This is a genomic window from Microbacterium sp. 2MCAF23 (genome assembly GCF_052115565.1).
Lineage (GTDB): Bacteria > Actinomycetota > Actinomycetes > Actinomycetales > Microbacteriaceae > Microbacterium.
In genome coordinates this window covers 1-54676 of record NZ_JBFRGY010000017.1, presented here as the reverse complement: position 1 = coordinate 54676, position 54676 = coordinate 1, and the positions used below count along the sequence as shown (strand labels likewise).

55 protein-coding genes (1 of these 55 cut by a window edge) are annotated in these 54676 nt (G+C 71.1%); 27 read left to right on the top strand and 28 right to left on the bottom strand.

Annotated elements, in window-relative coordinates:
• On the top strand, positions 1–1406 hold the 3' portion of the coding sequence (locus AB4078_RS17435; protein ID WP_441978180.1) for an AMP-binding protein. The gene continues 340 nt to the left of window position 1, outside the view; only the last 1406 of its 1746 coding nucleotides appear in the window; its start codon lies beyond the left edge, outside the window; it ends in the stop codon at positions 1404–1406.
• Positions 1407–1509: 103 nt separating this feature from the next.
• On the opposite strand, the gene AB4078_RS17430 is transcribed toward AB4078_RS17435, so the two are convergent.
• A complete protein-coding gene (locus AB4078_RS17430; protein ID WP_440732599.1) occupies positions 1510–1923 on the bottom strand; it encodes a winged helix-turn-helix transcriptional regulator in 414 nt (137 codons plus the stop codon).
• Positions 1924–2039: 116 nt separating this feature from the next.
• On the opposite strand from AB4078_RS17430, the gene AB4078_RS17425 reads away from it, so the two are divergent.
• Positions 2040–2405 carry a DoxX family protein gene (locus AB4078_RS17425; protein WP_441978179.1) on the top strand — a complete coding sequence of 122 codons (366 nt, stop codon included), beginning with the start codon at positions 2040–2042 and terminating at the stop codon, positions 2403–2405.
• Positions 2406–2574: 169 nt separating this feature from the next.
• Here the strand turns inward: AB4078_RS17425 and AB4078_RS17420 are convergent, their stop codons facing one another.
• From AB4078_RS17420 to AB4078_RS17410, 3 genes are all read right to left on the bottom strand, one after another.
• Complete coding sequence (locus tag AB4078_RS17420; RefSeq protein ID WP_440732601.1) at positions 2575–3477, bottom strand: VOC family protein; 903 nt, start codon at positions 3475–3477, stop codon at positions 2575–2577.
• Between the two features lie 129 nt (positions 3478–3606).
• Positions 3607–5079 (bottom strand): MATE family efflux transporter, encoded by a 1473-nt coding sequence (locus AB4078_RS17415; protein ID WP_441978178.1) that lies wholly within the window; start codon positions 5077–5079, stop codon positions 3607–3609.
• Positions 5080–5214: 135 nt separating this feature from the next.
• The gene (locus AB4078_RS17410) at positions 5215–5691 is read right to left on the bottom strand and encodes a MarR family winged helix-turn-helix transcriptional regulator (RefSeq protein ID WP_441978177.1); all 477 of its coding nucleotides are present in this window, start codon (positions 5689–5691) and stop codon (positions 5215–5217) included.
• 54 nt (positions 5692–5745) lie between these two features.
• Here AB4078_RS17410 and AB4078_RS17405 point away from each other — a divergent pair, with 54 nt between their 5' ends.
• The 3 genes from AB4078_RS17405 to AB4078_RS17395 are packed head-to-tail and all read left to right on the top strand — an operon-like array spanning position 5746 to position 7564.
• Entirely contained in the window at positions 5746–6456 is a 711-nt protein-coding gene (locus AB4078_RS17405) for a hypothetical protein (RefSeq protein WP_441978176.1), read from the top strand.
• The gene (locus tag AB4078_RS17400) at positions 6453–7178 is read left to right on the top strand and encodes an SDR family NAD(P)-dependent oxidoreductase (RefSeq protein WP_441978175.1); all 726 of its coding nucleotides are present in this window, start codon (positions 6453–6455) and stop codon (positions 7176–7178) included. The genes AB4078_RS17405 and AB4078_RS17400 overlap by 4 nt, the downstream gene beginning before the upstream one ends.
• 20 nt (positions 7179–7198) lie before the next feature.
• Positions 7199–7564 carry a Fe-S protein gene (locus AB4078_RS17395; protein WP_440732606.1) on the top strand — a complete coding sequence of 122 codons (366 nt, stop codon included), beginning with the start codon at positions 7199–7201 and terminating at the stop codon, positions 7562–7564.
• Positions 7565–7656: 92 nt separating this feature from the next.
• On the opposite strand, the gene AB4078_RS17390 is transcribed toward AB4078_RS17395, so the two are convergent.
• The 4 genes from AB4078_RS17390 to AB4078_RS17375 all read right to left on the bottom strand — a co-directional run bounded on the left by AB4078_RS17390 (position 7657) and on the right by AB4078_RS17375 (position 11847).
• Positions 7657–9948 carry a heavy metal translocating P-type ATPase gene (locus AB4078_RS17390; protein WP_441978174.1) on the bottom strand — a complete coding sequence of 764 codons (2292 nt, stop codon included), beginning with the start codon at positions 9946–9948 and terminating at the stop codon, positions 7657–7659.
• A gap of 38 nt (positions 9949–9986) precedes the next feature.
• Positions 9987–10919, bottom strand: a complete 933-nt coding sequence (locus tag AB4078_RS17385; protein ID WP_441978173.1) for a heavy-metal-associated domain-containing protein — start codon at positions 10917–10919, stop codon at positions 9987–9989.
• Positions 10919–11128, bottom strand: coding sequence for a heavy-metal-associated domain-containing protein (locus AB4078_RS17380; protein ID WP_441978172.1), 210 nt, complete (start codon positions 11126–11128; stop codon positions 10919–10921). Before AB4078_RS17380 ends, AB4078_RS17385 begins: the two co-directional genes overlap by 1 nt.
• 140 nt (positions 11129–11268) lie before the next feature.
• Complete coding sequence (locus AB4078_RS17375) at positions 11269–11847, bottom strand: DUF1349 domain-containing protein (protein ID WP_441978171.1); 579 nt, start codon at positions 11845–11847, stop codon at positions 11269–11271.
• A 140-nt stretch (positions 11848–11987) separates the two neighbouring features.
• On the opposite strand from AB4078_RS17375, the gene AB4078_RS17370 reads away from it, so the two are divergent.
• Positions 11988–12512, top strand: a complete 525-nt coding sequence (locus AB4078_RS17370) for an AAA family ATPase (RefSeq protein WP_441978170.1) — start codon at positions 11988–11990, stop codon at positions 12510–12512.
• Between the two features lie 30 nt (positions 12513–12542).
• On the opposite strand, the gene AB4078_RS17365 is transcribed toward AB4078_RS17370, so the two are convergent.
• The 4 genes from AB4078_RS17365 to AB4078_RS17350 all read right to left on the bottom strand — a co-directional run bounded on the left by AB4078_RS17365 (position 12543) and on the right by AB4078_RS17350 (position 16859).
• A complete protein-coding gene (locus AB4078_RS17365) occupies positions 12543–13694 on the bottom strand; it encodes a cystathionine gamma-synthase (RefSeq protein WP_441978169.1) in 1152 nt (383 codons plus the stop codon).
• Between the two features lie 29 nt (positions 13695–13723).
• Positions 13724–14845, bottom strand: coding sequence for a PLP-dependent cysteine synthase family protein (locus AB4078_RS17360; protein ID WP_441978168.1), 1122 nt, complete (start codon positions 14843–14845; stop codon positions 13724–13726).
• Between the two features lie 263 nt (positions 14846–15108).
• Complete coding sequence (gene sufU, locus AB4078_RS17355; protein ID WP_441978167.1) at positions 15109–15558, bottom strand: Fe-S cluster assembly sulfur transfer protein SufU; 450 nt, start codon at positions 15556–15558, stop codon at positions 15109–15111.
• Positions 15555–16859 (bottom strand): aminotransferase class V-fold PLP-dependent enzyme, encoded by a 1305-nt coding sequence (locus AB4078_RS17350; protein ID WP_441978166.1) that lies wholly within the window; start codon positions 16857–16859, stop codon positions 15555–15557. The genes sufU and AB4078_RS17350 overlap by 4 nt, the downstream gene beginning before the upstream one ends.
• Positions 16860–17015: 156 nt before the next feature.
• On the opposite strand from AB4078_RS17350, the gene AB4078_RS17345 reads away from it, so the two are divergent.
• The 7 genes from AB4078_RS17345 (at position 17016) to AB4078_RS17315 (ending at position 26318) form a co-directional block, all read left to right on the top strand.
• On the top strand, positions 17016–18029 hold the full coding sequence (locus AB4078_RS17345; RefSeq protein ID WP_441978165.1) for a hypothetical protein: 1014 nt from the start codon (positions 17016–17018) through the stop codon (positions 18027–18029).
• A 75-nt stretch (positions 18030–18104) separates the two neighbouring features.
• Positions 18105–22154, top strand: coding sequence for a hypothetical protein (locus AB4078_RS17340; RefSeq protein WP_441978164.1), 4050 nt, complete (start codon positions 18105–18107; stop codon positions 22152–22154).
• A gap of 169 nt (positions 22155–22323) precedes the next feature.
• The gene (locus AB4078_RS17335) at positions 22324–24033 is read left to right on the top strand and encodes a radical SAM protein (RefSeq protein WP_441978163.1); all 1710 of its coding nucleotides are present in this window, start codon (positions 22324–22326) and stop codon (positions 24031–24033) included.
• 3 nt (positions 24034–24036) lie between these two features.
• Positions 24037–24411, top strand: coding sequence for a hypothetical protein (locus tag AB4078_RS17330; RefSeq protein WP_441978162.1), 375 nt, complete (start codon positions 24037–24039; stop codon positions 24409–24411).
• Positions 24411–25217 (top strand): prolipoprotein diacylglyceryl transferase, encoded by an 807-nt coding sequence (locus tag AB4078_RS17325; protein WP_441978161.1) that lies wholly within the window; start codon positions 24411–24413, stop codon positions 25215–25217. The genes AB4078_RS17330 and AB4078_RS17325 overlap by 1 nt, the downstream gene beginning before the upstream one ends.
• Positions 25218–25497: 280 nt before the next feature.
• Entirely contained in the window at positions 25498–25929 is a 432-nt protein-coding gene (locus tag AB4078_RS17320; RefSeq protein ID WP_441978160.1) for a hypothetical protein, read from the top strand.
• A 26-nt stretch (positions 25930–25955) separates the two neighbouring features.
• Positions 25956–26318, top strand: a complete 363-nt coding sequence (locus AB4078_RS17315; protein ID WP_441978159.1) for a CHY zinc finger protein — start codon at positions 25956–25958, stop codon at positions 26316–26318.
• Positions 26319–26441: 123 nt separating this feature from the next.
• Here AB4078_RS17315 and AB4078_RS17310 read toward each other — a convergent pair whose 3' ends face one another.
• From AB4078_RS17310 to AB4078_RS17300, 3 genes are all read right to left on the bottom strand, one after another.
• Positions 26442–29291, bottom strand: coding sequence for an FAD-binding and (Fe-S)-binding domain-containing protein (locus AB4078_RS17310; protein WP_441978158.1), 2850 nt, complete (start codon positions 29289–29291; stop codon positions 26442–26444).
• A gap of 186 nt (positions 29292–29477) precedes the next feature.
• On the bottom strand, positions 29478–30284 hold the full coding sequence (locus AB4078_RS17305; RefSeq protein WP_441978157.1) for a 2-phosphosulfolactate phosphatase: 807 nt from the start codon (positions 30282–30284) through the stop codon (positions 29478–29480).
• A gap of 66 nt (positions 30285–30350) precedes the next feature.
• Positions 30351–30890: a VOC family protein gene (locus tag AB4078_RS17300; protein WP_441978156.1), complete on the bottom strand. Its 540-nt coding sequence runs from the start codon at positions 30888–30890 to the stop codon at positions 30351–30353.
• Between the two features lie 105 nt (positions 30891–30995).
• Here AB4078_RS17300 and AB4078_RS17295 point away from each other — a divergent pair, with 105 nt between their 5' ends.
• The 3 genes from AB4078_RS17295 to AB4078_RS17285 all read left to right on the top strand — a co-directional run bounded on the left by AB4078_RS17295 (position 30996) and on the right by AB4078_RS17285 (position 34619).
• Positions 30996–31934 carry a J domain-containing protein gene (locus AB4078_RS17295; protein ID WP_441978155.1) on the top strand — a complete coding sequence of 313 codons (939 nt, stop codon included), beginning with the start codon at positions 30996–30998 and terminating at the stop codon, positions 31932–31934.
• 286 nt (positions 31935–32220) lie between these two features.
• On the top strand, positions 32221–33963 hold the full coding sequence (locus AB4078_RS17290) for a sensor histidine kinase (RefSeq protein WP_441978154.1): 1743 nt from the start codon (positions 32221–32223) through the stop codon (positions 33961–33963).
• Positions 33954–34619, top strand: a complete 666-nt coding sequence (locus AB4078_RS17285) for a response regulator (RefSeq protein ID WP_440732638.1) — start codon at positions 33954–33956, stop codon at positions 34617–34619. Before AB4078_RS17290 ends, AB4078_RS17285 begins: the two co-directional genes overlap by 10 nt.
• Positions 34620–34718: 99 nt before the next feature.
• On the opposite strand, the gene AB4078_RS17280 is transcribed toward AB4078_RS17285, so the two are convergent.
• Positions 34719–36020 (bottom strand): serine hydrolase domain-containing protein, encoded by a 1302-nt coding sequence (locus tag AB4078_RS17280; protein ID WP_441978153.1) that lies wholly within the window; start codon positions 36018–36020, stop codon positions 34719–34721.
• 4 nt (positions 36021–36024) lie between these two features.
• The gene (locus AB4078_RS17275; RefSeq protein ID WP_440732640.1) at positions 36025–36258 is read right to left on the bottom strand and encodes a hypothetical protein; all 234 of its coding nucleotides are present in this window, start codon (positions 36256–36258) and stop codon (positions 36025–36027) included.
• A gap of 200 nt (positions 36259–36458) precedes the next feature.
• Here AB4078_RS17275 and AB4078_RS17270 point away from each other — a divergent pair, with 200 nt between their 5' ends.
• The gene (locus AB4078_RS17270; protein ID WP_441978152.1) at positions 36459–37772 is read left to right on the top strand and encodes a serine hydrolase domain-containing protein; all 1314 of its coding nucleotides are present in this window, start codon (positions 36459–36461) and stop codon (positions 37770–37772) included.
• A 144-nt stretch (positions 37773–37916) separates the two neighbouring features.
• On the opposite strand, the gene AB4078_RS17265 is transcribed toward AB4078_RS17270, so the two are convergent.
• From AB4078_RS17265 to AB4078_RS17235, 7 genes are read right to left on the bottom strand one after another with little or no spacing between them, the layout of a single operon-like run.
• Complete coding sequence (locus AB4078_RS17265) at positions 37917–38531, bottom strand: alkylhydroperoxidase domain protein (RefSeq protein ID WP_441978151.1); 615 nt, start codon at positions 38529–38531, stop codon at positions 37917–37919.
• 1 nt (position 38532) lies between these two features.
• On the bottom strand, positions 38533–39120 hold the full coding sequence (locus tag AB4078_RS17260) for a CMD domain protein (protein WP_441978150.1): 588 nt from the start codon (positions 39118–39120) through the stop codon (positions 38533–38535).
• A complete protein-coding gene (locus AB4078_RS17255; RefSeq protein ID WP_441978149.1) occupies positions 39113–40228 on the bottom strand; it encodes a putative FMN-dependent luciferase-like monooxygenase in 1116 nt (371 codons plus the stop codon). Before AB4078_RS17255 ends, AB4078_RS17260 begins: the two co-directional genes overlap by 8 nt.
• Positions 40225–40950 (bottom strand): ABC transporter ATP-binding protein, encoded by a 726-nt coding sequence (locus AB4078_RS17250; RefSeq protein ID WP_440732645.1) that lies wholly within the window; start codon positions 40948–40950, stop codon positions 40225–40227. The genes AB4078_RS17255 and AB4078_RS17250 overlap by 4 nt, the downstream gene beginning before the upstream one ends.
• Positions 40947–41915 (bottom strand): ABC transporter ATP-binding protein, encoded by a 969-nt coding sequence (locus tag AB4078_RS17245; RefSeq protein ID WP_441978148.1) that lies wholly within the window; start codon positions 41913–41915, stop codon positions 40947–40949. Before AB4078_RS17245 ends, AB4078_RS17250 begins: the two co-directional genes overlap by 4 nt.
• On the bottom strand, positions 41912–43714 hold the full coding sequence (locus AB4078_RS17240) for an ABC transporter permease (RefSeq protein ID WP_441978147.1): 1803 nt from the start codon (positions 43712–43714) through the stop codon (positions 41912–41914). The genes AB4078_RS17245 and AB4078_RS17240 overlap by 4 nt, the downstream gene beginning before the upstream one ends.
• Positions 43715–43723: 9 nt before the next feature.
• On the bottom strand, positions 43724–44893 hold the full coding sequence (locus AB4078_RS17235; protein WP_441978146.1) for an ABC transporter substrate-binding protein: 1170 nt from the start codon (positions 44891–44893) through the stop codon (positions 43724–43726).
• 452 nt (positions 44894–45345) lie between these two features.
• On the opposite strand from AB4078_RS17235, the gene AB4078_RS17230 reads away from it, so the two are divergent.
• The 6 genes from AB4078_RS17230 to AB4078_RS17205 all read left to right on the top strand — a co-directional run bounded on the left by AB4078_RS17230 (position 45346) and on the right by AB4078_RS17205 (position 49350).
• A complete protein-coding gene (locus AB4078_RS17230) occupies positions 45346–45564 on the top strand; it encodes an RNA-binding S4 domain-containing protein (protein ID WP_440732649.1) in 219 nt (72 codons plus the stop codon).
• A gap of 193 nt (positions 45565–45757) precedes the next feature.
• A complete protein-coding gene (locus AB4078_RS17225) occupies positions 45758–46192 on the top strand; it encodes a hypothetical protein (RefSeq protein ID WP_440732650.1) in 435 nt (144 codons plus the stop codon).
• 9 nt (positions 46193–46201) lie between these two features.
• Positions 46202–47314, top strand: a complete 1113-nt coding sequence (locus AB4078_RS17220; protein ID WP_441978145.1) for a sensor histidine kinase — start codon at positions 46202–46204, stop codon at positions 47312–47314.
• Complete coding sequence (locus AB4078_RS17215; RefSeq protein ID WP_441978144.1) at positions 47311–47946, top strand: response regulator; 636 nt, start codon at positions 47311–47313, stop codon at positions 47944–47946. Before AB4078_RS17220 ends, AB4078_RS17215 begins: the two co-directional genes overlap by 4 nt.
• Before the next feature lie 132 nt (positions 47947–48078).
• Entirely contained in the window at positions 48079–48822 is a 744-nt protein-coding gene (locus AB4078_RS17210; RefSeq protein ID WP_441978143.1) for a sulfite exporter TauE/SafE family protein, read from the top strand.
• Positions 48823–48870: 48 nt separating this feature from the next.
• Complete coding sequence (locus AB4078_RS17205) at positions 48871–49350, top strand: AAA family ATPase (protein ID WP_441978142.1); 480 nt, start codon at positions 48871–48873, stop codon at positions 49348–49350.
• Here the strand turns inward: AB4078_RS17205 and AB4078_RS17200 are convergent.
• From AB4078_RS17200 to AB4078_RS17190, 3 genes are all read right to left on the bottom strand, one after another.
• Positions 49347–50423, bottom strand: coding sequence for an RNA polymerase sigma factor (locus tag AB4078_RS17200; protein WP_441978141.1), 1077 nt, complete (start codon positions 50421–50423; stop codon positions 49347–49349). The two genes, AB4078_RS17205 and AB4078_RS17200, sit on opposite strands and share 4 nt — an antisense overlap.
• Positions 50424–50568: 145 nt before the next feature.
• Complete coding sequence (locus AB4078_RS17195; protein ID WP_441978140.1) at positions 50569–50955, bottom strand: YciI family protein; 387 nt, start codon at positions 50953–50955, stop codon at positions 50569–50571.
• A 97-nt stretch (positions 50956–51052) separates the two neighbouring features.
• A complete protein-coding gene (locus AB4078_RS17190; protein ID WP_441978139.1) occupies positions 51053–51763 on the bottom strand; it encodes a MerR family transcriptional regulator in 711 nt (236 codons plus the stop codon).
• 99 nt (positions 51764–51862) lie between these two features.
• Between AB4078_RS17190 and AB4078_RS17185 the strand changes: the two genes are divergently transcribed.
• Positions 51863–52303 carry a DUF6194 family protein gene (locus AB4078_RS17185; protein ID WP_441978138.1) on the top strand — a complete coding sequence of 147 codons (441 nt, stop codon included), beginning with the start codon at positions 51863–51865 and terminating at the stop codon, positions 52301–52303.
• Positions 52300–52869, top strand: coding sequence for a putative immunity protein (locus AB4078_RS17180; RefSeq protein WP_441978137.1), 570 nt, complete (start codon positions 52300–52302; stop codon positions 52867–52869). Before AB4078_RS17185 ends, AB4078_RS17180 begins: the two co-directional genes overlap by 4 nt.
• Before the next feature lie 13 nt (positions 52870–52882).
• Here the strand turns inward: AB4078_RS17180 and AB4078_RS17175 are convergent, their stop codons facing one another.
• Positions 52883–53350 carry a hemerythrin domain-containing protein gene (locus AB4078_RS17175; protein ID WP_440732660.1) on the bottom strand — a complete coding sequence of 156 codons (468 nt, stop codon included), beginning with the start codon at positions 53348–53350 and terminating at the stop codon, positions 52883–52885.
• Between the two features lie 224 nt (positions 53351–53574).
• Between AB4078_RS17175 and AB4078_RS17170 the strand changes: the two genes are divergently transcribed.
• Together AB4078_RS17170 and AB4078_RS17165 are read left to right on the top strand one after the other, a co-directional pair.
• Positions 53575–53745: a hypothetical protein gene (locus tag AB4078_RS17170; protein ID WP_441978136.1), complete on the top strand. Its 171-nt coding sequence runs from the start codon at positions 53575–53577 to the stop codon at positions 53743–53745.
• A gap of 212 nt (positions 53746–53957) precedes the next feature.
• Positions 53958–54676, top strand: a 719-nt coding sequence (locus tag AB4078_RS17165) for a DUF222 domain-containing protein (protein WP_441978135.1), incomplete at its 3' end; no start/stop codon positions are given.

The window sequence follows — 54676 nt, the reverse complement described above, 5'->3', positions numbered from 1 at the left end:
AGACGATGCTCGGCCTCACCAAGGTCGGGGCGGTCGCGATCCCCACTTCGACGCTGCTCTCCCCCGCGGATCTGGCCTACCGCGCGGAGAAGGGCGAGGCACGCGCGATCGTGACGCTCGGATCCCTCGCCGACCGCGTCTCCGAGCTGCCCGAAGACATCGAGCGCATCGCCGTGCCCGACACGTCTGGCGCGGCGGCGCCCGCCGGCTGGCACGACTTCGCCGGCTCGAACGACGCCGAGAACGACTACGAACCCGACGGTCCCACCCCGGCCGGTGACACGAGCCTGCTGTACTTCACCTCGGGCACGACCAGCCGGCCGAAGCTCGTGCAGCACACGCACGTGTCGTATCCGGTCGGGCACCTGTCGACCATGTGGTGGCTGGGCGTGCGCGAGGACGATGTGCACCTGAACATCTCCTCGCCCGGCTGGGCCAAGCACGCCTGGTCGAGCTTCTACTCGCCGTTCCTCGCCGAGGCCACCGTGTTCGTCTACAACTACGACCGCTTCGACGCGAACACGCTCATGGAGGTCATGGAGCAGCACCGCGTCACGACGTTCTGCGCCCCGCCGACGGTGTGGCGCATGCTGATCCAGGCCGATCTCGGACGACTCCCGCACCCGCCGCGTGAACTCGTCGGCGCCGGCGAACCGCTGAACCCCGAGGTCATCGGTCGCGTGCGTCAGGCCTGGGGCGGCACGATCCGCGACGGCTTCGGGCAGACCGAGATGACGGCCTGCGTGGGCAACTCGCCGGGTCAGGTCGTGAAGGACGGATCCATGGGTCGCCCGCTGCCCGGATACCCGGTGGTGCTGGTGGATCCGGTCACCGGGGCGCGCGTGGACGGCGACGCGGATGGCGTGGCCGAGGGCGAGATCTGCCTCGACCTCGCGGAGCGCCCGCTCGGGCTCATGGCCGGGTACTACGCGGATCCCGATGCCACCGCGCGCTCACGCGAGGGCGGCTTCCACCACACGGGCGACATCGCGACCCGCGACGCCGAGGGGTACCTGACGTACGTCGGGCGCGCGGACGACGTGTTCAAGGCGTCCGACTACAAGATCTCGCCCTTCGAGCTCGAGTCGGTGCTGCTCGAGCACCCGGACGTCATGGAGGCGGCGGTCGTGCCGAGCCCGGATCCGACCCGCCTCGCGGTGCCGAAGGCGTATGTGCTGCTGACCGCGTCGGCGCACGACGACCTCACCGCGACCGCCGGCTCGATCTTCGCCTACGCCCGAGGCCAGCTCTCCCCGCACCTCTGGGTGCGGATCATCGAGTTCGTGCCGGAGCTGCCGAAGACGATCTCCGGCAAGATCCGCCGCGTGGATCTGCGCGCTCGCGAGGCCGAGCGCATCGCGAGCGGCGACGAGTCCGGTCAGCACCACGACCGCGACCACCGCTGACCGGGCCGCTCCCCTGTCGTTTCAGAGCGCGCACTTTGCTGTGGATCCGGCCCGGATCCAGCCATTTGCGCGCTTCGAAACCCTGAGGGGCTGCGAGCGGACGTCAGCGCGCGTCGTAGTCGGCGCGGGACTGCTCGATCGTGGCGTGGTTGGCGATCGCCCACTGTGCGATCGTGTGCGCGATCTCGACGAAGGTGCTGCCGAGAGCCGTGAGCCGATACTCCACCCGTGGCGGGACTTCTGCGTAGGCGGTGCGGATCACGAGCCCGTCGCGCTCGAGCTGGCGCAGCGTCAGGGTGAGCATGCGCTGGGAGATCCCGGGGATGTGCCGCAGCAGGTCGCTGAACCGCATCACGTCGTCGCCGAGGGTGGCGACGACCAGCAGCGACCACTTGTCCCCTACCCGGTCGAGAACGTCGCGGATCATGCGCCCCACCTCGGGACCGCCTGGCTGCCCCTCGCACGAGCGCTCGTACTCGGAGAGATCCGCAGGCGCGGCGGGCGCCGGCTCGCTCACGGTTCTGCCCCTGTGCGCCGGTGACACCGATGTGCCTTTTGTACGCGTCCCCACGATGCCCCATTCTTTACTTACTGATCGTAACAAGGTGACGATCGATAACAAGAAGGAACCTCATGCTGATCGCCCTGTGGATCGTCAACGCGCTGCTCACCCTCGCCATGCTGGGCGGCGGCGGCATGAAGCTGATCACCCCGAAGCCGGTGCTCGCCGAGCGCGGGATGGCCTGGACCGAGGACTTCTCCGCAGGCTCGATCAAGGCGATCGCCGCCCTCGAGGTCGTGGGCGCGATCGGGCTCATCCTGCCGCTCGCGACCGGGATCGCCCCGATCCTCACCCCGCTCGCCGGCACCGGTCTCGCAGTCATCATGCTCGGCGCCGTCGTCGTGCACCTGCGCCGCAAGGAGACGGCGACCCCGGCGATCGTCCTCGCCGTGCTGGCCGTGGCGAGCGCGGTGCTGGGCTTCCTCGCCATCCGCTGAACCCGCTCGCCGCGCTCCCGGATCCGGCTCAGGTCGCGATCCTCGAGTTCAGATCGCAATATCTGCTGTTCCCAGCCGCCGGAAACAGCAGATATTGCGACCTGAACGAAGTCATCGCGACCCGAACGAGGGGATCCGGCGCCGGCAGAGCGGCCGGGGTCCGGGCGGCTCAGAGGTCGGCGATGACGATCCGTCCCATACGCATCAAGTGCTCGTACGCGTTCGGCCGTTGCATCAGCTCGCCGAGATTCGCGGGCACGACCTGCCAGCTCACGCCGAACCGGTCCACGAGCCAGCCGCACTGCTCGGCCTGCGGCACGGCGCTGAGCGCCTCCCAGATCCGGTCGATCTCCTCCTGTCCGTCGCAGTCGATCTGCAATGAGAACCCGGGAGTGAACGTGAAGTCCCTGTCGACGGGAGAATCGAAAGCCGCGAAGCGCTGCCCGGCGAGCAGGAACTCGGAGTAGATGATCGGCTCGTCGACGTGCGGAGGCTCGGTCACCGGATACTCGACCTGACGGGTGATCCCCGACGGCGGCAGCAGCTCGCCGTACAGCCCGATCGCCTCCTGCGACCTGTTCCGCACGGGCCCGCCGAACACGAGCATCGGGGTGATCAGCGGCGCGGGCTCGGCATCGCGGTCCATCAGCTTCAGCTGCCAGCTGACCCCGTAACGATCCTCGACCCAGCCGTACAGACCGCTGAAGAAGTACTCCCCGATGTCCATCAGCACGAGGCCGTCTTCGCCGAGTCTGGTCCAGGTGCGGTTGATCCAGGCCCGCGCGGCATTCTCATCGTCGAAGCGGCGCGGATCCACACTCAACAGAAACGAGATCGCCGGGTTCGGCGCGAATTCGGATCCGGCGTTGATCAAGGTGATCCGGTAGCCGTCGATCTCCACGTCCACGGTGAGCGGCTTCCCAGCGAACGAGCGCTGGAACTCCGGCAGTCCGTCGACGGGGTAGCGCGCGACGACCCGCGAAGTGGTGCGGTCGAACACCGACGCGTAGAAGGCCCCGGCCTCCTCGGCAGCATGGTCGCACCAGATGTTGGGGGTGATCCGCTGGGTCATATGGGGGAGCTCCTCGCACGCCGACGGTCCCCCCAAGAACTCCAGAGTGCTCGACCGCACGCTCTCACCGCAAGCGCCCGGCGGAGATCGGAGCACGGTGCGGGGTTCGCGGTCAGCCCCGGTCCGCCCTCAGCGCCGTCCGACTTTGAGCCGAGGCTTCGCCCTCACCACCGGAACGGAGGCCGTGATGACGGCGTCGACGACCATGGAACCGTCGGTCGGGCCGATGACCGGGATCGCCGTGGTCGGGGTGACCTCGATCGGATCCACGGGCATCCGCGCCAGTTCGCGATGCGCCTTCACGTACGCGGGGATGAGCAGCGCCGCCGCGCCCAGCCAGGCGAGCGGGTTGCTCAGCGCGACGCCGGGGTAGCCGATGAGGGCACCGAGCACGACGGCGGCCCCGACGCGCATCACGAGCTCGATCACGCCGGTGACGGTCGGGATGAGCGTGTGCCCGAGGCCCTGCAGGACGCCGCGCAGCACGAACAGCACTCCGAGCGCGGTGTAGCTGACACCGTTGATCAGCAGCATGAGGGCGGCGAGGCGCACGACCTCGTCGGATCCGTCGCCGATGAACACGCGCACCATCGAGGATCCGAACAGCACCAGCAGCGCTCCGAGCACGACGGCCGTGATGACGGCCATCCAGATCGCCTGCGTCACGCCGCGGCGAATGCGGTCGGGCCGACGTCCGCCGAGGTTCTGCGCCGCGTACATCGAGGCGGCGAGTCCGATCGAGGCGAGGAACGCGACTGCGATGCTGTCCACGCGGGAGGCGGTCGTGTATGCGGCGACGGCGACGGGGCCGAGCATGTTCAGCGCGACCTGCACGGTGATCGTGCCGATCGCGATGATCGAGGCCTGGAAGCCCATCGGGAGGCCGAGGCGCAGGTGCTGGACGATGTCGTCGCGGGTGACCCGCCAGTCGGCGCGGTGCGCATGCAGCACCGGGAGCTTGCGCCACACGTACACGAGGCACAGCACGACCGAGACGCCCTGCGCGACGACGGTGGCCCAGGCGGCGCCCGCGACGCCCCATTCGAACGTGCCGACCATGAGGATCACGAGCACGATGTTCAGCGCGCAGGAGACGGTGAGGAACACGAGTGGGGTGCGCGAGTCGCCGATCGCGCGGATCACCGCGGAGAGGTAGTTGAAGAACATGATCGTGCTGCCGCCGATGAAGGTGACCTGAGTGAACACGGTCGCCTCGGGCATCAGCACCTCGGGCGTCTGCAGCAGGGCGAGCAGCGGCGCGGTCACGAGGGGGGCGCCGACCGAGATGATGATGCTCGTCGCGGCGGTCAGCAGCGTGCCCGTGGCGACCGACCGTCGCACCGCGGCGTGATCGCCCGCGCCGTATGCCTGCGCGGTCGGGATCGCGAAGCCGCTGCTGAGTCCCCATGCGAAGCCGATCAGCAGGAAGATCAGGCTGCCGGTCGCGCCCACGGCGGCGAGCGAGTCGACGCCGAGATGGCGGCCGACGACGATCGCGTCGGCGAACTGGTAGAGCTGCTGCACGACATTACCGATCAGCAGGGGGACGGCGAAGGCCAGGATGACGCGCCAGGGGCGGCCGGTGGTGAGGGACGTGGACATGCGGAACTCTTCGGGCGGGGATCGGCGGGGGACGAAGCAAGGCCCGCCGTGATCGGTCACGGCAGGCCGTTTCCCATGGTATCGAATCGATTCGGTGAATCGGTAGGGGGTGCGGGAACTTTCTGCCGGGTCGGGTCAGTCGGTGCGACCTCCGCCGCCGTATCCGCGATGCACCTCGGGATCGAGTCCGTGCGCGGCGGCGAGGCGGGTCACGAGGGCGGCGAACGCCTCGCGCTCGGCCGGATCCAGAGGGCTCAGGACGTCGGCGTTCTGCTGCTCCGCCGCCGCGCGGAGGGTCCGCAGAGTGGCACGGCCATCCTCGGTGAGATCGAGGCGGTGGTGGCGGCGATCGTCGGGATCGCGTGTCCGCGACACCAGGCCGGCCGCCTCGAGAGTGTCGACGAGCACGACCACCCGACTGGGCACGGCGCCGAGCCGGTCCGCCAGCGCCCGCTGACTGAGCCCGGGGTTCTGCATCAGGATCCGTAGCACCCCGGCCGTCGCCGGCGTGAGGCCGACCGGCTTCACGAGTTCGGCGAATCGCGCGGAGGCGAATGCGCCGAGCTGGGACAGCAGGAACCCCGTGCGTGCGGGTCGGCGAGCGGCATCCATGGGTCCAGCATAGTCCTCTTGACAGAATGATTCATGCCATGCATCATTTCAGTCATGACCGATTCTTCGCCTGCTTCCCGTCGCCCCGGCGGGCCCCCGCTGGGCCCGCTCGCGATCGTCACCTTCGCCCTGACCATCGCCGGCGTCGTGGTGCTGCTCGTGGGCACCGGGTCGGTTCCTGCGCCGTTCGCCTCCGCCGCCGACGTCGCGAGCTGGTACACCGCCCACGCCCTGCCGATCCGCATCGCGGCGACTCTGCAACTCGGCGCCGCCGTGCCGCTGGGGATCCTCGCCGCCTCGATCTATGCCCGCCAGCTGCGCCTCGGCGTGCGCGTGCCCGGCCCGGTCATCGGCCTGTACGGCGGGATCGGCGCCTCACTGCTGCTGCTCGTCTCGGCCCTCGTGACCTGGGCGCTCGCCTCCGGTCCCGATGCCGCCGATCCCGGCAGCGCCGCGACCCTCGGGCGACTCGCCTTCGGGCTCGGCGGTGTCGGCTACGCCGTGGGCATGGGACTGCTGATCGCCGGCATCGCCGTGCCGGCGTTCATCCTGCGGCTGATCCCGCGCCGGCTCGCGCTGGCCGGGCTCGTGCTCGCGGCCGTGGGCGAGCTGTCGTTCCTCTCGCTCGTGATCGACCCGCTGCAGGCGCTGCTGCCGATCGTGCGCTTCGGGGGCGGAGCCTGGCTGATCGCAGCAACGTTCCTGCTGCCCCGGGACAGGCCGCGGCGAGGTCCGCGCACCGCGGCCGCGGAGGACGCGTCATGAGCACCGCGCTCGTCGTCGGCGCGAACGGCGCCATCGGCGAGGCCGTCGCACGCCGGCTCGCTGCGGAAGGGCATCGGATTCTCCTGGTATCGCGCCGACCGCATCCACTGGCCGCACTCGCGGACGCGCTGCGCGGCGACGGTCACGACGCGGAAGCGGTCGCGTTCGACGCCGCCGAGGCGGGCGCGCTAGCGGAGTTCCTGGCCGTGCACGCCCCGGAGGGGATCGACGTCGCAGTGAACAACCTCGGCATCGCGCACCTGCCTCGTCCGCTCACCGAGATCGACGACGTGGAGTTCGCCCAGGTGCTCGCGGTCGACCTGCTGGGCCTGTCCCGGTGCCTGCGCGCGGAGCTCGCTGCGATCCGCGACGGTGGGGCCGTCGTGAACGTCGCTTCCACCGCAGGCATCGGCGGTGCCCCCGGCATGTCGGCCTATGCCGCCGCCAAGCACGGCGTCGTCGGCCTCACCCGCACCACGGCGCTCGACGAGGCCGCCCGGGGCGTGCGCGTGAACGCCGTCGCGCCGGGGCCGATCGCGTCGGGCTCGGTGCTCGACCAGCCCGCGGAGGTGCGCGAACGCATCGGCCGGTTCATCCCGATGCAGCGGATGGGGCGCCCCGAGGAGGTCGCCGAGGCGATCGCCTGGCTGGCCTCACCCGCCGCATCCTTCGTGACCGGCGTGGTCCTGCCCGTCGACGGCGGCAAGACCGCCGCGCTCTGACCGATCCGAACGGAGACCTCTTGGACCTGTTGACCCTGCTGCGCGAGTTCCTCGTGCTCGTGCACCTCGTCGGCTTCGCTCTGCTGCTCGGCGGCTGGGCCGCACAGGCGGTGCGACGACGCTACGTCACCACGACGCTGTTCCGCACGGGGCTGGGGGTGATGATCGCGTCCGGACTGCTGCTCGCGATCCCCTTCCCCGCCGGCGTGCACCTCGACTACCTCAAGCTCGGGGTGAAGCTGGTGGTCGCCCTCGCCATCGGCGGCGCCTTCGGCGTCGTCATCACGCGGGAGCGCGCCGGCCGGCCGACCGCCACGGCCTTCTGGACGATCGGCGCCCTCGCCGTGCTGAACGCCGGGATCGCGATCTTCTGGCACGGCGCCTGACCGGTCGCCCGGCGCCCCCCATTTACGAGTCGTCCCCCTGAGCACGGTCTATAGGTCGTGCTCAGGGGGACGACTCGATGAGAGGAGGGCGCTCAGCGGAATCGGCGCAGCCTCAGGCTGTTGCCGACCACGAACACGCTGGAGAATGCCATGGCGGCTCCCGCGAGCATCGGGTTCAGCAGGCCCAGCGCAGCGATCGGGATCGCGGCGACGTTGTAGGCGAAGGCCCAGAACAGGTTCGTCTTGATCGTGCCCAGCGTGCGCCGGGAGAGCCGGATCGCGTCGGCCGCGGCCCGCAGGTCGCCCCGCACGAGCGTGATGTCGCTCGCCTCGATCGCGACGTCGGTTCCCGTGCCCATCGCCATGCCGAGGTCGGCCGTGGCGAGCGCAGGAGCATCGTTCACCCCGTCCCCGACCATCGCCACCACGCGCCCCTCGGCCCGCAGCCGGGTCACCACGTCGACCTTGCCCTCGGGCAGCACCTCGGCGATCACCTCGTCGATGCCGACCTCCGCGGCGATCCGCCGAGCGACCGCCTCGTTGTCGCCGGTGAGCAGGATCGGCGTGAGGCCGAGGCGCTTGAGCTGGGCGACCGCGTCGGCGCTCGTGGGCTTCACGGTGTCGGCGATCACGACGATGCCGCGGGCGAATCCGTCCCACCCGACCGCGATGACGGTCTTGCCTCCCGCTTCGGCCTCGGCCTTCGCGGCCGCGACCCGGGGGCTCAGGCGCTGCGCCCAGTCCGCGAGCAGCGCCTCCCGGCCGACGAGCACGGCGTGCCCGTCGACGATGCCCTGCACACCGCGGCCCTCGAGATTCTGGAAGGAGTCGACCTCGGGAAGCGGATCCGCGGTCGTCCCGTCGAGTGCCCGAGTGGCCGAAGCCGCCGTCGCAGCACGGGCGACGGCCTGCGCGATGGGGTGCTCCGACGCGTTCTCCAGCGCACCAGCGAGACGCAGCAGCTCGGCCGGATCCGTTCCCTCCTCCGCGATGACGCCCGTGACCTCCATGCGCCCGCTCGTCACGGTGCCGGTCTTGTCGAGCACGATCGTGTCCACGCGGCGGGTGGATTCCAGCACTTCCGGACCCTTGATCAGGATCCCCATCTGGGCGCCCCGCCCTGTACCCACGAGCAGCGCGGTCGGCGTGGCGAGGCCCAGGGCGCACGGGCAGGCGATCACGAGCACGGCGACCGCGGCGGTGAACGCCGCCGTGGCGGGGAAGCCGGCTCCGAGCCAGGCGCCGAGCGTCACCACGGCGATCGCGATCACGATCGGCACGAACACGCCGCTGATCCGATCCGCGAGGCGCTGCACCTCGGCCTTGCCGGTCTGGGCGTCTTCGACGAGTCGGGCCATCTGCGCGAGCTGCGTGTCGGATCCGATCCTCGTCGCGCGGATCACCAGGCGCCCGCCGGCGTTGACGGTCGCTCCGGCCACCGCGTCGCCCGCGCCGACCTCGACCGGCACGGATTCACCGGTGAGCATCGACGCGTCCACCGCGGAGGATCCGGAGACGACGACACCGTCCGTGGCGATCTTCTCACCCGGACGCACGACGAACTCGTCACCGGCTGCGAGCTGCGCGATCGGGATCCGGACCTCTTCTGTCCCGGAGCCCGCCCCGGTCCCGGAGCCCGCCGAAGGCCGCAGCACCGCCACATCCTTCGCGCCGAGCTCGAGCAGTGCGCGCAGCGCCGCGCCCGCACGCCGCTTGGAGCGCTTCTCGAAGTACCGTCCGGCCAGGATGAAGACGGTCACGCCCGCACCCACCTCGAGGTAGATGTTGCCGCTGCCATCACCGGCTTGCAGGGTGAGCGAGAACTCGTGCCGCATCCCCGGCATGCCCGCGGCGCCGAGGAACAGGGCGTACAGCGACCACCCGAACGCGGCGAGCGTGCCCATCGAGATGAGCGTGTCCATGGTCGCGGCCCCGTGACGCAGATTCAGCCACGCGGCACGGTGGAACGGCCACGCGCCCCACACGATCACGGGTGCGGCGAGCGCCAGCGACGCCCACTGCCAGTACGTGAACTGCAGCGCGGGGATCATCGCCATCGCGATGACGGGCACCGTGAGGATCGTGCTGACCAGCAGCCGGGTGCGCAGAGAGCGCAGCTCCGGGTCATCGGTCTCCGGATCCGGCCCCTCGGCCGTCTCGGGGAGCGCGGGCTTCGGGAGCACGGCGGAATAGCCGATGTCCTCGACCTGGGCGATGAGCGTGGACGGGTCGAACCCGTCCGGCAGCGACACCTTCGCCTTCTCGGTCGCGTAGTTCACCACAGCGGTGACCCCGTCGAGCTTGTTCAGGGTCTTCTCGATGCGGTTCGCGCAGGAGGCGCAGGTCATCCCGCCGATCTCGAGCTCCACGCTGTTCGCGTTCATGGGTGCGTCTCCTTTCGTTGCAGGTCGGTCGCGCCGGGTCAGTGGGCGCGCGTCGTCGTGTCGAGGACGAAGGCGGCCGTGTGCACGGCTCCCTCCACCTGGAAGTCGAAGTAGAGCAGGTAGCGGCCCTCAGTGCCCACGTGGGCGGAGAAACGGACGTCGGGTCCCGACGTCGCGCCGGGCGTCGGAGCCGCGCCTTCCGGATGCACGTGCAGGTAGGCGAGGTCGCCCTCGCGCAGCGCGACGAGGTGCCCGTAGGCGCCGAGGTAGGGCTGCAACGTGGTGACGGGAGCGCCGTCGCGACGGACCGTCACGGTCAGCACGGAGGCGGATCCGGGCTCGAGAGAGCCGTCGATGCTGACGTCGAAGCCGTCGGCGTTCGCTCGGGTGCTCGTCGCGGGGACGACGGGTGCGAACAGGCCGGCGATGTCGATCGTGCGGGTGAGGGTGACCGGATCCGCACCCGCGGCCGCGAAGTCCGCGAAGACCCGGTACGTCCCGGCGGCGTCCCACGCCCAGGGAATGCTCCAGGTGCCGGTGGCGGTGTCGAGCACGGGGTGCACGTGCCGGAACCCGGTGCCGTCGCTGCGCACGACTATCAGGTGCAGATCCTTCTCGTGCTGCGGCGTGTAGGCCGTGACCGGGGCGCCTGCGGCGTCGAGGATCCGGAAGCTCAGCGCCCCCAGCTCCCCCACAGCGCCAGGCGCGGAGACCGGAGGGAGCGTGTACCCGCCGGCAGAGAGGGACACGCCTGCGAGGCTCTCCCCCGCCGCCGCGTGCGCGCTGTGGTCCATGGATCCCTGTGCGCCGGATCCGTGCGCGTCGTGCTGGCCCATCTCGGTCTCCTCCTCGTGCATGGTGTTCTGCGGTGCGGCGTCGCGCGGGGCGACGAGTGCCGCGGCGCCGAACGCCACGGCGAACGCCGCCGCGAGCCCGGCGCCGTAGAGGCCCAGTCGTCCCGCGGCGTTCATCAGGCGTGAACCGCCCGGTAGCCGGCCTCGTCGACCGCGGCGAAGACACTCGCGTCATCGAGACCCGTCGTGGACGTCACCACGAGGCGGCCGGTCGACGCGCTCACCTCGATGCCTTCGACGCCGGCGATCTTGCCGACCTCCCGGCGCACGGACATCTCGCAATGCCCGCAGGACATCCCGGTCACCTGGTACTCGGTGGTGGTCATGTCATCTCCTCCGTTCGATACCCCGTCCGGGTATCCTATGGTCACAACCATATACCCCCCAGGGGTATTCCGCGCCCCACGAGGAATCACGTTCCCGCCGATCGGAAGGCCGCACCGACGCGTCTCGCGCCGGCGACGGATCAGTGCAGCGAGCCGTCGGCCTCGACCACACGCCAGGCGTGCAGTCGCACGGCGAGACCGGCCCGCGTCGGCGCGCACACGAACGGGCCCGCCTCCGCGACGAGCGACGACGCGAACGGCAGCACGCGCACGAGCTGGAGCGGCTCGCCGACGATTCCGGCGCGCACCGTGAGCGCGTCCGTACCACGGCTCACCCGCACGAGGATGCGACGATCGGCCCACTCCGGTACCGGGGCGAGTGACCAATCCGACATCCCGTCGGTGACCACGGCGCCCACTTGCGGCCGCCCGTCGGCGAATTCGACGCCCGCCTTGACCCAGCGCTCGTCCGAGACGCGCACGAACGCTCCCGCCTGGTCGAACTGGGCGGAGAACGCCGCCGTGAACTCCACCTCCACGGCCGTGTCCACGGCGAACGGCACCACGAGCGCGTGCTCGCTGTCGTGCACGAACCCGTACGACGTGATCCGCCACGCATCGCTGCCTTCGACGGCGGTGACGACGAGGTCGCCCTGATCCTCGGCGAGCGCTGCGGGCTCGTGGGTCCAGCGTCCGTCCGACCAGGCGATGTCCGTCATCTCCTCAGGCTACGGCCCCGGCGGCATCCCACCTGCAGCCCCGCGCCCCGCGGCCGCTGCAACCCCCGCGGTGACTGCAGCGGCCCCTGCGGCAGCCCGCAGCGGCCCTTGCAGCACCTGCGGATCCGTAGACTCCGGACATGCGCATCGTCGTCTCCGGCACGCACGCCACCGGCAAGAGCACCTTGATCTCCGACTTCTCCCTCGCACATCCCGAGTTCGTCGTCCTCCCGGATCCGTTCGAGTTCGTGGACGAGGGAAGCGGATCCGGATCTCTCGTCGCGCAGCTGCGGATCAGTGCGGAGCGGCTCCTCGACCCGGAGCTCGCCGGATCCGTGATCGCCGAGCGCGGGCCGCTCGACTTCCTCGCCTATCTCGCCGCGCTCGACGACCTGGGCCGGTCCTCGCGAGCCGCGGAGCTGTTCCGGCGCGAGGCCCCGCTCGCTGCGGAAGCGATGGCGGAGGTCGACCTGCTCGTGCTCCTCGGGCTCGACGACGGCATCACCGTGCCCGAGGAGGAAGACCCTGAGCTGCGCGAGGCCATGGATGAGGCGCTGCGCGCGCTGACCGACGACGAGGAGCTCACCGGCGCGGCGCGGATCCTGGAGCTCGCAGGCGATCCGGCCACCCGGCTGGCGGCGCTGGCGGCCGCCGTCCTGGGGTGATCCGGACCCCTGGTCCGTGGCGCGGGCCGCTCAGCCGGCCAGGGCCTGCTCCAGGTCGGCGAGCAGGTCGGCGACGTCCTCCAGGCCGACCGAGAGGCGCACGACCTCCACGGGCACGGCCGCCTCGGTCCCGCGCACCGAGGCGTGCGTCATCGCGTCGGGGTAGTTGACGAGCGACTCCACGCCGCCGAGCGACTCCGCCAGCTGGAACACGCGCGTCGACTCGGCGAAGCGACGGGCGGCCTCGCCCGACTCCAGCGCGACCGAGACGATGCCGCCGAAGCCCGACATCTGCCGCGCGGCGAGCTCGTGGCCGGGGTGCTCGGGCAGGCCGGGGTAGTAGACGCCGGTGACGCGGGGATGCGCGGCGAGGAACTCGGCCACGGCCTGCGCGTTCTCGTTGTGCTGGCGCATCCGCACCGGCAGGGTCTTGATGCCGCGCGTGGTGAGCCAGGCGTCGAACGGCCCGGACACCGCTCCCACCGCGAACTGCAGGAAGCCGACCTTCTCGGCGAGCTCGGCGTCGCGCAGCACGACCGCGCCGCCGACCACGTCGGAGTGCCCGCCGAGGTACTTCGTCGTCGAGTGCACGACCACGTCGGCTCCGAGTGCGAGCGGGCGCTGCAGCGCGGGGGTGGCGAAGGTGTTGTCGACCACGACGACCGATCCGGCCTCGTGTCCGATCTCCGCGAGCGCGGCGATGTCCGAGATGCGCAGCAGCGGGTTCGACGGGGTCTCGACCCACAGCACGCGCGGGGCCTTCGCGGCGACGGCCGCGCGCACCGCCTCGGTGTCGCTCATGTCGACGACCTGCACCGTGATCCCCCAGCCGCCGAGCACCCGGGAGATGAGCCGGAACGTGCCGCCGTAGACGTCGTTGCCGAGCAGCACATGGTCGCCCGGCTGCAGGATCGCACGCAGCAGGGTGTCCTCCGCGGCGAGGCCCGAGGCGAACGAGTAGGCGTGCGTGCCGCCCTCGAGCGCGGCGAGCTGCGCCTGCAGCGCGTCCCGCGTCGGGTTGCCGCTGCGGCCGTACTCGTAGCCCTGGCGGAGGCCGCCGATCCCGTCCTGCACGAACGTCGTCGAGAGGTGCAGCGGCGGGATCACCGCGCCGGTGTAGGGGTCGGCGGCCTGGCCCGCGTGGATGGCGGCGGTGGCGGTCTTGTCGGTCTCGATGGTCATGGTGGGATCCTCTCGGGTTCAGTCGTGCGCTACGGCCGTGCGGTCTCGGTCGGCGCGGGGAGGCGGTCGGCGTGCGGCGCGTGCGCGTCGACAGAATGTGCTCCCGGCGAGTGCACATCCTGTTGGCGCGAAGAGGATGTGGGCTCGGCGAGTGCGTGTGCACTCGCCGGGGCGGACGGCACGGCGAACCCGTGCCCGGTCATCCAGTCGTCGTCGTAGAGCTTGTCGAGATAGCCGCGGCCGTGGTCGGGCAGCAGCACGACGACCACGTCGTCCTCCCCGAGGCCCTCGGCGACGCGCAGCGCGGCGACCACGGCCATGCCGCTGGAGCCGCCGACGAGCAGGCCCTCCTCGCGCGCGAGCCGACGGGTCATCGCGAACGACTCCGCATCGGAGATCCGCTCGTAGCCGTCGACCACGGCGGGATCGAACGTGGCCGGCAGGAAGTCCTCCCCGACGCCCTCGACGAGATAGGAGTGGATCTCATCGCCGGAGTAGATGGAGCCCTCGGGATCCGCGCCGATCACCTGCACGCGTCCGGCGCTCACCTCCTTGAGGTAGCGGCCGGTGCCGCTGATCGTGCCGCCGGTGCCGATGCCCGCGACGAAGTGCGTGACCCGGCCGTCCGTGTCAGACCAGATCTCCGGGCCGGTGGATTCGTAGTGCCCGCGAGGGCCGTTCTGGTTCGCGAACTGGTTCGGGTTGAACGCACCGGGGATCTCGCGGGCCAGCCGCGCGGCGACCGAGTAGTACGACTCTGGATGCTCAGGCGGCACCGACGTGGGTGTGACGACGACCTCGGCGCCATAGGCGCGGAGCGTGGCGACCTTGGGCCCGTCGAACTTGTCCGGCACCACGAACACCATCCGATAGCCGCGCTGCAGCGCGACCAGCGCGAGGCCGACCCCGGTGTTGCCGCTCGTGGCCTCGACGATCGTGCCGCCCGGTTGGAGCAGTCCCTCGCGCTCTGCGGCATCGACGATCGACCGTGCGATGCGATCCTTCGCGGATCCGCCGGGGTTGAAGTACTCGACCTTGGCGAGCACGGTCGCGCGGATCGCGCCGCGCTCGGCGGTCGCACCGGTGACGGACGAGAGACGGACGAGGGGCGTCGCGCCGACGAGGTCGGCGACATGGCTGGCGTAGCGCACGGAAGTTGTCCTGAACGGTGGTCGCGCCGGAAGAGCGCAGGGCTGTCTGTGGTCGTCGGAGAAGCGCGGATCGCGCTCAGAGACAACAACGACAGGTCAGGGCCACAGTGTCAAGGTACAGCACCGGATCCGGATCCGAAGACTCGGCCGCAACAGCCCGCGTAACAGTTCGCCGACTCCCCTCCTGGATTCAAAGAGCGCAAATGGCTCCATCCAGGCCCGGAAAGGGGTCATTTGCGCGCTTCGAACGGCAGAACCCCGCCTCAGGCCCGGCGCAGCGCATCCTCCAGGGCGACCCAGCCGAGCATCGCGCACTTGACGCGCGCGACGTAGCGGGAGACGCCGGTCAGGGCGGCCGCGTCGCCGTAGACGTCCTCATCGAGCTCCATCGCACCGCGGGAACGCAGCGCCTCACGGAATCCGTCGATGAGTTCCCCCGCCTCTTCCCGCGAGTGACCGACCACGAGTTCGGTGAGCATCGACGCGGAGGCCTGCGAGATCGAGCAGCCGGATCCCTCCCAGCTCACCTCGGTGATGCGCTCGCCGTCGTCGGAGACGCGGGCGCGCAACGTGATCTCGTCGCCGCAGATCGGGTTGCGCTGGTGCGACTCGCCGGTGTGCGGATCGTCCTCCGCGCCGAGCAGGCCCTTGCCGTGCGGGCGCTTGGAGTGGTCCAGGATTAGCTCCTGGTAGAGGTCCTCGAGGCCGCTCATGCGTGCACCTCCTGCTGGTCGGAGGATCCGGAGACGCCAAAGAACGCGCGCACACCGGACACGGCGTCGAGCATCCGGTCGATCTCGTCGGCCGTGTTGTAGAGCGCCGCAGAGGCGCGCACCGACGCCGTCACGCCGAGGCGGGCGTGCACGGGCTCCGCGCAATGGTGGCCGACGCGCACGGCGACACCGCGGGAGTCGAGGAACTGGCCGACATCGTGCGCATGCACCCCGTCGACGACGAAGGCCTGCAGCGCCACGCGCTCGGCCCCGTCGGCCGCACCGAGAAGCCGCACGCCGTCGATCGCGCCGAGACCGGTGCGCAGGCGCTGCTCGAGGTCCTTCTCGTGCGCGTGCACCGCATCCATGCCGAGGTCGTCGAGGTACCGCACGGCGGCGGCGAGGGCGATCGCCTGCGACACCGGCTGCGTGCCGGCTTCGAACCGCTGCGGGGGCGGCAGGAACTCGGTTCGCTCGAATGTGACGCGCGTGATCATCGAGCCGCCGGTGAGGAACGGCGGCAGCGCGGCGAGCACCTCACGACGTCCGTACAGACCACCGATCCCGTACGGACCCTGCATCTTGTGGCCGGAGAACACGGCCAGATCGACGCCCAGCGCGGGCAGGTCGAGCGGCAGATGCGGTGCCGACTGGCACGCGTCGAGCACGGTGAGCGCGCCGACGGCCTGCGCGAGGGCGACGATCTCCGCCACGGGGTTGACGATGCCGAGCACGTTCGAGACGTGGGTGAAGGCGACGACGCGGGTGCGGGGTCCGATGACCTCGGCGGCGTGATCGAGGTCGAGGGATCCGTCGTCGCGGATCCGGATCACGCGCAGGACGGCGCCTGTGCGGGCCGCCAGCTCCTGCCACGGCACGATGTTCGCGTGGTGCTCCGCCTCGGTCACGACGAGCTCGTCGCCGGGCTGCAGCGCGAAACGGGCGCTCTCGGGCAGGCCGCGGCCGAGGGTCGCGTTGCCGATCGCGTACGCCACGAGGTTCAGCCCCTCGGTGGCGCCGTGCGTCCAGACCAGGTCGTCCTGATGCGCGCCCACGAAGCCGGCCACGGCCGCACGGGCGTCCTCGTAGAGCTCCGTCGCCTCAGCGGCGAGCGTGTGCGCCCCGCGGTGCACGGCCGCGTTGGAGCGCTCCAGGAAGTCGCGCTCGGCATCGAGCACGACGCGGGGCTTCTGGCTCGTCGCCGCGGAGTCGAGGTACGCCAGCGGAGCCCCGTTCACGGACTCGGCGAGCAGGGGGAAGTCGGCGCGGACGGCGGCCACATCGAGGGCAGGAGAACTCACGTATCAACGCTACGTCAGCGCCGACCCCCTGGGATCCGTCCGACAGTGCTTGGTCTCGATCCGGTGACGCCGCGGGAACAACCGCAAGTGGCTCTAGACAGATGCTCTGCGCAGGGAATACCTTGTGCCGTAACGGCGGTATATCGGGGGGTATTCATGCGGGGTCGTACGCGGTCGCTACGGGGATTCGTCCCCGCTGCGGTCGCGGGCGGATTCTTCGCCCTCGGCTGGGTGGCTCTGTCGATCGCTTTCGGATCCGGATCCGCGCAGGCTGCAGAGATCGCACCCCCGCCGCCTCCGAGCCTCCTCGGCACGCTGCAGAGCACCGTCGGCGCAGTTCAGGACACGATCGTCGAGGCGCCGGCCACCGTTCAGAGCACGCTCTCGGCCGTGCAGACCACCGTTTCCGAGGTGCTTCCGGCACCCGTCGTCGACGCGGTGACGGACGCGGCACCCGCGCCCGCAGAGGCCGCAGTGCCGGTTGCACCGCTGGTCGCGCCGATCGTCGAAGCCGTCCTCCCGGTCGTGGAGGGCGTCGACCAGACCGCCGGCGCCGCGATCGACGTCGTCACGACGACCACAGACACGGTCGTCCCGGCGCTGAGCCCCGTGCTCGCGCCGGTCAACGCCGTTCTGCACCGCGTGCCCACGACGCTCGGCGCCGTGACCGATGCGCTCCCGCGGATCGCCGTCTCGATCGACGGCACCGTCGGAACCGTGACCGAGACGGTGCGCGGCGCGACCGCGACCGTGCCGCCGGTCTCCCCGGTCGCGGATCCGGCCGGATCTCCCGCCATTCCCGGTCTTCACGGCGCCCTAGACCCGGTCTCCCCCGCTTCACCGCGCCCCGTCACGCTCGCTTCGGCGCGGGACGGGGCGCAGAGTGCGCTTCCCACCCTCGACGAGCTCGTATCGGCGGCGCTCTCCGCGCCTCCGGCAGCGACCGCGCCCGCAACGCCCGCGCAGCACCCGTCGGGTTCCCCGACCTCTGAGTTCGGGGTGCCTGGCACCGGATCCGCATCCGGTGGCAGCACGAGCGACGTGCGCCTCTTCGGTACCATCTCTTCGTTGTCGGCAGGCGACCGTCTGCTGGCCGTCCGCACCGGATCTGCAGGCGACGACCGCCTGCCGGTCTCGCCGGTCGCGGAGCACGACTCCTCTCCCGACTGATCGGGGCACGGCCGCCCTTGAGGCGGCACGTGTCATCGCGCATTCGCGCATCCCCAGATCAGAAGGAAAGAGAACATGAATCGCATCGTCAAGCGTGCTCTCTGGGGCACGCTCATCGCGGGCGGGATCACTCTCGCCGGCGCGACGGCGGCAAATGCCGCAGAGGCGCCACCCAATGGCGCCGACTGCGGCTGCAACGTCGTCAACAGCACACTCACGGCAGTCACGAACCTCGTGGCCGGCGCCTGCGACCCGTCACAGGGCGGCGGAGGCGGAGGAACCGGCGGCCTTCCCGCGGTCACGCAGGACGTCTCGGACCTCGTCGGCGACACGCTCGGCACAGTCACGGGCACGGTCCCGTCAGGAGGCGGCACGGATCCGGGTCTGCCTTCCGTGCCGTCCGTCCCGGACGTCACGGACGCCATCGTCCAGACCGCCGAGGCGGCGACCGACGGAGCTGCGGACACGGTCAGCGGCGTCACCGACGCAGCCACAACCGGCGTGACGAACACGGTCGACGACGTCACGCACGCTGCTGCCAGCGGCGCTGCAGACACCGTCAGCTCGGTCGTCACGGCGGCGGGCAACAGAGTCGGCGACACCGTCGACGGGGTCACCGACTCCGTCGCAGCCGGCGTCAACGGCACCATCGGCGGGGTCACCGGGCATCTCCCGGGTCTGCCTTCCGTTCCGGGTCTGCCGTCCGTTCCGGGCCTTCCGGGCAACGGCGGCACCCCCGGCCTTCCTGGCGTCCCGTCACTGCCGGGCCTGCCGAACGTCGGCGACACCCTCGGCGGGGTCACCGGCACCATCGGAGGAATCACCGGACACCTCCCGGGCCTGCCCTCGGTTCCGGGCCTGCCGTCCGTTCCGGGCCTCCCGGGCAACGGCGGCGCCCCCGGCCTTCCTGGACTTCCTGGACTTCCTGGACTTCCTGGGCTTCCGGGCGGTTCGTTGCCCGGCATTCCGGGACTGCCCGGGACTGGCGGAGCTCCGGGCGAGATCACGGTTCCCCTTCCGGGGATCGGTTCGGTTCACGCCGGCACCACCCCGAACGGGCTCAACGTCGGTAAGAACCTCAACGTCCTGGGAATCAAGGACGTCTGGGACCTCACCGCTGGCCCCAACGGCGTGTCCACCACCGACCGCATCGGCACCGACAGCACCAACGTCTACGTCGACGCAGCCGTCCCGACGAACGGGACCACGGCCCCGCACGCCGGCGTGAGTCTGCCGAACCTCGGCGGGATCACCGGCGGCCTCCCCACCGTCCCGGGTCTTCCCGGTGGCGGCTCCCTGCCCGGGCTTCCGGGCACCGGCGGCACCCCCGGAGGTAATGGAGGAGGAACCATTCCGGGGCTGCCCTCGATCCCGGCTCTGCCGAACCTCGGCGGAGTCCTCAGCGGAATCACCGGCACGCTCCCCGGGCTGCCGGCCGTCCCCGGCCTCCCTTCGGTTCCGGGCCTGCCCGGCACCGGCGGCACTCCTGGCGTGGTCACGATTCCGGTTCCCGGCGTCGGTTCGGTTCACGCTGGCACCACCCCGAACGGCCTGAATGTCGGTAAGAACCTGAACGTCCTCGGAGTCAAGGACGTCTGGGACCTCACCGCCGGCCCCAACGGAGTATCCACCACGGACCGCATCGGCACAGACGCCACCAACGTCTACGTCGACGCAGCCGTCCCGACGAACGGGACCACGGCCCCGCACGCCGGTGTGACCCTGCCGAACCTCGGCGGGATCACCGGCGGCCTGCCCACCGTCCCGGGCCTCCCGGGAACCGGTACCCCCGGCAACGGGGGAACCCTCCCGGGCCTGCCCACCCTGCCCATCGGTGACCTCACCGGTGTGCTGGGCGGTCTGACCGGATCCCTCCCGGGCCTGCCCACTGTTCCGGGCCTGCCTTCGGTTCCGGGTCTCCCCGGCACCGGCAGCACGCCTGGCGTGATCACGGTTCCCATCCCCGGCGTCGGCAGCGTCCACGCCGGCACCACCCCCGGCGGGCTGAACGTCGGTAAGAACCTGAACGTCCTCGGAGTCAAGGACGTCTGGGACCTCACCGCAGGCCCTAGCGGCGTGTCCACCACGGACCGCATCGGCACGGACGCCACCAACGTCTACGTCGACGCAGCCCTCCCCACCACCGGCACCACGCCGGGACACGCTGGCGTCACCCTGCCGAGCCTCGGCGGGATCACTGGCGGCCTCCCGGGTCTGCCCTCCGTTCCGGGTCTCCCCGGCACCGGGGGCACCCCCGGTGGCAGCCTTCCGGGCCTTCCATCCCTGCCTATCGGTGCCATCACCGGTGCGCTGGGCGGTCTGACCGGATCCCTCCCGGGTCTGCCCTCTGTTCCGGGTCTCCCGGGCAACGGCGGCACGCCTGGCGTGGTCACGGTTCCCCTCCCGGGGATCGGTTCGGTTCACGCCGGCACGACCCCGAACGGCCTGAACGTCGGTAAGAACCTCAACGTCCTCGGAATCAAGGACGTCTGGGACCTCACCGCAGGCCCCAACGGAGTGAGCACCACCGACCGCATCGGCACCGACAGCACCAACGTCTACGTCGACGCAGCCCTGCCCACCACCGGCACCACCGCACCGCACGCCTCCGTCACCCTGCCGAACCTCGGCAACCTGACCGGCCGCCTGCCCACCGTCCCGGGACTCCCGGGAACCGGAACCCCCGGTAACGGGGGAACTCTCCCGGGCCTGCCCAACCTCGGCGGCGTCCTCGGCGGAATCACGGGCAGCCTTCCGGGGCTGCCCACCGTCCCCGGACTGCCCACGATCCCGGGTCTCCCGGGAACCGGCAACCCGGGAACCCCCGGCAACGGCGGAACCCTCCCGGGCCTGCCCAACCTCGGCGGCGTCCTCGGCGGAATCACGGGCAGCCTTCCGGGGCTGCCCGCCATCCCGGGCCTCCCTGGAACCGGCAACCCCGGAACCCCCGGTAACGGCGGAACCCTCCCGGGCCTGCCCAACCTCGGCGGAATCCTCAGCGGAATCACCGGCAGCCTTCCGGGGCTGCCCGCCATCCCGGGTCTCCCGGGAACCGGCAACCCGGGAACCCCGGGCAACGGAGGGACCCTTCCGGGCCTGCCCAACATCGGCGGGATCCTCGGCGGACTGACCGGCAACCTGCCCGGCCTGCCCACTGTCCCCGGTCTGCCCACGATCCCGGGCCTCCCGGGAACCGGCAACGGCGGCACCCTCCCGGGCCTGCCCAACCTGCCCATCGGTGCCATCACCGGTGCGCTCGGCGGATTGACCGGCAACCTGCCCAGCCTGCCCACCATCCCGGGTCTCCCGGGAACCGGCAACCCCGGAACCCCCGGTAACGGGGGAACCCTCCCGGGCCTGCCCAACATCGGCGGGATCCTCGGCGGACTGACCGGCAACCTGCCCAGCCTGCCCACCGTCCCGGGCCTCCCCGGAACCGGCAACCCGGGAACCCCGGGCAACGGCGGGATCCTTCCGGGTCTGCCGAACCTCGGCGGCTTGACGGGCGCCCTCGCGGGCGTCCTCCCCGGCGAGCCGAACCCCGGCGCCGGCCTGCCCAACCTCGGCGGCGTCCTCAGCGGAATCACCGGCAGCCTTCCGGGGCTGCCCACCGTCCCCGGCCTGCCCACGATCCCGGGTCTTCCCGGAACCGGTGGCACCCCGGGCAACGGCGGGACCCTCGCGGGCCTGCCGAACCTCGGCGGCGTCATCGGCGGCGTGACCGGAACCGTTCCGGTGGTCACCGGCGTCATCGGCGGAGTCACCGGATCCCTCCCGGGCGTCATCGGAGGGATCACCGGATCCCTCCCCGGCGTCATCGGAGGGCTCACTGGATCGCTGCCCGGCCTGCCCACCGTTCCCGGAACTCCGGGCACCCCGGGCACCGGAACTCCGGGCACGCCCGGAACCAGCAATGGCGGAACCACCCCGGCCGCCGGTGACGGTGGCGTTCAGGTCGTGTCTCACGTGACGCACGGTCTGAACGGGGCCGTGCGCAGCCTGCACGCAGCCACCGCGAGGACGGGTTCTCTCGCGCAGACCGGGTTCTACGACCCGTTCCTGCTCTTCGCCGGACTGTTCCTGCTTGCCGCAGGCGCGGTGGCGAAGGCCGTCGAGCGCCGCTGAAATCCTCACTGCGGAGGGCCGTCCTTGCGGGCGGCCCTCCGCTCCTGTGTGCGCATACATCCGGTACGAACGTCCTCGCCGCACGATCGGACTTCGCGACCGCGCGGTTATCCACACGCCCCGTCCGCCCCCCCCCGACACGGAACCACCCGGCCGCTAGGGTGAGCGCATGACCCCCACCGTGGAGAACCCGGCAGGCTTCGGCCCCGGTGCGGCGGGAGCCCCCGTCCGCGCGAAGACCGCCGGATCCGGACAGCCCCTGCGCGACTACCGCGTGCACCGCTACGTCAACGCGTTCTGCCCCACGTGCCATGAAGAGGATCCGGAACGTCCGCTCGCGGATGTCCGCCGGCTGAGCGGCTGGCTGGCGGTGCGAGGCGACCGCGTCTGGCTCGAGCGAGGCTGCCCCGAGCACGGACTGCAGCGCACGCTCTACGACGAGTCGGCCGAGATCCTCACCTACCTCGAGCAGTGGACCGCACCGACGAAAGTGCACGAACCCGACCTCGCAGGCAACTTCAAACCGGTGCCCTCGGCCTACGAGGACGGCCTGCCCGAGATGCAGACGCAGCACACCTGCATCCTGCTGGAGGACCTCACCGACCACTGCAACCTGCGCTGCCCGACGTGCTTCGCGGAATCCAGCCCTGCGGCGAGCGCCATCGCCCCGCTCGCGGAAGTGCTCGCCTCGGTCGATGCCCGGCTCGCCAAGGAGAACAATCGCATCGACGTGCTGATGCTCTCCGGCGGCGAGCCGACGCTGTACCCCTGGCTGGAGCAGCTGCTCGAGCACCTCGTGGCGCGCCCGATCGTACGCATCCTGCTCAACTCGAACGGTCTGCGCATCGCGCAGGACGACGCCCTCGTCGCGACGCTCAAGAAGCACCGCGAGCGGGTCGAGGTCTACCTGCAGTACGACGGCGAGAGCGCCGGGGCGTCCGCCTACCACCGTGGCGCGGACATCCGCCGGTTCAAGGAACGCGCGCTCGCACGACTCAGCGAGGCGGGGGTGTTCACGACCCTCACCATGACCGCAGCCCTCGGCGTGAACGACGGCGAGATCGGCGCCGTGATCCGTCGCGCGATGGAGACGCCCTACGTGGGCGGCGTCACGATCCAGCCCGTGTTCGGATCCGGCCGTTCGGCGGGGATCGACCCGCACGACCGTCTCACGCACACGGGCGTGCTCGCCCGGCTCGAGCCGCAGACCGACGGCGAGGTCACCTGGAAAGATCTCACCGCGCTCCCCTGCAGCCACCCGCACTGCTGCTCGGTCGGCTACCTGCTCAAGGACGACTCCGGATCCTGGAACTCGCTCACGAAGCTCGTCGGGCACGACCGGCTCAAGGAGTTCCTCGACCTCAACCCGGATCTGATCGCGAACCGCATCGCCGACAGCGGCATCAATCAGAAGCTGAAGGACTCGGTCAAGCAGTCGCTGCTCGACCTGCTCAGCGAGCAGTCGTCGCTGTCGCACCCCTCGATCGGATCCCTCTGGAAGGACATCTGCACGGGCTGCGACCTCGGCATCGGCACGCTCACCAAGCTCGCCACCGCGGCGCTGCCCGGGCAGCACAAGCGGCTGAGGCAGTTCCTCGGCGAACGCGTCAAGCGCATCACGGTCAAGCCCTTCATGGACATCAACACCATGATCGAGGAGCGCCTCACGCAGTGCTGCGTGCATGTCGCGACGGTCAACGAGCAGACGTCGGCGCACCAGTGCGCGCCGTTCTGCGCCGTGCAGGCGTGGGCGCCGCTCTCCCGCACGCGCATCTCGACAGCGACCGGATCCGCGGGTGCTCGCGCCGGCGGCGCCGCCTCAGAGGCGGGCGTCGACGTCGGGGACCGCGCCCGGCTGCCGCTCTCGGTGGGGCACTGACCCGTGTCCGCTGCGCTTCCGGATCCGTCCTCCGCCCCTCAGGGCGAGGGCCCGACGGGCGCGCCCGGTGAGCTCGACCTGTCCGGCCTGAACCGCTACGACGAAACCGTCGGATCCGCCGCGCCGCCGTTCGATCCCCTGCGGCTGTGCGTGTTCACGACAGTCGCGCTCATCGCGTGCCTGCTCGGTCCGATCGCCGTGCTGGGCTTCGCACTCGTCGCCATCGCCGGATATGCGCGCGCCCGCCGTCAGGGTCTGCTGCGCTCGAAGTGCAAGCTCGGCGACACCCGCCTCGTGCTCGCGTATCTCTCTGCTCTCGCGGTGCTCGCCGCTGTCGCGACCCCGTTCTGGGTGATGTTCTGGATCGGGCGGTTCTGATGTTCCCGACGCTGCAGGATCTGCTCGGACCGTGGGCGCCTCCGCTCGAGACGCACGGGTTCTTCGTCGCGCTCGGACTGGGCGCGGCGGGGATCGTGTTCCTCATCGAGCGTCGCCGGCGGGGCGTCACGGATCCGCGGGTGGCATATCTCGTGCTCGGTGCGCTGCTGGGCGCAGCGATCCTGAGCCGTCTGGGCACCTGGGCTCAGCACATCGACCTCACCAAGAACCGCGACCTCGTCTCGCAGCTCACGCACGGCAACGCCTCGATCCTGAGCGCCCTGGTCGGAGCCTGGCTCGGCGTGCACGTCGCCAAGAAGATCGTCGGCTACCGCGAGCGCAGCGGCGACCTCTTCGCCCCGGCGGTCGCGATCGCGATGGCGATCGGCCGGTTCGGCTGCCTGTTCACCGAGCGGCCGGGCACCCCCACCGGTGCGGACTGGGGCATCGTGCTGGATCCCGCGGCCGCCGCGCGGGTCGGATCCACGGCGGGAGTGCCGCTACACCCGAGCTTCATCTACGAGATCGCGTTCCACGCGGCCGCGTTCTGCCTGCTCTGGTTCTGGCTGCGCCACCGCGACATCGCCGCCGGCGAGACCCTCACGCTATACATCGCGGCATACGGGATCTTCCGCTTCTTCGTGGAGTTCGTGCGCGGCAACGACGTCGCCTGGCTCGGCCTGACCCGACCGCAGCTGTTCCTCATCGTCACGATCCCGCTCCTGCTCGCCCGCATCGTCTGGAAGGCGCGGCGAGGCGCCTTCCCGCTCATCCCAAGGAGGATCCCGAGTGAACAGCACGCCTGAGGACCCGTCCGAACCGGATCCGGAGCAGCCGGTGGTCCAGCCGGATCCTCCCGCACCCGCACCCGGCGCTCCCGAGCAGCCGCCGGGCCCGCCCCGGCCACCCGCGCCGCCGAGCCCGCCGGCGGCACCGCCCGCACCTGCACCGCCCGGTCCGCCCGCGCCTCCTCAGGCACCCCTCCCGGAGCCGGCCGCCCCTCCCCTCGCCCCACCGCTCGGCGGCCCAATACCGACGGGCGACGCGATCCCTCCGGGGGGCGCCGAGATCCCTCCGGCTCAGACGGTGGTTCCGCCGCCCGATCCGGTGGCGCCCACCGGTCCTCCCTCGGGGGGCGCCGCGCCCGGCGCCTATCCCGGCGCGCCGGGCTCATATCCGGGAGCGTCGGGAACCCCCGCAGCGCCGGGCGGCTACGCGGCGTATGCCGGTCCGGCCGGCGGACCACCACCGCGCTCGGGACTGAGCTTCGGCGCGGGGATCGGCGTCGGAACCGCGGTCGGCTGCGGATCCATGCTGATCGCTCTGGTGCTGTTCTTCAGCCTCGCCAACCTCGGAACCGCGTTCTCGATCGGCGCGCTCGTACTGCCGCTGATCCTGGGCGCGGTGCTGCTGATCTGGGCGAAGACCAGGGGCATCGGCGTGGGCGTGCTCATCATCTCCGCGGCCGCCTGGCTCGTCGTAATCGGGCCGTGCCTGGGACTGCTCAACGGCGCCTGACCCCGGACCGCGCCTAGGATCGTGACATGGGCATGGAGGGCGTCGAGACCAAGGGCCGCCCGGTCGACGGGCAGACCCGCTGCGTGCACTATCGCACCGAGCTCGACGTCGTGGCGATCCGCTTCGCGTGCTGCGGCGAGTACTACCCGTGCCACCTCTGCCACGAGGAGACAGCTGGACACCCGTCCCGGCCGTGGCCGGCCGCCGAGCACGACACGAAGGCCGTGCTGTGCGGGGTCTGCGGCCACGAACTCGAGATCCGCGAGTACCTCGGCGTCACCGCCTGCCCGCGATGCGCCGCCTCGTTCAATCCGCGCTGTGCGCTGCACGCCGACCTGTACTTCGAAGTCGCGCTCGATGCGATCGGGGTCGGACCCGATCGTCGCTGACGTCCTGAAGGATGGATCCGCTTCTGCAGGAGAATCAGCGCGGAATCATCCTGCAGAGTTGCAAACGTCCGGCGGACGTGAGGCACGCGACCCGCGATCGCCGCTGGCTGGGCCGGATCCGGATCAGGCCCGGGTGAGCTCCTCCAGCACCTCGACCACGTGCCGGTACGGCTGGCCGGTCGCGCGACTCATGCCGAGCTCGCACGTGCGGTTCGCCGAGACGTAGGCGTCGAAGCCACCGCGATCGGCGCCGGCCGCCGCGACCTCGGCCGCCTCGACGGCGGTCGCGCTCGAGGTCAGCTCGGGGTGCAGCATGCCGCGGTCGCCCGCGAACGCGCAGCAGCCCCAGCCCTCGGGCACGTACACCTCGTCGGCGACGGCCGCGGCGAGCGCGCGCAGGGCGTCGTTCGCGCCGAGCTGCGTGGTCGAGCAGGTCGGATGCACCGCGACGGAGCGAATCCGCTCCCGCACGGTCAGCTTCGGCAGGACTTCCCGCGCGAGGAAGGTCGTTGCGTCCTCGATCCGCAGCGCGGCATATTCCGGGCGCTCGGCGACGGCCTTCGCCAGCATCACGTGCAGCCCTTCGGTGCAGGACGCGGCGTCGCAGACCACGGGCAGGGCACCGTTGCGGCTCGCTGCCCAGAGCGCCGGCAGCACGCGCTCGGTCATGGTGGCGTAGCCGTCGAGCTGTCCCTTGGACTTCCACGGGGTGCCGCAGCAGAGCCCGCCCGCATCCGGCGGCACAACGTACGCGATCCCGGCCCGCTCCAGCAGCAGCCGCACGGCCTCACGCGATCCCTCGCCGTGCACGCCGTCGGCGTCCTGCTCCGCGCCGAACATCGTGCCGATGCAGGATCCGAACAGCACGGCCTCCGCATCGGCCGGGTTCTGAGCCTGCAGCGCGCGCGTTCCTCCGCCGGGGAGACGCGCGTCGTACAGCGGCACGGTGTCGGCGCCGAGCACGGCGCGGGCGGCCTTGGTCACGCTTGTCACGAGTGGTGCCGGCAGGGCGTCAGCGACGTTCAACGCGAAGCCGCCGCCACGGGTGATCGCGCCCCAGCCCTTGGCTGCGGCGTTCCACACGCCTTGTTCGAGCCGGCCCGCCTCCTCGGCCCGCAGCCGACGCACGAGATCGCCGGTGTTGATGTCGACGGGGCAGGCGACCCCGCACATGCCGTCGACGGCGCAGGTCTGCACGGCGTCGTAGTCGTAGTCGCGCGCGATCTCGGCGGCCACGTCGACCTCGCCGCGGTGCAGAGCGGCCGTCATGTCGCGGCGCAGCACGATGCGCTGCCGCGGGGTGAGCGTGACGTCCTTGCTGGGGCAGGTCGGCTCGCAGTACCCGCATTCGACGCAGCGGTCGACCTCGCCCTCCACCGTCGGCACGAGTTTGAGATCGGCGAGGTACGAGCCGGCGTCGTCCGACAGTATGACGCCCGGGTTGAGGATCCCGTCTGGATCCACGAGCCCCTTGATCTCCCACATCATGTCGGTGAGCACGTCGCCGTACTGCCGGCGCACGAAGGGAGCCATGATGCGCCCGGTGCCGTGCTCGGCCTTGAGCGTGCCGCCCTGGGCGAGCACGAGCGCGACCAGGTCCTCGGTGAAGGCTTCGTAGCGGCGCAGCGCCTCAGGATCGTCGAAGCGCTCGTTGATGAGGAAGTGCACGTTGCCGTCCTTCGCGTGCCCGAAGATCACGCAGCCCTCATAGCGGTGCTTCTCGAACAGCGCGGTGAGGCCCTCGCACACGCCGAGCAGGCGCTCGACCGGCACCGCGATGTCCTCGAGCAGCGCCGTCGTGCCCGACGGGCGGGCTCCCGCGACCGCCGTGTACAGCCCCTTGCGGACGGTCCAGAGCTCCCCGCGCTCGACCGGATCCTCGGTCATGCGTGCCGGGGTCGTGAGCGGCAGGGACGCGACATGCGCGAGCGCCGCCGCCGTGCCCGCGGCCAGCGCGTCGGCATCCGCGGCGTGCACCTCGATCAGCAGCGCCGCGTGCCCCTGCACGTCGATCCCCGCGATCACCTCCGGCACCGTGCTCAGTCCCTGCGCGACCCGCAACGACGCCGCGTCCAGGAGCTCGATCGTCGCGAGTCCGAGCGAGGTCAGGCCGGGTAGCGCCGCCATCGCGTCGGAGAGCGTGTCGAACACCAGCAGCCCGGTCGAGATCGCCGGCTGGATCGGGATCGTGCGGAACCGCGCCTCCGCGACGAACGCGAGCGTCCCCTCGGATCCGATCACGAGGTGCTCCAGGATCCGCACCGGATCGTCGAAGTCGAGGAGGGAGTTGAGGCCGTATCCCATGGTGTTCTTCATCGAGAACTGGCGCGCGACCTCGGCGCTCAGGGCCGGATCCCCGCTCAGACGGTCGCGGAGGTGCTGCAGACCCCGGACGATCTCGGGCTCTCGATCGCGCAGCTGTGCCAGGGCGTCGGGCGCGGCGGTGTCGAGGATCGTGTCGCTGGGCAGCACCAACAGCATCGACTCGATCGTGCGGTACGAGTTCTCCACGATCCCGCAGGCCATGCCGCTCGAGTTGTCGGCGACCACGCCGCCGATCGTGCACGCGATCTCACTCGCCGGATCCGGCCCGAGCTTGCGCCCGAAGCGACCCAGCCGCGTGTTCACCTGGCGCACGGTGGCACCGGGCTGCGCGGCGATCCAGGTGCCGTCGTCGGCGACGCGGATGCCGCGGAACGCCGAGCGCGTATCCACCATGACGTCCCCCGTCACGCCCTGTCCGCTGAGGCTCGTGCCACCCGAGCGGAAGGTGAGGCTGCGCCCCGCCGCGCGCACGGCGGCGAAGACCCGGGCGACGGCCGCTGCGTCCTGGGGAACGAGCACCGCGTCGGGCACCAGGAGGTAGTGCGAGGCGTCGTGCGCCCGGGCGAACCGGTCGATCGTGCGCGAGGCCACCCGGACGTCGGGCCCGAGCGCGGCCTCGTCCAACGGCGAGGTCAGAGTGGCGGGCATGCGATTACTCCTCGGCGGATCGGGGTGTCTCCAGTCTGGCCCCCAACCATGCGTTTCCCTCCCCTGGCCGTCGTCCCCTCCCCTGAGAGGCGCTTCTGCGGGGAGGGAAAGGCGCTACGAGGAGGGAAACGCGGTGGAATCGGGGATGAGCCGCGGATCGGGGATCGAGGACGAGCGGGGACCGGGTCAGGCGCGAGCCGCCGGATCCACCGCCCGGAACACCCCGTCCACGAGCACCGGGACCGTCGTGGACACATCCGTCTGCGCGGCGAGTTCGACGTCCGCGCCCTGCCCCTCGTCACGCAGCTCGACGCCGCTCGACGAGGCCGTGAACAGGTGCCGGGTCGCCCGGGCCAGGCCGGTGTACGCGGCGCAGGCCGCGGCGGCTTCGGGTGAGCAGGCGTCGATGCCGAGCGCGCCCAGGGCATCGATCACGGCGCCGGCGGTGAGCATGTCCTCGACGGAGAACCGCACCGTCTCGTCGTCGCGCACCTCGCCGCCCGCGACCACGGCGACCTTGACCCGGCGCCCGACGGCGTGCTGATGGTCGAGGATCCACTGCGCGACGGCGGAGCGGTTGCGCAGCGATGCGGCGAGCACCGGCACACCGAACCCCGCGGCCGCCGCCGACAGCCGCGAGCCGTTGAACGACGGCACCACGGCTCGGGTCGCACCGAAGGCTGCGACGTTCTCGGCGGTGAGGCTCGACGGCGACAGCGTCACCCCCGCTCCCCCGCGCGGTCCCGCAAGACGGGCCTCTCCGAAGCCGTGCTCAGCCGCGATGCGCTCGGCCTCGACGCGCGTACCGGGGAACGGCTGCACCTCGAGCCCCTCGGTCACGGCCCGCTCCACGGTCGTCGTGAACGAGATCGCGTCGATCACGACGATGACGCCTGCCCCCTGTGCGATCGAGCGCAGGCCCTCGCGCGCCCAGTCGAAGCGCACCTCGTAGTCCTGCTGCAGCGGATGGTCCGGGCTCATCGGGGATCTCACCCGGGGAATGCTACCCGGCGGCGGTCCAGGCCTGCGCTCCCACATCGACCGACCGCGACCGGGGACTCACCCCTGGTCGTCGGAACGCACCGGGGCGCTGCTCCAGCCGGACGCCGACCCGGTCAGCGCGGCGTCGAGCGACTCCTGCGCGTACCGCATGTTCTCGGCATAGCGCGGCTCCTGCAGACGCTGCCACATGACCTCTTCCGGCACGTCTTCGACCTGGGCGGTGATCCACCAGATGTTGCCGAACGGATCCTTCACGCGTCCGCCGCGCTGCCCGAAGGCGTTGTCACCGAGCTCGGTCACCACCGTCGCGCCGCGATCCAGAGCCCGGGCGAATGCCGCGTCGGCGTCGGCCACCCAGACGCGCAGCAGGCTCGGCATCACCGGCCACTCGTCACGCCGGTCGAAGGCCAGCACCACGGTGTCACCGACGCGGATCTCGCCGTGCCCGACCGAGCCGTCCTCGGTCTGCACACGGGCGAGCTCCTCCCCCTCGAAGGCGCCCGTGATGAAGTCGAGCAGCGCGCCGGTGTCGTCGGTCGCCACCCAGGGCGCGACGGTCGTGTAGCCGGTGGGCGTCGCGGGGTCGATCATCGCCATGGGGGATCCTCTCGTCGTCGTCTCGAGGCTACGAGCAGCCTCCGACATCGGACCGGATACCCTGTACTCCGCTGTTCCACCGCCGCGGACCACCTGAGGAGGGCGATGTTCGACAGTCCGCTCTCGGCCTCCGCGTACGAGGTGCTCGGCGTCGGCGCGAGCGTCGACGACGAGGAGCTGCGCCGCGCCTACCGGCTGCAGCTGCGCCGCACGCACCCCGACACGGGCGGCGACGCGACCGTGTTCATCCAGGTGCAGCGCGCCTGGGAGCTCGTCGGCACCCCGGAGCTGCGCGCCGCCTACGACCGCGGGCACGGATTCGCCGTCGACGAGGTCGCGTGGGACGGCTGGCGCGTTCCGGCCGCGCGCACCGATACACGCCCGCGCGCGAAGGCCTACGGCGAGGCGGGCGCGAGCCGGCGGCGTCACTACGTCGCGCAGGTGCATGCCTGGACCGGATCCGAGGTGCCGGATCCATACGACCCCGCGTTCGTGCGCACGGTCCCCCGCGAGCTGCGCCGGATACTCGCGAACGCCCTCGCCGAGGAGCACACCGCGCGCGCCGTCGCGGACCTGGGCATGGGTTTCACGGCCTGGCACGACGTGGCCGTCCCGGCCGGCGCGGCCACGGTCGGCGGCGAGGCCCCGTCGCCCGAGACCCTCGACCACATCGTGCTCGGGCCGAGCGGGCTGTACGGTCTGATGTCGGCCGACTTCGGCGAGATCGCGCGCTTCCGCGCCGGCGAGGTCATCGCATCCGGCGCCGGGTCCCGCGCACCGATCACCGCCCTCGTGACACAGGTGCGCACGATCGCGCGCGCGGCGCGGGTGCGCTTCGGCGGGGCGATCCTGGTGCTCCCCGACGACGACCTGGCGCAGGCGACCACGCCTCTCGGCGCGATCCGCGGCACGACCGTCGTGGTCGTGCGCCGCAGCGCCCTGCGCCCCCTGCTCCGCGCCGGCGTACCCGGATCCCGGACGATCGGCGGCACCGAGCTGTTCGACGTGCGCACGCGGATCCAGCAGACCGTTCGCTTCGCCTGAGCGCGAGGGGATCCGGTCGTTGCTCGTCTGACCGCGAGGAGGTCTGCTCCCGGTATCTTCACCCCCCTTCACCGTCTTCACCCCCTCTGGCGGAGGTCAGCACGAGGGGGCGAAGGCGCTCCGGGGAGGTGAACGCCGCGGGCCGCCACTCCAAGCAGGTACGCGCGCCCCTCCCCCGCACGGGACCCAGGCCCATGGTCACCGCACCGTGCCGCGCGCCATCATGGGGTGTGCGCGTCGTGCACGCCGCGAGCGGCGAAGAAGGAGCGGTGAAGAAGGAGAGGCGATGGCGGATCCGGTGACCGTCGACTCGTCCTCCACCGTGCACCGAGGCGGCTCCGACCGCCCGCTGCCCGCGGCCCTCGTCATGATCGCGGTCTTCGCCTTCCTCCTCGGCGCTGTCGAACTGGGCATCGGGCTGCGCACACCTGACACGCTCTGGGTGGTCGCGCTGTTCACCGGCGTGTTCTGGATCTGGGTCGCCGCGGGCGTGCTCGCCTGGTGGCGCCGCCCGCACAACAACACCGGGCAGCTGCTCGTGGTCGGCGGCATCGCATTGTTCCTCGCCGGGCTCGTCAACCTCGGCGTCGACGCGCTCTCGGTGGTGAGCGCGATCTTCGCGACGAGCCCGCTCGCCATGACGATGCATCTGCTGCATGCGTTCCCGTCCGGGCGCCTGCGCGGGCGGCTCTCGATCACGACCGTGGTGCTGGGCTGGGTGGCGTGCCCGGTCTTCCAGCTCGCGCTCGTGCTGCTCTCGGCGTCCGCGCCGGCCGCCGTCCCGATCGTCGCCGCCGTGCAGAAGACGCTCGGGATCACGGTGATGGTGCTCACGGCCGTCGTGCTGACCCGGCGTCTCGTCGTCGCCGACCCGGGCCACCGGCGCGCGCTGCTGCCCCTGTTCGGCTACGGCATCGTGGCCGTGCTGCTGCTCGCCTTCGCGCCCACGATCGTCGGCGCATTCGGGTGGGATCCGGCGATCGGCGGCGTGACGCAGCTCATCGTCTCGGCGGCGATCCCCATCGCCTTCCTGCTTGGGGTGCTGCTCGGCGGGTTCCGCCGCACCGGCGACCTGGAGCCGCTGAGCGCCTGGCTCGGCATCACCGGCGCGGGCGGACCCGCCGTCGCCCGCGCCCTGGCCGGCACTCTCGGTGACGACTCGCTGCGCGTCGTGTACTGGGCCGCCGAGCGCGGCGAGTACGTCGACGAGACGGGCGCGCCGGTCGACCCCGCCCAGCGCGGACCGGAGCGGGGCTGGTGCGAGATCCGCGTCGACTCGCGACTCGTGGGGGCGATCGTCTACGACACCCGGATGACCGCGGATCCGGCACCCGTGCGGCGTGCGGGCGACGTGCTCGCCATCGCGATCGACCGCGAGCGACTCACCGCCGAGCTGCTCGCGAGCAACGATGCGCTCACGCAGTCGCGGATCCGCCTGGTCGAGACCGCCGACCGGGAGCGCTCGCGGATCGCGCAGGATCTGCACGACGGCATCCAGGTGCAGCTCGTGCTGCTCGCCCTCGCCGCGCAGACCATCGCGAACGCCCCCGATGCCGGCCCCGCGACGAGCGAGGCGTCGGCACGGCTGCGGCATGGGATCGACGAGGCCGCGGCCGATCTGCGCCGCCTCGTGCACAACGTGCTGCCGGTCACCCTCACCGAGCGCGGGCTGACCGCCGCCGCGGAAGACCTCGTCGACCGGCTGGCGATCCCCGCGACGCTGGAAGCCGACATCGACGACGCCACGATCTCGTCAACCACCGCGCACACCGCGTATTTCATCATCGCCGAGGCCCTGACGAACACGGTCAAGCACTCGAAGGCGTCGCTGGTGCGGGTCACCCTGCACGTCGAAAGCGGCCTGCTGCACATCCTCGTCCGCGACAACGGCGTGGGCGGGGCGAGCGTCGACCGCGGTGCGGGCCTGCACGGCCTTCTCGACCGCGTCGACGCGCTCGGCGGCAGCCTGCGGATGCGATCGGATCCGGGACACGGCACCGAGGTGAAGGTGGAGCTGCCATGCGCGTGATCATCGGCGAGGACGAGGTGCTGCTGCGCGAGGGCTTGCGGCACCTGCTCGCACAGGACGGCTTCGAGGTCGTGGCGGCCGTCGGCGACGCCGAGGCGCTGCTGGAGCAGGTCGAGCTGCTCGCGCCGGAGCTGGTGATCACCGACATCCGGATGCCTCCGACGCACACCGACGAGGGGCTGATCGCCGCGCTGCGGATCCGCGAGGCCCATCCCGCGATCCCGGTCGTCGTGCTCTCACAGTATGTGCAGCGCCGCTATGCGACGGAGCTGCTCGATCAGAACAGCGGCGGATTCGGGTATCTGCTCAAGCAGCGCATCGCCGACGTCACGACCTTCACCGCCGACCTCCGCCGGGTGGCCGCGGGCGGCACGGCCCTGGATCCGGAGGTCGTGTCGGTGCTGGTCACGCGGGCGAGCCGCGCGAGTGGAGCCGTCGGATCCCTCACGCCGCGCCAGCTCGAGGTTCTCTCGCTCATGGCGGAGGGACGCAGCAACGCGCGGATCGCGACGGATCTGTTCCTCTCCGAGAAGGCCGTCGTGCAGCACACCTCGCACATCTACACCGCGCTCGGGCTGTCGGTCGACGGCGACGACCACCGTCGCGTGCTCGCGGTGCTGCGGTTCCTCGCCTCGGTGGCGGAGGAGTACCGGTGAGGAGGAGTCCCTTCGACAGGCTCAGGGACCGACTGCAGATCGGGCGCTGAGCGCCCTTCGTCTCGCTGCGCTCGCTCAGGGACCGGCAGCGGGTCGGCACTACTTCCGCGGCGGCGGGACGTAGGCGGTGCCCAGCTCGCCGGTGAGGGCGACCAGGAGCCGCACCGCAGGCGTCTGGCAGATCGCGTCGCCCGGGTCGTCGGTGAGGGTGGGCGAGGTGGTGCAGCCGCCCGACGCGATGTCGCTGTTGGTCTGCACGGCGACCGTGGTGTCCGTCGCCGTGTCGTAGAAGAGCGAGGTGTTGTAGCCGGAGAGGTCGCCGGTGTGGCCGACCCACCCCTGCGAGCAGCTCAGCCCGAAGCCGTACCCGATGTCCGAGAACGAGGTCAGTCGCAGGGTCTGCGTCTTCCCATCGACCAGCCCCTGGCCGGTGCCGAGTGCGCGCCCCATGGTCAGCAGGTCGTCGATGTCGGAGATGATCTCGCCGGCCGTGAAGCTCCATGACGGATTCCAGTCCGTGGAGTCGGCCGGGGCGTCCGGGGTCGCACTGTTGCCGTTCAGCGTGTACCCGCGTGCGTACGGCTCCGGCAGCGCGGCCGAGGTTCCGGGCCACGACGTGTGCGCCAGGTGCAGCGGATCGAAGATCCGCGTCTGCATCAGCCGGCCGACGTCCTGGCCGGTCACCTTCTCGATCACCTTCCCGAGCAGCACCGTGTTGGTGTTCGAGTAGGCGAACCCCTCCCCCGGAGGGAACAGGGGTGAGACGGCGGCACCCGCCTGGATGACCTCCTCGGGCGTGTAGACCGCGGTCGGATCCGCGAAGTACTTCTCCAGGAGCTTCGCGTTCATGGTGTAGCTCGCGACACCGCTGGTCATGTCGGCGAGCTGCGTGAGTGTGATGGTGTCGCCGTTCGGGATCCCGTCCACGTACTTCCCGATGGTGTCGTCGAGCTTCAGCCTGCCCTCCTGTGCGAGCTGCAGCACGATCGTCGCCGTGTACATCTTCGTGAGCGACGCGATGCGGGTGTGCATGCCGACCTGCATCGGGGTCCCGGCCAGATCGGCGTTCCCGTAGGCCTTGGTCCAGGTGCCCTCGGGCGTGCGCACGCCGACGACCGCACCCGGGGAGGCGCCGAGGGCGAAGGCCTTCGCCGCCACCGCGTCGAGCTTCGCGACGGTCTCCGCGGACAGGGGCGACATCGTCTTCGCGCCGGGCTTCGCGGCGATGGTCCGGGCGGGATCCGCGACGCATCCGGCCGGGGACGTGGACGGCGACGGCGAGGCGGTTCCAGGTGCGGCGCCGGAGGGACCGGAGCAGCCGGCCAGGATGAGAGCCGCGGTCACCGCGGCGAGCGCGAACGCCCGGCGCAGAGCCGGCGGGACCGTGCGGGAGGACGGCATCGTCTCAACCTCCGTAGATGTAGATGCTCTTCATGAGTGATGTGGCAATCATGGCGGCGGGCGGGCGCCCGTCGGCGGTTCCGGTCATCGTCTTCGTGTGGGATCCGATCCGGAAGTGGTCGTCGAGAGAGACGGGGACGGATCCACGCAGCTGCGTCACGCCGTAGGTCGCGGTGTCATCGCCCTGCGGTGGGCGCACGCGCGTCGCTGCTCCCGGCCGCATCTCGTCAGCCGCCATCGTGAGCCTCCTCATCGCACACCCGGTCCACCGCGCGTGCGGATCCGACCCTCGTCTCTCCCCCTCGAGCATCCCCATGCGACCACCAGTCTCCCGGGGCCGCGCCTGCGGCGGAATGGGCCTACGTCTATTCCTCCCGGGTGCCGCCGGTGCCAGGGTCTCCTTGGGGGAAGGATCGATCTGCCCGAAGGAGCTCCGCCATGGTCACCGCTCGTCTCGCACGGCCGATCGCGCTCGCGGCCGCCCTGCTCGTGCTCGCCGGCTGCTCCGCACAGCCCTCGACCGGACCGACCTCGACCGGCGCCGGAACCCCCTCATCGACGGTGCCGGCGGTCTCGACCTGCGTCGCCGACCCCTCGGCCGTGGTGGCGCGCACCGCGGACCTCCCGTCGTCGGTGCTTCCCGACGACCTCACCGCGACGATCGACAAGACCTCGCAGGACGCCTTCGCACAGACCTCGTCGAAGGGGGCCGTCGTGGCCGTGCAGTCGCCGAAGGGGCTGTTCCTGAAGGCGTACGGCGTGGCGGATCCGGCCGCCGGCACTCCGATGACGACCGACGTCTACCAGCGCGTCGGATCCATCACGAAGACCTTCACCGGCACCCTCACGACGCAGCTCGCCGCCGAGGGCAAGCTCAGCCTCGACGACACGATCTCGAAGTACGTCGACGGCGTCCCGCGCGGCGACGAGGTCACGATCCGCATGCTCGCGGACATGACCAGCTCGATCACCAGCTACACGAAGGACCCGGCCTGGCAGAAGATCTTCTTCTCGGAGACGGACCGGGTCTGGAAGCCGCAGGAGCTGCTCAAGGCTGGCATCTCACTCCCGCCGCAGGACTTCGCGCCCGGGACCGCGTTCGACTACTCGAACACCAACACGATCCTGCTGGGCCTGGTCATCCAGAAGGTCACGGGCCAGAGCTTTCAGGACGTGCTCGTGGAGAAGATCCTCACTCCCCTGGGCCTGACGCACACGATCTTCCCGGCTGGATCCGCCGCATTCCCGGATCCGCACGCCCAGGGCTTCACGCTGCAGGGCGGACACGGCACCCCGGAGAACCCGGCGAACACGACGAACTGGAACCCCTCCTGGGGCTGGACGGCCGGCGAGCTGATCTCCAGCGCACCGGACCTGCTGAAGTACGGCCGTGCGGAGGCGACGGGAGCGGGACTCGTACCGGCGAAGGACCAGATCGAGCGGCTCACGTCGTTCCGCGAGTTCAACGGTCCCGGCAACGGCGGCTACGGCATCGGCTGGGGCTGCCAGAACGGCTGGGTCGGCCACACCGGAGAACTCCCGGGCTACAACACGGCCATGTTCTACAACACCAAGGACGACACCACGATCATCACGATGGTGAACAGCGACATCCCCTCAGGCGACTGCCCGAGCGACGCCCGCACCCTCACCGACAACCCGACGGATCTGCCCTGCAGTTCCCCCGCGACCCGGATCTTCCAGGCCCTCGCTGCGACGCTGGGCACGCCGTTCGCCCCGCAGAAGAAGTAGCCCTGCAGCCCGGATCCGTCGTGGCCCGGCCCGGCTGGCCTGCGTTTCCCTCCCCGTGCTGTCTTTCCCTCCCCCTAGAGGCGCCTCTGCGGGGAGGGAAAGACGATGCGGGGAGGGAAACGCGGATCCGGAACGCTGTCCGGATCAGGCCTTCGGCGCGGGCGGCGTCGGCTCGCCGAGCGACAGCATGAGGCGGTTCGCCCAGTTGAAGAACGACGCGCTCTGCACCACGTCGACGATCGCCTGGTCGTCCAGGCCCGCCGCGCGCAGCGCCTGCACGTGCGCCTCCCCGAACCGCGACGGGGTGGCCGTCAGCGCGGCCGCCGCCTCGATGATCGCGGTCCAGCGCTCGTCCTGCTCGCCGTCGATGCCCTCGTCCAGCAGCCGCTGCACGTCGTCGCGGCGCGAGGGCGCCTGGATCGTCGCGAAGCGGGAGTGCACCGAGGCGCAGAACAGGCAGCCGTTGACCCGCGAGGCCGCGGCGGCGGAGATCTCGCGCTCGGCCCGGCCGAGACCGGCGTCGGTGTTGTAGAAGATGTCGTTGTCGGCGCGGGTGCGCGCGCCGAGCACCACGGGATCGCGCACGAGCAGACGGAAGTACGGGCTCGCGGCGCGGGAGCGCTCGACGAGGGCGGTGTAGTCGTCTTCGGTCAGCTCGTCCTCAGGCTTCGGCTCGAGCCACGGCACCCAGCCGAGCTCTTCCTGCGTGAAGACGTGCGGCGGGGTCACCTCGGGGTGACGCAGAACCTGCTCTGCCATGTCAGATCGCCTCCTTGAGCACGCTGAGTCCCGCGATCACGCGGAGCTGGAAGTGGGTGAACGCGACGAGCTGCGACACCGTGACGACGCCGTCGGTGCTCCAGCCCGCATCCAGCAGCGTCTGCAGCGCGTCCGGACTCGAATCGCGGGGACGGTATGTGAGCAGGTGCGCGTGCTCGAGGGCCGCGCTCAGGCGGGATCCGATCGCGTCGCGGAGCGAGGGCGGCGCGACCCAGTGCAGGCCCTCCTCGTCCTCGACGCTGAGCGGACCCTCCGGATACGCCCCGTACGGACCGGTGGTGAGCGCGCCGGGCAGCGCCGCATCGATCGCGGTGCGCGTGTCGGGATCGGCGGCGTCGAGCAGCGCCCGGTAGTGCTCCGCCAGGCCGTCGGCGCGGCTGAGCGCGGCGACCCAGTAGCCCAGGGCCGCGCGCTCCGCCACAGTCGCCCGGTCGAGGTCGGCGGGCGTTGTGATGAGCCCGTCGTACGTCGCCTTGGCGTCGCTGCGCGCCACGGGGCGCTTGGCGCGCAGCGCATCGAGCGGGCTGCCCGGGACGATGCCGACGAGGTCGTCGATCAGATCAGACATGGGTCTCCTCCGGGATGGTCAGGATGGCGTCGTCCGCATCGAGCGGCTCGGGCCCTTCGACGGGCTCAGGGACCGCCGGGCTCCACCCCAGCGCCGGGGCGACCCGGGTGGCGATCAGCTCGAGCGAGCGCAGCAGCACGGCGTGCGGCGGATCGACCGGGTGCGACTGGAACACGATGTCGGTGGCCGAGGCGAGCACGTGGTCCTGCGCGAGTTCCTCGATGATCTGCTCCGGAGTCCCGACGTGCAGGTCGAACAGGATCCGCAGCTCCTCGTCGCTCGCCCCGTCCGGGATCGCGATGCCCATGGGGCGGGCCGCGGGCAGCGAGCGCTCGATCCCGCGTGCCAGGAGCGCGGCGACGTCGGCCTCGTCGTCGACCACGACGAGGCCGCGCGAGGCGAACGTGCGCGACGAGACACCGTCCGGCAGGGCCGCCTCGTACGCGTCGATGACGAGCCGCTGCGTGTCGGCGAGTGCGGTCGCACCGGATCCGGCGGTGTGCGGCTGCGACTTCGACAGCATGAGGCCGGATCCGGCGGCGCCGATACGCGCGGCGCCCTCGGGCGAGAAGGTGGCCTGCCAGAGCGTGTCGAGGAGCTCGGGCGCGGCCGGGTAGAGGCTGCCCCCGTCGGCGGTCAGCTGGTCTCCGCGGAGGGCTTCGTGCAGGCGGGCGAGATGGCGCCCGTAGATCGCGCCGCGCTCCTTGGGGTCGTGCCCGAACGGCGGGAACGAGCTGGGCGTGCCGCCGCTGCCGACACCGAGCTCGAAGCGTCCGTCGCTGAGCAGCGACAGCACGGCCGCGTCCTCCGCGACGCGCAGCGGTTCCTCCAGCGGCAGCGTCACGATGCTCGTACCCAGGACGATTCTCGTCGTCTGCGCGGCGGCGTGCGCCAGGAACACCAGCGGCGACGGCAGCCCGCCCTCCGCCTCATGGAAGTGGTGCTGCGCCACCCAGGCGGAGTCGAAGCCGAGCCGTTCCGCCGTGCGGATCTGCTCCAGGGCGAGCCGATAGCGCTCGGCGGCCGGGGCGTCGTCGAGCACCCGGGTGAAGAACCCGAGCCTGGGTCGCGCCGAAGGCACGCGTTGCGTGCGAGAGCCTGCGGTCATGAGCCGCTCCTTCCGAGGTAGGCCTCTTGAATGCGGGGGTCGTGCAGCAGCTCCTGCGCCGACCCCTCGGCGACGATCTCGCCCGTCGCCAGGACGTACCCACGGGACGCGATCGACAGCGCGAGCTCCGCCTGCTGCTCCACCAGCAGCACCGCGACGCCGAGCTCGCGGTTGAGCCGGGCGATCTCGTCGAGCACCTGGTCCACGAGCTTGGGCGAGAGTCCCATCGTGGGCTCGTCCATGCAGATCAGGCGCGGCCGGCTCATCAGCGCCCGCGCGAACGCGAGCATCTGCTGCTCGCCGCCCGAGAGCGTGCCCGCCTCCTGCCGGCGGCGTTCCGCGAGCCGCGGGAAGTGCTCGCGCATCCGCTCGAGGTCCTCGGCGATCCCGGCACGATCGCGGCGGGTGTACGCCCCGGCATACAGGTTCTCGTCCACGGTCATCTGCGGGAAGACGCGCCTCGCCTCGGGCACGCTCGCGATCCCCGCCCGCACGCGCTTGGCGGTGGAGCGTTGGGTGATGTCGGCGCCCGCGAATGCGATACGCCCGTCCTTGACCCTGTTCAGTCCGAGGATCGACTTCATCGTGGTCGACTTGCCCGAGGCGTTGCCGCCCAGCAGCGACACGATCTCGCCCTCGCCGACCTCGATCGACACGCCGCGCAGCGCATGGAAGGGACCGTAGTAGACGTCCACCGCGTCCAGGCTCAGCAGGGCGGTCATCCGGATCCCTCCTCGCCGGAGTCCGCGCCCGGGGTCGTTGAGCGAGCGGAGCGAGACGAAACGTCGCGCCCGCGTGGTGGCCGCGTTTCGTCTCGGTCGGCTTCGCCGTCCTCGCTCAACGACCCCGGAGCTTCCCGCCGCCGGCCGAGATAGGCCTCGATCACGGCGGGGTCGTTGCGCACGGCCTGCGGGTCGCCCTCGGCGATGATTCGGCCTCCGTCCATCACGATGACCCGGTCCGAGACCGTCATCACGAGGTCGAGCTTGTGCTCGACGAGCAGGATCGCCTGCCCGGAGGCCTTCAGCTCGAGCAGCTGTGCAAGCACCTCGGCGGTCTCGGACTGGTTCATTCCGGCGGTGGGCTCGTCCAGGACGAGCAGCTTCGGCTGCAGGGCGAGTGCACGCGCGATCTCGGTGCGCCGCCGGTTCGCGTAGCTCAGCGTGTACGCCGGGTCATCGCGCCGCGGACCGAGCCGGGCCTCGAAGCGGTCGACCTCGAGGTCGATGACCGCGTCGATCTCCGCGCGCTCCCGCCGTGCGGCCGGGGTGCCGAAGACGGCGACGAACAGCTCGGCGAGCAGCGGGATCCAGCGCAGCAGGAAGACGTGCGAGAGACGGCGGAACGGCCGGTGCGCATGCAGTTGGGAGTGGATCCCGACCTCGATGTTGTCGGCCACCGAGAGGGTGGCGAACACGCGGCCGTTCTGGAACGTGCGCGCGATGCCGTGCTCGGCGATGTCGACCGTGCTCGCGTGATCGATGCGTGCTCCGTCCAGCGCGATCGTGCCGCCGTGCGCCGGGATCGTCCCGGTCACGAGGTTGAGCGTGGTCGTCTTGCCGGATCCATTGGGCCCGATGATCGACACGACCTCTCCCGGCTGCACCTGGAACGTGACGCCGTCGACGGCGCGCACGCCGTCGAAGTGGCGCTCCAGGCCGGTGACGTCGAGCAGTGCGGCAGTCATGAGTTCCTCACCAGGACGCCGCCGGGCCGGAAGCGCACGACGAGGATGAGCACGAGGCCGTACACGATGATCCGCCACTCCGGCGTGAACCGCAGCAGCTCCATCGCGCCGATCAGCACGATAGATCCGACGACCGCCCCGTAGGGCAGACCGACGCCGCCGAGGATCACGATCGTGACCACGAGCAGCGACATCAGCATCGTGAACATCGTGGTGTCGATGTAGGTGTACTGATGCGCGAGGAGCGATCCGCCGATGCCGGCGAAGAACGCCGAGATCGCGAACGCCAGGGCCTTGTAGTCGCGCACCCGCACTCCCGAGGCGAGGGCGGCGACCTCATCGGAACCGACCGAGGAGATCACCTTCCCGAGATGGGAGCGCCTGATCCGCCACATCACCAGCAGGGTGAGCACCAGCACGACGAAGTCGATGAGGTAGTACGCGAGCGGGGTGTTCAGGTCGATGCCGGCGATGGACGGCACGGGGATGCCGTAGATGCCCTGCGGCACGATGAGCTGGATCAGGGCCACGATCGCGATGCCGAGTCCGAGCGTGGCGATCGAGATGTAGTGGCCCTTCACACCCCAGATCGGCGAAGCCAGGATCGAAGCGATGACCGCCGCTCCGATGCCCGCGATCGGCAGCGCGAGCCAGAACGACAGGTGCAGGTGCACGCTGAGCAGCGCCGAGAGGTAGGCGCCGATGGCGATGGGGCCTGCCTGCCCGAGCGCGAGCACGCCCGCCTGTCCCGCCGTGACCGTGAAGCCGGCGGCGATGATGGCGTAGACGAGCACCTGGGTGCCGGTCGTGAGCACGTAGGTGTCGGCGAGGATCGGCACGAGCACACCGAGCACGACGAACGCGGCGATCCACACCCACCGCGGGATCCGCAGCGGGCGCCCCTTGCCCAGGAACGTGCCCGTGAGCGGCTCGGTCGAGATGAGCGGCACCTTGCCGAGCAGGCCGCCGGGGCGCACGATCAGCACCACGAGCAGCACGACGAACACGATGATCTGGCGCGCGGCGTCGCCGAACCAGTAGATCCCGAACGCCTCCAGGATCCCCAGCACGAATCCGCCGACGACGGCGCCGACGAGGGATCCGAGGCCGCCGAGCGCGGCCGCGACGAACGCGGTCATGCCGATGTTCAGACCGGAGACGGGGTTCACGACCCCGATGTAGAGCGAGAAGAAGATGCCGGCGAGCCCGCCGAGCCCCGATGCGATGACGAAGGAGATGTTCTGCACGGATCCGACCGGGATCCCCATCTGCAGGGCGGCTTCCTGGTCCTGCGCGGTGGCGCGGATCGCCCGCCCCGCCCGGCCGTACTTGAGGAAGAGCGACATCGCGATCATGACGACCGCCGTGATGCCCAGCATCACCAGATCCGAGGTGCCGAAGCGCATGTTCCCGATGTGCAGGTTCGAGGTGGGCAGCACCTGCGGGAACGAGCGGAACTGCGCGGAGAACGCGAGCTGGGATCCGTTGTCGAGGATCTGCGCGACCGCGTACGTGGACAGCATTGCCGCGAGCGGCAGGTACTTCGCAAGCGGACGCACGACCGCGATGTTGATGACCAGGCCCAGCAGGGCGCAGATCGCGAGCACGAGCGGCAGGGCGATCCAGAACGGCTGCTGCAGCTGCACCACGAAGAACCAGGCCAGCATCGCGCCGAGCCCGAAGAACGAGAACTGCGCGAAGTTCACGACGTTCATGACGCCGAAGACGAGCGAGATGCCGACCGCTCCGAGGGCGTAGACGTTCCCTCGGAGCAGGCCGGCGATCAGAGTGTCGAGCATGGAGCGGGATCAGCCTTCGATGGCGACCCAGGCGCCGTCCTTCAGCACGGTGGGCGTGAGCTGCGGCGAGGCAGGACGACGGGTCTCCTTGTCGAACGAGAGCTTGCCGTAGACCACGCTCGGCACGTCGGTGATCTCCTGGAAGCCCTTGAGGATCCCGGCGCGGTCGGTGCCGCCCTTCTTCGCCGCGGCCACGGCGACGTGCAGAGCATCATAGGCGCCGGCCTCGAAGAGGGTGACTTCCTTCTCCTCCGGGTACTTGGCCTTGAACGCCTTGACGAAGGCCTGCACCTCGGGTGCCTTGCTGGTCGACACGAACTCCGTTCCGATGACCGAGCCCGCCGCATCCGGGGTGCCGTCGAAGGACTCCTCGTCCTGGCCGCCGTAGAACGTGCCGGTGAAGCCGATCGCGCGCAGCTGAGTGACGAGCTTCGCTGCGTCCGGCCCGTAGCCGACGTGCGCGAACGCCTTCGGGCTGCCGGCGACGGCCTTGGTGAGCGAGGGCCGGTAGTCGTCGGAGGTGGGGTCGATCGCCTCTGCGTCGGTGATCTTCAGCCCGATCTTGTCGGCCTCGGCCTTGAACGCCTGGAAGGCCGGGATCCCCCAGTCGGCGGTGTTCAGGTAGGTCACGCCGATCGAGTCGATGCCCTGCTTCTTGATGTAGTCGGCCGTCCAGGTGTAGCTGGCGCTCGTGGTGATCGCGCTCGACCACTGGTACTGCGTGCCCTTGGCGGTGAAGTCCGGGTTGGAGTTGTTGAAGCCGTACTGCAGCAGCTTGCCGGCCGTGTAGATCGGCGAGGCCGGGATCGACGCGGCCGAGGAGTAGTCCCCGAACACCAGCGAGATCTGCGGGTCGTTGACGAACTTCTGCGCCACGGTGACCGACTGCTTGGGGTCGGACTGCGAGTCCTCGTACTTGAGGGCCACGGGGTGGCCGTTGATGCCGCCGTCCTTGTTGACCTCTTCGACGGCCAGGTCGAACGCTTTCTTGAACTGCTCGCCGTACTGGGCGTACTGCCCCGTAGTCGCGGACGAGACACCGAAGTACACGGTGCTGCCTGCGGAGGCGCCCGCCGACGGCCCGTTGGCCGAGGCGGAGAGGCTGCATCCGGCGAGCGCGAGGGCTGCGGTGGTCGCCATGATCCCGGCGAATGCGATGCGTCGAGTGTTCCTTGCCATGGGGGCCTCCTTCGGGTCGTCGCACCGCGGGTCGGTGCCGTCCGGACGACGCGCTGTGTACGACGCCCGGCGATGCGCCGACGGAACGGGCGGCCGCGGCGTGTGCCCACACTCACATGCCCGCCGGATCCACTGCCGTTGTGTGTCGCTTTTCGACATCGTGTGACGCCGCGGACGGCTTCTGTGACGCCGCGCGACGCGGATTCCGGGTGCGCGGATCCTCACCCGGATCGGCGGGGGTAGGCTGCGCGGTTCCGCCGTCGGTCGACGTGTTTCCCTCCCCTGACCGTGTTTCCCCCCCTCGGGCGGACGACAATGAGAGGGGGGAAAGACGCTGCGGGGAGGGAAACGCGGTCAGCGGTGTTGCCGGCGATGCAGCAACGCCGCGGATCCGACGCCGGGCCGATCCGATCCGATCCGATCCGATCCGAGAACTCGGATAGCGTGGCGGGATGAGCGTGAACGACGACGTCGCCATCGGCGGTGAGAGCATCCGGCTCGGCCAGTTCCTGAAGTTCGCCGGGCTGATCGACTCCGGCGGGGACGCCAAGGGCGCGATCCTCGATGGGTACGTGCGCGTGAACGGCGAGGTCGAGCGTCGCCGCGGACGTCAGCTCGTCGCCGGCGACCTCGTGACGCTCGATGAGCGCACGGTGCGAGTGCGCCCCTGACGTCGAGCCGGTCCGTTCCCCGGCTTGCTCCTGGCGCTCGCTGGTCGCATCTTGCGGCTATGGCGCACGGATAACCGCGATTCGCGACAAGTGAAGCGGCGAAGGAGCCGGGTCACGACTCTCCGACCGATCGGTGGCCGAGCCTGACCGATCGGTGGATCCGGGCGGCGTCTCCCCTGAGGAATCTGGAGACATGACCAAGACACTCTCCCTCCCCGCGGACCGCGCCCTCGCTCCCGCCCGTCGCGCGGCGTTCCGTCCCGTCCTCCTCCTCGGCGGCGCCTTCGCGGCGGTCAGCGCCGTGATGATCGCCTTCCTCGGTATCGCCAGCGCCACCGGCATCGGCTTCGAGAGCGCGATCTGGGTGCGATGCTCCCTCGTGCTCGCCAGCGCGGTCGTGGTGCTGGCCATCGCCGCCTCCGCCTCCCGCGGTTCCCGCGCTGCCTGGGTGCGCCTGCGGATCATCAGCCCCGTCATCGTCGTCGCGGTGGTCGTGATCGTGTCCATCCCCGGCTTCCTGCCCGACTGGGTGCGCATCGAGCAGGCGGTCTGCGGCCTCCTGCTCCTGCCCGTCGCGATCCTGGTGAACCTGCCTCGCATGAGGGCGCTGTTCGCTGGGAAGGCGTAGGGTCGGCGCGTGGTGGACTCGCGCTGGCGGACCGTGCTGGCGGTCACTCCGTATATCGTGCTGGGGCTGCTGGTCGCATTCATGCTGCTCGCGCAGTGGGGCCAGTGGGCGCGGCTGACGCCGATCCTGGCCCTCTGCGCGGCCTACGGGCTATGGGTGCTGGTGATGCGCACTCTGCCGTTCCGCTGGCGCGACCGTCCCTCCGCGATCGCGGTGTTCCTCGCCGGGGCGATCGTGCTCAACCTCCTGCTTGTGCTGCGCGAGGGCTCCTTCGGATTCCTCGCGATCGCGACGTTCTCCTTCGCCTACTCGCTCGCCGAATGGCCGTGGGAGCTGCTCCCGGTGGCGGGGACCGCCGTCGTCGCCGGCCTCGCACAGAGCTCCGGTTTCCGGGCGGATCCGGCCGGCGTCGCAGGGACGATCGCGGTGATCCTGCTGAACATCGTGGTGATGTGCGGGCTCTCGTTCGGTCTGCACCGCGCCGAGCAGAACCTGCACCGCACGGCGGTGCACGACGAGCGCGCCCGCCTCGCCCGCGAGATCCACGACACGCTGGCGCAGGGCTTCACGGGCATCATCACCCAGCTGCAGGCGGCCGAGCAGGCATCCGACGACGCGGCTCGCCGACGGCACACCGAGTCGGCTCTCGCGCTGGCCCGCGACGGACTGGCCGAGGCGCGTCGCTCCGTGCAGGCGCTGCGCCCCACGGCGCTCGAGCAGACCTCGCTGGGGGACGCCCTCACCGGCGTCGCGCACTCGTGGTCGACGCGCACCGGCATCCCCGCGGCGTTGACCGTCACGGGAACGGCCCGCCCTCTGCCGACCGAGACCGAGGTCGCACTGCTGCGCACGGCGCAGGAGGCTCTGACGAACATCGAGAAGCACGCCGCCGCACGCCGGGTGACGATCGCACTGCGGACGGATGCCGCCGGGGTGAGCCTGGAGGTGCGCGACGACGGCCGCGGCTTCGACGCCGTCGAGCGCGTGCAGCGTGCAGCGGAGGGATCCGGCGGTTACGGACTCATCGCGATGCGCGAGCGGCTGGAGGCGGCCGCCGGCAGGCTCGTCGTCGAGGCCCGTCCCGGACGCGGCACGGTCGTGCGGGCGGAGGTGCCGGCATGAGCGCACTCACCCTGCTCGTCGTCGACGACCACCCGGTCGTACGCGACGGCATCGTCGGCATGGTCGGATCCGCCGAGGACATCGAGGTCGTCGGCGAGGCCTCGGACGGCGCCGAGGCGGTCGCCCGAGCCGAGGTGCTCGCGCCGGATGTGGTGCTGATGGATCTGCGGATGCCACGGATGGACGGCGTCGCCGCGCTGCGGGAGTTCGCGCGGCGCGGCATCGGCAGTCGCGTGGTGGTGCTGACCACTTTCGACGCGGATGCCGACGTGCTTCCCGCGATCGCGGCCGGAGCCACCGGGTACCTGCTGAAGGACGCCTCCCGCGACGAGCTGCTGGCGGCGATCCGCGCGGCGGCCGCGGGGAAGACGGTGCTCGCGCCCGAGGTGGCCTCGCGCCTGGTCGGCCGCGTACGCGCCCCGGAGGCGAGCCTGCTCACCCCGCGCGAGCTGGAGATCCTGGGGCTCGTCGCCGACGGTGCGACCAACCGCTCCGCCGGCGACCGCCTGCACCTCAGCGAGGGTACGGTAAAGACCCATCTGCTCAGCATCTACGCCAAGCTCGGGGTCGGCGATCGCGCCTCGGCGGTGGCCGAGGGGTTCCGGCGGGGTCTGCTCGACACGACGCACTGAGAGACCCGAAGCCTTGGGCATCCGGCAACGGCGCTTCCGAGTCGCCGCGACGGCGGGGAGCGGCTGCTAGTTTTCGATGATGCGCTCGATCCGACTCGCGCCCGTCCGCGTCAGCCGCCGCGGGTCCCGGCCATGATCGATCTCGCGCCGTGGGCGTGGATCCTGCTCGCGGTCGCGGGCACGGTCGTCGGGCTCTCCAAGACCGCGCTGCCGGGTGCGAACACCGTCTCTGTGGCGATCTTCGCCGCGCTGCTGCCCGCCCGCACCTCGACCGGGGCGCTGCTGCTCCTGCTCATCGTCGGCGACCTGTTCGCGCTGCTCACCTGGCGCCGCCACGCGCACTGGCCCACGCTGCTGAGGCTCGCCCCCGCGGTCGTCGCGGGGCTCGTGCTCGGCGCCGTGTTCCTGGCCTTCGCCGGCAACGCCGTGGTGCGCCCCGTGATCGGCGTGATCCTGCTGGCGATGGTGGGGATCACCCTCTGGCGGCGCCGGCGGACGGCTGCCGCTTCTGAGGGCGCGGCGCACCTCGGCACCACGCTCGGCTACGGCGCGCTGGGCGGCTTCACCACGATGGTCGCGAACGCGGGCGGACCGGTCATGTCGATGTACTTCCTTGCGATGCGCACCCCGGTGAAGGTGTTCCTCGGCACGGCGGCGTGGTTCTTCGCCATCGTGAACATCGTCAAGGTGCCGGTGCTCGCAGGCCTTGGGCTGATCACCGTGCCGGTGCTGCTGATGGATCTGGTGCTCGTGCCGATGGTCGTGATCGGCGCGCTGTTCGGCCGGTGGCTCATCCCCCGGATCCACCAGGCGCTGTTCGATCGGATCGTGCTGATCCTCACTGTCCTCGGTGCGCTGTATCTGCTGATCCCCTGAAGCCGCGCTCATCGACGTGGCCGAGGGGCGGAGCGTAACCTCGACCCGGTGACAGTGCACAAGACTCGAGGGCCCCGCGTCGTGATGATGTGCGGGCCAGGTGGTGCCGGCAAGACCACTTACGCCAAGCGCCTGGAGCGCGAGGGCTGGACGCGTTTGTCGTTCGAGGTGGAGTTCTGGGATCGCGGAATCACGACGATGCCCTCCGCCGAAGTGGTCGCCGAGGTGGCGGCAGATCTGAAGGCGCGCTTGCTGCGCCAGGTCGCGGCGGGGAACGATGTCGTGCTCGACTTCGGATTCTGGTTCCGGCGACAACGCGATGAGTTCCGCGCACTGCTCGCCCCTCAGGACATCGTGCCGGAGACGGTCTACATCGCGACGAGTCTTGAGACCATCCTGAGCCGAGTCGGTGACCGACACGGCAGGCAGGCGGACGATTGGCCGCTCACCGCCCAGACGGCGACGGAATACTTCGAGCGGTTCGAGCCGCCGACGCCCGAGGAGGGACCCCTTGAGGTGGTCCGCTAGATGTAGCCCTCGCCTCGTTTCTCGACCGCGGCGAGCGCGTCGATCGCACCGCGTGTCGGGGCGATCCGCACGAGCCCGCGGTAGAGCCGCAGCAGCGCGGCCCGGTCGGTCACACCGGTGCGGGCGCGGTCGCAGTGCACCGACTGGATCGCCGCCTCGAGCTGGAACCGGCCCGGCTCCGCTCCCCCGGCGACGCCGCTGAGCCGCGCCGCCCGGTGCAGCAGCGCCTCACCCTCGGCGATGAGCGCGGCGTCCCAGAGCGCCGGATCCTGCTCGTCCAGCGCGGGCCAGGGCTGACCGGGCGCCGGGGAGACCCGCGCGGGCGCCCGCGACTGCGCGAGCGTGAGCAGCGCCGCCAGCCCCCACGCCTCTGCATCCGTCTCGAGCAGCGTCGCGGTGAGCACGGCGAGCCAGCGGGCCTCGTCGGCGAGCGAGGTGCGCACGTCGTCGTGGTCGCCCAGCCAGTCCAGGGCGTAGGCGCCGTAGATCGCCTCCAGAACGGCGGTGGTGTGGGCGGGCATGTCGCTGCGCGTCGGCAGGGCGAAGCGGATCCCGGCGTCGCGGATCTTGCGCTTCGCCCGCACGAGGCGCTGCGCCATGGCCGCGGGTTCGACGTCGAACGCGCGCGCCACCTGGGCCGCGTCGAAGCCGAGCACGGTCTGCAGCATGAGCGGTGTGCGGATGCTCTGGTCGATCGCGGGATGCGCGCATGCGAACAGCAGCTCCAGGCGCCGGTCCGGGATCGTCTCGCCGCGCTCCACGAGGGCCTCGACGTCGATCCCCGTATCCGCGCCGAGGCCCGACGCGTCATCGAGCGGAGCGCTCGTGCGGCGCGCCGCGGAGCCCCACACGTCGCGGAGTCTGTTGCGGGCCACGGTGAGCAGCCATCCTTCCGGGTTGTCGGGCACTCCGGCATCGGGCCAGGTGCGCAGTGCACGTTCGAGGGCGTCGGCGAGACAGTCCTCGGCCAGCGCCAGGTCGCCGGTCCCGCCCGCGAGGAGTGCGACGAGCCGTCCGTAGGAGGCGCGGACCGCGCGCTCGGCGGCGGACCGCGCCTCATCGGCCGCGCTCATTTCGCCTCCTGGGGTGCGGGATCCGGATCTGCACGAGAACCGCGAGACCGAACTTCCGTCCCGAGACCGCCGACACCATCGGCGGTCTCGGGACACAGGATCGGTCTCGCGGCCTCACGGCGGCGCCGACCACACGCTGCGGCATTCACTGGACCGGCGAAGCTCCCTGCCATGCTCCGTCCGCGAACCGTGTCGCGACGGGACGCACCTCGACCGCGCCCCACTCGACCGACGGCGCCTTCGCGGCCCAGGCGAGTGCCGCGTCGAGGTCGTCGACCTCGATCACGAAGGTGCCGCCGAGCTGCTCCTTGGTGTCGGCGAACGGCCCGTCCTGGATGACCGGCTGCCCGTCGCGCACACGCACGGTCGTTGTGGCGGTCGACGGGTGCAGCACCTCGGCGCTGCGCAGGACGCCCGCCTCGTCCAGAGCCTTGGCATAGACGTCGAAGGCGCGCATGCCCTCGGCGAGCACCTCCGGCCCGAGATCCTCGGCGCTCATCTCGGGGTACTGCAGCAGAAGCGTGTAACGCATGATCCGTCCTTTCGTAGGTATCGACATCATGGTGACGATCGAAGGATCCGCCGATCGACATCCTCCTCCGCGACGGGCCGGATCGGGAGGGCGAGGATCAGTCCCGGTGCGTCTCGGCCGGCATCGACGTCAGGAGATCGTGCAGCAGACCCGCCGCGGCCAGGAGGGCGACACTGCGGCGCGTGAGGTCCGCGAGCCGCTGCTGCAGGATCCGCTGCGCATCCCCCGCATCCCCGTGCGCGCGCACCTCCTCGAGGATGCTCCGGATCGCAGGGATCCCGTACCCGCCGGCACGGAGGGCAGCGGCGATCCGTGCCTCCGTCATGGCGAGGGCGCCAAAGCTCCTCGCGCCAGACCCGTCGGATCGGGTCGTGCGGACGAGGTCCTCGCGCTCCCAGTGCCGGAGCGCGGAGGACCGCACGCCGAGCGCCTGTGCCAGCTCGCCGATCGTCATGGCGTCGCTGTCGTCGTACTCCTCGGCGGCCTCTGCCAGCACGGCGTCGAGGCCACGGAGGGCCTCGTGCACCCTGCGGCGCTCGAGGACGAGGTCGCCGTGCAGCTCGTCGATGCGGGCGGCCGCGGTGTCGACCGGTCCGGCGGCGAGGGCGGGCAGTAGGGTCCGCGCCGCGACCGGCCCGATCGCCTCGGCCAGGGCGCGATATGCGCGAGCCGCGATCACGTGGCGGGCGTCGTAGCGGCGGTAGCCGTTGGCGGCACGCGGAGCGGGTGGGAGCACCCCGAGGCGTTCGAGATCGCGCACCTGCTGCGGGGAGTATCCGGCGAGCCGCCCGACGTCCGCCGTCGACATCTGCTCTGGAGGGTTGACCGCGTTTCGCCCCGATGAATCCCCGCGTCCCGGATGCATGAGTCCACATAAGCACGTCAACCTCACGATGGAAGGATGGAGATGCAGCAGATCGTGGATCATGTCAGGACGTTCGAGGGCGTCCTCGTCCTCGCCCCGGAACCCGGAGGCCCTCATCCGGAGATCGCGTGGGGTGACGTGTTCTTCTACTACGCGCCCGATGGCGCCGTGCCGGAGCGCACCCAGCCTTACGGCACGATCGTCACGAAGGACTATCCCGAAGACCGGGCATCCGCGCTGGACGCGCCCGCTCGCTTCCGGGTCAACATCCAAGTCGGCAGGGAGCGTGCCGCGCAGCTCGCGCTCGGAGAGGATCCGGCCGCGAGCGACGCCCTCGCACCGCACCCGCAGTACGGCGATGCCGGCTGGGTGAGCGTGGTGAACCCCGGATCCCGGACGGCGGGGCTGGTCCTCACGCTGCTGCGCGAGGCGCACGATGCCGCTCGCGCCCGCGCAGAGCGCCGAGACCGGGGCGGGCGATGAGCCGGGCACTCTCCGCACAGACGCTGTCCGAAGAGGACCGGCGCCTCCTCGCGGGGTGGGCCGCGACCTGCGCTGAGCATGTGCTGCCGCTCTTCGGGGCGGAGGCACCGGACGACGATCGCCCCCGTGACGCGATCGCACGCGCGCGGGCCTTCTCGCGCGGCGAGCTCGACGCCGCGGGAGAGATCCGGCGCCGGTTCGTCGCTGGCCGGGCAGCGCGCGCGGTCTCCTCGGTCGGGGCCGTGTCTGCCGCCCGGGCTGCGGCGCAGGCGGCGGGCGTCGCGCACATGGGAGCGCACGCCCTCGGCGCCGCGGCGTACGCCGCACGTGCGGCTGGTGCGGCCGGCGCGGCTGGTGCGGCCGGCGCGGCCGCGGCTGAGGAGCGCGCGGGGGCGGTCGCGGCCGAACTCGCGTGGCAGTGCGACCGGATGTCTGCTGAGATCGCGGCCGCTCTGCGCCGGCTCCCTCCGGTCGGCAAAGACGGCGCAGGCCCGCTCGGGCAGGGCCTGCTCGCCTCCGGAGAGCTCGGATCGATCATCCGCGAGCTCCAGGCGGCTCTCGGCTGAGGGCGCGGCCGGATCAGAGCCTGCCGAGCACGTCCGGCGGATCCGCGTCGAGCGCGAGCGTCTCGAGCACGCCGAGCAGCTGCCGTTCCTCGAAGGCGAAATGGCTCTCCATGATGGCGCCGACGCCGTCGAGGTGGCGATCGATGTCGTCCGGCGGCACCCCGCCGTCGACGGCCGTGCTCAGCGCCGTGAGCAGCACGTCGATCATGGCGTGATCCTCGGAGAGCTTGCGCAGTACCGGGGCGAGCTCGGGATGAGCGGCCTCGATCGCCGGGAACAGCGCACGATCCTCGCCGCGATGGTGCTGGTCGAGGGCGGTGCAGAATCCGCGGCAGTACAGCAGCAGATCCCGGGCCGGCCGCTGCGGATCCGGTCCGTGCACGCCGGCGCGCACGACCCCGAGGGCCTCTCGCAGCCGGGCGTGCGCCTGTCGGAGTTCATTGCTCCAGGCGATGAGCCTGGTCGTCTCGCGCTCAGTCACGCGAGAACGAAGGGTGGGACGAGAGCATCGTCACGCTCCTTCAATCCGGCGCCTCCATGCCTGACACGGTCTGCCACCAGCACGCGACGCTCGGGCCAGCATATCCGTCGGTCCCACCCTGTTCGCGCGGACAGCCGACGCTGTCGCCGGATCCGAGGAGCCTTACCGCCACGGGCCGTCGGGCGTAGGGTGACGGCGAAGCCCACGAATGCTGAGGAGACGCGATGTTCGGAGAGAAGCGGCGCGAGGAGAAGCGCGAAGAGGCGGCGCTCAAAGAGGCGAAGGAGCAGGCTGCTGCCGCCGTCGAGGAGAGCGAGACGGACGACGCCTCATTCGAACCCGACGAGCGGCTCGAGGAGCAGTTCGAGCCGGACAGCGGCGACGTCCGCGAGTAGGGACGCGTTCTGAAGGACCGACTCCGGCACCACGGTGGTCCTTGAGCGAGGCGCGGAAGTGAGACAAATGGCCCGCGGGTCGGGCGCTTCGAAGGCTTCCGCGACCGACGTCACCGACGGCTGGATCTTGTGATCTGTTCGTGATCTTTTCTGGATCTGATCTGGCCCTTTTCGGCCCTGGAATGTCGGTGCCCCCGGGTTGAATGGGAGGTATGACGAGCTCGACCAGCACGGTGGTGGATCCTGGGGTGGACCCGGTGGATCCGGCCGCCGTGCTGGCCGCGCTCGTGGACGGGTTGGCGACCACCGAGGCGACGATCACCCGCCTGCAGGCGTTGAAGGAAGCGCACCTCGCCGTCGCGCAGCGGCTCGCCGAGGACCTCGCCGCCGTGGACGGTGCGTCCGGGATACGGGGCGAGTCAGCCGATCTCGCATCACGATCCGTCGCCGCCGAGCTCGCGGCAGTGCTGCACATGTCAGACCGGGTCGTGCAGGGACGGATGGTGCGGGCCGCGGAACTGATGACGAAGTTCCCCGCCACGATGCAGGCATTCACCGACGCGCGGATCAACGCCGCCCACGTGCGCCTCATCCAGGACGCGGGGGCGCGGCTGGACGATGCGGTACGGGCGGAGTTCGAACAGGCGGCGGTCGCCGCATGCGAGGGTGAGACGCCGCACCGGGCCAAGCGGGTCGTGGAACGCGTCGCCGAGCGGCTCGCCCCGCGGTCGTTGACGGACCGGCACCGGGAGGCGCAGGAGAAGCGCACCGTGTGGCGCGAAGAACTCCCCGACGGGCAGAAGATGCTCGGACTGATCCATGCGGCCGCCGTGATCGATGGGATCTACGACCGGCTCACCCAGCAGGCCCGGATGGTGCAGGTCGCGAACACGGCAGCCGTGAAAGACGCCACTGCGGGACGGACACCGGA

What these genes read in the sequence shown, in the direction of transcription:
- AB4078_RS17170 (WP_441978136.1), top strand. Translation starts at nt 53,575, where the DNA reads ATGTTCGGAGAGAAGCGGCGCGAGGAGAAGCGCGAAGAGGCGGCGCTC.
- AB4078_RS17405 (WP_441978176.1), top strand. Translation starts at nt 5,746, where the DNA reads ATGACCGATTCTTCGCCTGCTTCCCGTCGCCCCGGCGGGCCCCCGCTG.
- AB4078_RS17260 (WP_441978150.1), bottom strand. Translation starts at nt 39,120, where the DNA reads ATGTCTGATCTGATCGACGACCTCGTCGGCATCGTCCCGGGCAGCCCG.
- AB4078_RS17420 (WP_440732601.1), bottom strand. Translation starts at nt 3,477, where the DNA reads ATGACCCAGCGGATCACCCCCAACATCTGGTGCGACCATGCTGCCGAG.
- AB4078_RS17415 (WP_441978178.1), bottom strand. Translation starts at nt 5,079, where the DNA reads ATGTCCACGTCCCTCACCACCGGCCGCCCCTGGCGCGTCATCCTGGCC.
- AB4078_RS17315 (WP_441978159.1), top strand. Translation starts at nt 25,956, where the DNA reads ATGGGCATGGAGGGCGTCGAGACCAAGGGCCGCCCGGTCGACGGGCAG.
- AB4078_RS17335 (WP_441978163.1), top strand. Translation starts at nt 22,324, where the DNA reads ATGACCCCCACCGTGGAGAACCCGGCAGGCTTCGGCCCCGGTGCGGCG.
- AB4078_RS17340 (WP_441978164.1), top strand. Translation starts at nt 18,105, where the DNA reads ATGAATCGCATCGTCAAGCGTGCTCTCTGGGGCACGCTCATCGCGGGC.
- AB4078_RS17250 (WP_440732645.1), bottom strand. Translation starts at nt 40,950, where the DNA reads ATGACCGCCCTGCTGAGCCTGGACGCGGTGGACGTCTACTACGGTCCC.
- AB4078_RS17245 (WP_441978148.1), bottom strand. Translation starts at nt 41,915, where the DNA reads ATGACTGCCGCACTGCTCGACGTCACCGGCCTGGAGCGCCACTTCGAC.
- AB4078_RS17310 (WP_441978158.1), bottom strand. Translation starts at nt 29,291, where the DNA reads ATGCCCGCCACTCTGACCTCGCCGTTGGACGAGGCCGCGCTCGGGCCC.
- AB4078_RS17385 (WP_441978173.1), bottom strand. Translation starts at nt 10,919, where the DNA reads ATGAACGCCGCGGGACGACTGGGCCTCTACGGCGCCGGGCTCGCGGCG.
- AB4078_RS17265 (WP_441978151.1), bottom strand. Translation starts at nt 38,531, where the DNA reads ATGGCAGAGCAGGTTCTGCGTCACCCCGAGGTGACCCCGCCGCACGTC.
- AB4078_RS17300 (WP_441978156.1), bottom strand. Translation starts at nt 30,890, where the DNA reads ATGGCGATGATCGACCCCGCGACGCCCACCGGCTACACGACCGTCGCG.
- AB4078_RS17195 (WP_441978140.1), bottom strand. Translation starts at nt 50,955, where the DNA reads ATGCGTTACACGCTTCTGCTGCAGTACCCCGAGATGAGCGCCGAGGAT.
- AB4078_RS17255 (WP_441978149.1), bottom strand. Translation starts at nt 40,228, where the DNA reads ATGACCGCAGGCTCTCGCACGCAACGCGTGCCTTCGGCGCGACCCAGG.
- AB4078_RS17370 (WP_441978170.1), top strand. Translation starts at nt 11,988, where the DNA reads ATGCGCATCGTCGTCTCCGGCACGCACGCCACCGGCAAGAGCACCTTG.
- AB4078_RS17365 (WP_441978169.1), bottom strand. Translation starts at nt 13,694, where the DNA reads ATGACCATCGAGACCGACAAGACCGCCACCGCCGCCATCCACGCGGGC.
- AB4078_RS17235 (WP_441978146.1), bottom strand. Translation starts at nt 44,893, where the DNA reads ATGGCAAGGAACACTCGACGCATCGCATTCGCCGGGATCATGGCGACC.
- sufU (WP_441978167.1), bottom strand. Translation starts at nt 15,558, where the DNA reads ATGAGCGGCCTCGAGGACCTCTACCAGGAGCTAATCCTGGACCACTCC.
- AB4078_RS17200 (WP_441978141.1), bottom strand. Translation starts at nt 50,423, where the DNA reads ATGAGCGCGGCCGATGAGGCGCGGTCCGCCGCCGAGCGCGCGGTCCGC.
- AB4078_RS17275 (WP_440732640.1), bottom strand. Translation starts at nt 36,258, where the DNA reads ATGGCGGCTGACGAGATGCGGCCGGGAGCAGCGACGCGCGTGCGCCCA.
- AB4078_RS17180 (WP_441978137.1), top strand. Translation starts at nt 52,300, where the DNA reads ATGAGCCGGGCACTCTCCGCACAGACGCTGTCCGAAGAGGACCGGCGC.
- AB4078_RS17290 (WP_441978154.1), top strand. Translation starts at nt 32,221, where the DNA reads ATGGCGGATCCGGTGACCGTCGACTCGTCCTCCACCGTGCACCGAGGC.
- AB4078_RS17215 (WP_441978144.1), top strand. Translation starts at nt 47,311, where the DNA reads ATGAGCGCACTCACCCTGCTCGTCGTCGACGACCACCCGGTCGTACGC.
- AB4078_RS17325 (WP_441978161.1), top strand. Translation starts at nt 24,411, where the DNA reads ATGTTCCCGACGCTGCAGGATCTGCTCGGACCGTGGGCGCCTCCGCTC.
- AB4078_RS17380 (WP_441978172.1), bottom strand. Translation starts at nt 11,128, where the DNA reads ATGACCACCACCGAGTACCAGGTGACCGGGATGTCCTGCGGGCATTGC.
- AB4078_RS17210 (WP_441978143.1), top strand. Translation starts at nt 48,079, where the DNA reads ATGATCGATCTCGCGCCGTGGGCGTGGATCCTGCTCGCGGTCGCGGGC.
- AB4078_RS17285 (WP_440732638.1), top strand. Translation starts at nt 33,954, where the DNA reads ATGCGCGTGATCATCGGCGAGGACGAGGTGCTGCTGCGCGAGGGCTTG.
- AB4078_RS17295 (WP_441978155.1), top strand. Translation starts at nt 30,996, where the DNA reads ATGTTCGACAGTCCGCTCTCGGCCTCCGCGTACGAGGTGCTCGGCGTC.
- AB4078_RS17375 (WP_441978171.1), bottom strand. Translation starts at nt 11,847, where the DNA reads ATGACGGACATCGCCTGGTCGGACGGACGCTGGACCCACGAGCCCGCA.
- AB4078_RS17190 (WP_441978139.1), bottom strand. Translation starts at nt 51,763, where the DNA reads ATGTCGACGGCGGACGTCGGGCGGCTCGCCGGATACTCCCCGCAGCAG.
- AB4078_RS17230 (WP_440732649.1), top strand. Translation starts at nt 45,346, where the DNA reads ATGAGCGTGAACGACGACGTCGCCATCGGCGGTGAGAGCATCCGGCTC.
- AB4078_RS17240 (WP_441978147.1), bottom strand. Translation starts at nt 43,714, where the DNA reads ATGCTCGACACTCTGATCGCCGGCCTGCTCCGAGGGAACGTCTACGCC.
- AB4078_RS17410 (WP_441978177.1), bottom strand. Translation starts at nt 5,691, where the DNA reads ATGGATGCCGCTCGCCGACCCGCACGCACGGGGTTCCTGCTGTCCCAG.
- AB4078_RS17270 (WP_441978152.1), top strand. Translation starts at nt 36,459, where the DNA reads ATGGTCACCGCTCGTCTCGCACGGCCGATCGCGCTCGCGGCCGCCCTG.
- AB4078_RS17225 (WP_440732650.1), top strand. Translation starts at nt 45,758, where the DNA reads ATGACCAAGACACTCTCCCTCCCCGCGGACCGCGCCCTCGCTCCCGCC.
- AB4078_RS17345 (WP_441978165.1), top strand. Translation starts at nt 17,016, where the DNA reads ATGCGGGGTCGTACGCGGTCGCTACGGGGATTCGTCCCCGCTGCGGTC.
- AB4078_RS17390 (WP_441978174.1), bottom strand. Translation starts at nt 9,948, where the DNA reads ATGAACGCGAACAGCGTGGAGCTCGAGATCGGCGGGATGACCTGCGCC.
- AB4078_RS17280 (WP_441978153.1), bottom strand. Translation starts at nt 36,020, where the DNA reads ATGCCGTCCTCCCGCACGGTCCCGCCGGCTCTGCGCCGGGCGTTCGCG.
- AB4078_RS17400 (WP_441978175.1), top strand. Translation starts at nt 6,453, where the DNA reads ATGAGCACCGCGCTCGTCGTCGGCGCGAACGGCGCCATCGGCGAGGCC.
- AB4078_RS17425 (WP_441978179.1), top strand. Translation starts at nt 2,040, where the DNA reads ATGCTGATCGCCCTGTGGATCGTCAACGCGCTGCTCACCCTCGCCATG.
- AB4078_RS17185 (WP_441978138.1), top strand. Translation starts at nt 51,863, where the DNA reads ATGCAGCAGATCGTGGATCATGTCAGGACGTTCGAGGGCGTCCTCGTC.